We start from the raw sequence: 56,157 nt of genomic DNA, 5'->3' as shown, positions 1-56,157 counted from the left end.
GCGCCACAGTCATCGTCGACTTCGCCAAGAACTCTGTGCTCATCAGCAAACAGACTGCTGCGGAGCTGCGCGGCCTTCACAAGAAATCAACCGTCCTGGTCGCCGGCCACGCGGGCGCGGGCGAAAAGAATCCCGCCAAGCTGGCGCAGCGGCGTGCCCAGGCTGTCGCCGCGAACTTAAAGCGTCGCGGCCACAGGGTCGAGGCGGTGCGGTCGTTCTCGAGTGAGGTGCCCCGCAGCCACACGTCCGAGGGCGCCTCGCTGAACCAGCGGGTGGAAGTATTTGAGCGCTGAGTGCAAGGAAGACGCGCTCATATAAACGCATCTTCTATAGAAGGGGTGCCTTAAAAAGCCCCAGTAACCCCCGCTGAAAGCAGCGGACTCAGTACCCCCAGGAGACTCAATTGATTCACGACCTTTTCATCGTTGGTGAAATCCGCAAGATTACGGTGTCCACCCCCAAGGACCCCAAGAAGGGCGCCAGCGCTGTGCTTATGGTGCAGTGGGGCCCGGTGCGCGAACAAAGCGGCGGTGTCGTCGACTTCATCAACGCCGGCCAAGTTCGCATCCCCAACTACCGCTTCCCGAAGCTGCAGGACCGCCTCAAGGTCGGCCAGACCGTCAAAATCAACGGCCACATCCAAGGTGTCGTGAAGACCCTGGACGCCGACCAGTTCCTCTCGAACGAGCTGGTCGCCGACCGCGTGTTCATCCTGGACGAACCGAGCACGCCGGCGGAGGCCGCCGCAGCCGCCGCCGAGTAAACCCCGACCTGGGCCATGGACGCGATTCCGTCGCTGCCTCCGTACGCCCATGTCACGCGAGAGGCCGTGCAGTGCGCTGCACAGGCCTCTTTGCGTTACGACGTACCGGAGCTACTCCTGCACGCGATTCTTCGAAAGGAGAACGGGCGGGTCGGCGCGAGCAGCAAGAATCGCGACGGAAGCTTCGACCTCGGCCCCGCACAGGTCAACACGAAGTGGGTCGAGTACTTCGCCAAGTTCGGCCTGAGGAAGGAGCATCTGCGCGACGACTTCTGCACGAACATCAACGCGAGCGCCTACATCATTCGCGACAACTTCAACAAGAAGCGCGACTGGTTCAACGCCATCGTGGCCTACAACATCGGGCCCAACAACTGGACGCCGAACCGCTATCGCATCGGCCACAAGTACGCCAGCGACGTCATCGGCTTCTGGTGGGGCTTCCAGAACTATGTCGATGCGCAGCGCGGTATTCGCCGCACCGCGGATGGAACCCCCACCGCCGCCGCCACTTCGCCTATTCGTCAAGCGCAGGCCTCTCCGGCCAAGCCGAAACAACTCGTCTTTTCCCTATCGTCGGACGAGACGGGAAGCGAATAGCGCTAGCTCAGAAAAAACTTCCGGGTTGTATAAACCCATCGCTATACGGTAGGCACTCGCTGCCTGAACCAACGGCTCCGGCTCTCGAGCGCGTGTTTGCAAACACATCACCTCAACGAAGCAAGGAGCTTTAAATGACTTTTCTCCGTACCCTGAAGGGCAAGGCCCTCGCTGCGCTGGCTGTGGCCGGTGCCTCCCCGGCGGTGTTCGCTGGCCAGTTGGACCAGAACGACGCGTTCTACAGCTTCTGGAAGACCGTGGACGGTTGGACCACAGGCGCCCTGGGCGTTGGCCTGGCCACCACCATGCTGCTCATGGGCGGCGCCATCGGCGTTGCCAAGAACAGCCCCATGCCCGCGCTGACGGGTATCGCTGGCGGTGCTTTCCTGCACTGGGGCCCCAGCATCATCCAGCAAATCATGGTGGGTGGCGGCCTCATCTAAGCGCGGCCTGACGAGTAGGGGCGGGAGACCGCCCCTATCTCTCTTCTCTCTTTCCTTCCCCCGGAAGTAGCGCATGGACCAAGAGTCGCACGTCTTTCCCTTCGACCTCGAGTCGCCCATCCCAATCATGTTTTGGGACCCCTTGGAGTTCACGCTTTCACTGATTCTGATGGGTTTCGGAATCATCGCGCACATGTGGATTCTCGGTGTCTTGATGGGCGGCGGCGTACTCATTGGCGCCCGGTATCTCAAGCGTGGCTCCAAGCGCGGAGCGATGCAGCACTTTTTGTGGGCGCACGGGCTACAGCTGGACGCGCCGCTGAAGACCAGGTTTAAACCCGCGTGGCTTAACGACTTTACCGAGTAAGCCACCAGGCCTAACACATGTCAGACCCGAAACAAAACAACTACCTGGACAGCGTCGCAAACGCGTTCAAAACCGCGCAGGCCTGGAAGAGCGCCACCTACACCCTTGGTGTGGCTGTCATCTTCCTGGTCAGCGCGCTCATCTATCAGCAGCGCAACACGCCTGTGGTTCTCGTGCCGCACGACTTGGCCGCCTCCGGCACCCGTGTCACCGTGACCACCAACGGCGAGATTCGCGGCACGAGCTCCGAGTACATGGCGAACGCGGCCATGTCCGATGCCTCACTCATCCTGAATTTCATTCCGGACAACGTCGTTACGCAAACGACCCGGTTCCTGAACCGGCTCACGGAGGACCTGTATGGCGAACAACGCGAGCCACTGCTCGCGCAGGCCGAGGACTTCAAGCGTCGGGGGGTGACCCAGTCGTTCTATCCGTCCGAAGTCAAGGTCTCTCCGGACGGCAAGCGCGTCCAAATCGATGGCACCCAGTTGCGCTGGGTCGGCGGCAAGGAAACGCTGCGCGCCAAGCTGACTTACGTCATCACCTACAAGGTTTACAAGGGGTACTTGCATGTCGCCGACCTGCGTCAACAACAAGACAAATAAGCAGCCACTCGCCGTGGCTCTGGCACTCGTCGCTGGGCTTGCGCTCTCGGCTACGGCATTCGCTGCCCCCGCGAAGAAGCAAGTCGAGCCCGTCAAGGGTGCCACCATCGAACTGCCCGAGCCGGGCGTCGTGACGGTGTCCGACTACGAATTCAATACCTTCGTCTTCAGCGAACCTGCAAAGCGCTTCATCTTCCCGGCGGGCTCGCCTGTCTCCGGCGACCCAATCACGCTCTCGGGCGGTACCCAGGTACTGCTGCAGTTCACGCGTGGTGCCGACCGCCCGGTACAGATGGTGGTGGAGCTGCAAAGCGGCAAGGTAGAGAAGTTGCGCGTGGTGCCCAAGGCTGTGCCAGGCATCACTTACCCAGTGAATGGTGCTCGACTCAAGCCCCCGTCTGCCGCGCGCACCCAAGGCCCTCTCGTGAGCGACGGACAAAAGGGGTCCTCGCCGCGCGGCGCGGATATCGAGCTGCTGAAGACGCTGACGACTGGCGGCGAACCGCCGAGCGGCTTCGAGCCCGTGAGCCTCCCCCGGCCGACCCGTTTCGACAAGTTCACGGTCGTACCAATGGCGGGCTGGAGCGACGGCGCCAAGCGAATCTTGGTTTTCTCGCTGGTTGCTGCACAGGACCAGACCGCCGTGGTCAGCCCGAATCAGTTCTACCGTGAAGGCATCAACGCTGTGCTGCTGGACGGCGACACCGTGGACGCAAACAGCAGCCCGCAACTGTTCGTAGTGGAGGAGCTCGGCGATGAGTGACGACAAAAAGCCAGGACTGTTCATCAACAACAAGTCGAAGGCGGCACCCGCGTCCGCATCGGCCATCAAGGTCGGCGGCAAGCAAAAGAACGTCCAACGTCGCTGGCTCTATGTCGCCGTCGGCCTGGCGGGCGTCGCCGTCATCAGCACGGCCGCCTTCTCCGACAAGAAGTCGAACTTGCCCGATGGCCCGAAGAAAGAGGCGGCCATGATTAACGTGACCCCGCCCAACGCGGACAAGGTGGCGTTCGAGGCCAAGTTCGGCAAGGACTTGGAGGGCTTCAAGCAAATGCTGGAGCAGCTCAAGTCCGACAACCTCTCGCTGAAGGAGCGCGTCGCGCAGCAAGACCTTGCTGCCCGGAATGCGGCTGCCAACGGCGGCACCGGTGCAAGGTCGAATACGCCCCTGCCTGCCGGCGTCGTGCCCCCACCCAGCCAAGGCAACAGTGGCGGCATCGGCTCGCTCGCAGCACCAGAGGCTCCCCCGCCGCCTCCGGCTGCGCCCGCGCGGCCGGCAGGGGGGATTCCCATTCCCGCAGGCCCCGGTGCGTCTGGCGCTTCGCTGCCTCCCATTACGCCAACGATGCAATCCGCCCCGGTCGCACCGATGGTCTTCGAGGTGAAGGACACCAGCGCTGCAGTCGCACCCGCAGGAGGCCCCTCCGTCAACTCGAAGATTTCGTACAAGAAGAACGAGTCTGCCGGGCTCCTGCCGGCAGGCGGCTTCGCACCCGTCGTGCTGCTCAACGGCCTGGACGCGGGTACGTCGGTGACGACGCAATCGAATCCGATGCCTGTTCTGATGAACGTGACGGAGCAGGCCACGCTGCCTGGTGCCGCCAAGTACCGCCTCAAGAACTGCTTCGTGCTGGGCAACGGCTACGGCGACCTGTCTGCCGAGCGGGTGTACGTGCGGTTCAATCGCCTCTCGTGCGTGGATAAGGGCGACCGCCTGATTCTGTCGCAGGAAGTCGCAGGCTACGTGGTGGACAGTGACGGGAAGCTAGGGCTTCGCGGCAAAGTGATGGACCGTCAAGGCGCACGCCTTGGCAAGGCGCTCCTCGCTGGTTTTGCACAGGGTCTCTCCGGTGCACTGGGTCAGGCCCAGGGCACCGTGACGTCCAACCTGTCGACAGGCTCCACTATGAGCTCGTTGGGCGGTGCGGCGGCGTTGCGGGCGTCCGGCCTCTCTGGCGCTCAAACGGCAGCGCAGCAAATCGCGGAGTTCTACCTGAAAGAGGCGCAAGCCATCTTCCCGGTGGTGTCCATCGACACCGGACGAACCGGGACCATCGTCTTCACCAACAGCGTCTCGCTGAACTGGGGAACGGGTGAGTCGCAGTTCGTTCAAGAAGTCAAGCCGAACAACTGATGGCCACGGCGGCGCCACCACCCGCTGCAGCCGTGATGCCCGCCGCCGAAGTTGGCGGGCGTCTGACTCAGCTTGAAGCGGACGAGGTTCTCTCGCGCTTGCGCGGCACCCTGCGCGGCACCCGCTTCCTGAAGGCGTGGCCCGCCGCAGTGCCAGGGCTCGTCACGCTGCAACTAGAAAACGGAGAGGTTGCCTATGCGGATAAGTCCGCTCGCTACTTCTTGATGGGGGTGGTGTTCGACACCGCTACTGGCAAGGGCTTGGACCGCCAGATGGACCCCACCGACACGAATGAATGAAAGACCCGGAGTTCCTATGAAACGCCTCCTTATTGCTGCCTCCGTGACCGCCTTGCTGTCGGCCTGTGCTGGCTTGGGCCACGTCGAATACGAATGCGCGCTCGCCGATGTGCCCGCCGCGAAATGCGCCTCGATGGAGGATGCGTACAAGCTTTCGACTAAAGGGAAGGGCGCAGGCAATCACAAACAATCCGTCTTTGAAAGCCAGCCTCGCACCGCCAAGACGGGCGAGCAGTCGCCTGAGGCTGCGCAGCCATTCTTCCGCGGGGAAGCGTCGAACATGCCCGACGCGGCGCAGCAGGGGCTGCCGGTGTTCAAACAACCGAAAGTAATGCGCGTCTGGGTTGCGCCGTACGTCGATGCCGACGGAAACCTGCGGTCTGGCGAGTACACGTACTTCGCCACACCTGGCGCCTGGAACTACGGCAGCCTGACCAAGCCTGGCGCAGCGGCCGCAGGCGGGATGTTTGAGCCCACCAAGCCCAATCAGCTGGGATTCACCCCCAAGGAAGTGAACTCCACCAACCGTGCCACGACGCCGAGCGGTCCGTCAAAACCGCCCGAGTCAAAGGCGGCTACCGGAACGACAACTTCGTCAGCACCTGCACCTTCGACATCGAACGGCATTACGCAACCGTACCAGCGACTCAACTGAACGTCGGCAGCGCCACCACAGCCCACGTAGGAGATATCTTTGAAACAAGCAGGCAAGTTGCTCAAGCGCCTCACTGCGTTCGTAAAGCCGGACGCCCCCATGGCGGTCCCCGCCACGATGTCGGCGGCGGCAGCCATGACCGACCGGGAATCGTTCTCGTCGCTATTCACGTATCGGTTCTTCGATGACGAGACGAATTTCATGTACCTCGATGACGGGCACGGGCCGGCCATCGGCTTCCTGCTCGCCATCTCACCGCTCAATGTCGCCGGCGTGAACGCCGAAGGTGCTATCGAGGCCGCCATGGTGGGTCTCCCGCCCGAGTCGGTCTTGCAATTCGGCAAACTCGTGACCCCGCAGGTCGAGGGCTTCGTGAACACCTGGGCGAACGCGCGCCTCGCCAAAACGAACAACCCGCTACTGCGACAAATCGTTGAGCGCCGCCGCGACTTCCTGCTCACCACCGCCCTGGGCCCATCGATGCTGCCCCGCACGCGCATGCATCCGCGCATGATGCAGTGGTACGTCGCCGCGCGCGTTCCATTCACGGGTGACGTGAAAAGCGAAGTCGAAATGCGTGCCTTTCGCCAGACGATGCGTGATTGCCGCAACACGGTCGCCAGCGCGTTGTCGGCCGTGGGCATGCAATCGATGGAAATGGCTGAGGTCGACATCAAGTTCCTGCTCTGGGAGCTTCTGAATCCGCACCTCGAGCCCTCCGAACGTATTTTCGAGGCGACGCCTGGCCAACCGGTCTCGGCGGACCTCATGTCCCGCAATACCCGTGTCAGCGTTTTGCGCGACGGCCGCATCGGCTTCAGCAAGCACGCAGGGGATACGAACGCGGACGGCGAGCACGTGCCTGACGTTGTCGTGAGTTGCCTCACGGTCGATGCGGCGCCCCATACGCACTACCTGCCGAGCATGGCGCGCACCCTCGGGGACCCGATGTCCTGGGACGACCGTATCACGTGTCCATACTGGGCATACACGACGGTCCACATTCTCCATCCCGATGACTCGAAGGATGACCTGCTGGGCAAGTTCGGCATGCTGAACAAGCAGACGATGTCTGAGAGCCAGTGGTTCCGTTCGATGATGGGCCACCTCTACGAGCGTCGGGACCGCGCAGAAGCGTTGCTCAAGGAAACGAGCAAGGGGCACCGCTTGGTGCGCGCCTACACGGGCATCAACCTGTACACGCCGCCCGATGAGGCCCGACAGCAGACCGAGCGCGTGAAGGGCTTTTTCCGAGGCGCCGGATTCCGAATTTCTGACGAGCCCTACATCTCCCTGCCGGTGTTCATCGCGTCGCTGCCGTTGCAGTATGTCCCGGCGATGGACCCTCCGAACCGCGGGATGCAGCGGGCTTGGCTGATGAGTTCCATCAACGCGGCCTCCATGATGCAAGTCCAGGGTGACTGGCGCGGTACGGGTCCGGAGCACGCGGGCCTACTGCTGACTTCCCGTTCGGGCCAACTTGCAACTTTCGACCTGCTGTGGAAGGACTCCACGAACTACAACTTCGTCGTGGTAGCCGCCTCTGGCTCGGGCAAGTCATTCCTGACCAACGAGCTGGTCTGCGACTTCCTTTCCCGCGGCGGTATCGCGCGCATTATCGACGTGGGGCGGTCGTACCACCGCTTCTGTACCGTCATGGGCGGTGAGAACCTGGTCTTCGACGCGGAGAAGCCGCGGTCGATGAACCCCTTCACCGGCATCAACACCGTCGATGACCTGAACGAGCTCATGCCGATGCTCAAGGAGCTGCTGCGCCTGATGGCATTCCCCCTGACCAAGTCGGAGGATGTGCCTCAGTTCCAGTATCAGCTGCTCGAAATCGTGGTCGAAAAGGCATGGCGAAAGTTTGCTGCAGCTACCGAACTCAAGCACGTCGTCGAAGAGCTGGAAGTCTGGGACGGCGCGTCGCCGGAGCTGGCCCACCAGCTCGCGATGCAGCTCATGGCGTATTCCCATGGCCGCTACAGCGCGTGGTTCACCGGCCCGCGTGAGGTTTCCTTCAACAAGCCTCTGGTCGTGATTGAACTCGAAGAGCTCAAACAGGACCCACAGCTCCAGTCGGTCGTGCTGCAGCTGGTGATGTTCCAGTGCACGAAGGAGATGTACCTCTCCGACCGGGCCCTCCCGAAGCTGCTGGCAATCGACGAAGCCTGGGACTTGATGGGCGGCCTCAGCACCGGCAAGTTCATCGAAACCGCCTTCCGCCGGATGCGTAAGTACAACGGCGTCGCCGGGGTCATCACGCAGTCCTTCCAGGATTTTACGAAGTCCGAGGCAGCAATGGCTGCGGTGGAAAACGCCGCGTGGCAGTTCATTCTTCACCAGAAGAAGGAGTCCATCGACTACGCGGTCGACCACAAGCGAATTTCGGCGGACGAGGCCACCATCGAGCTCATCAAGTCCGTGAAATCCGGCGAGGGGTTTTCCGAGGTCTTCGTGCGCAATGACGCCGGCGCGGGCGTGTACCGCTTCGTGACGGATAAACACTCCTACTACACGTTCTCGTCGAGGGCGACCGACATCATCAGGCTGAACAAGCTCACCGAGTCAGGCATGACGCTGGAGGACGCCATCGACAAGCTGGCAATGGAGGATTACGCGCGAATGTGGGGTGGCCAAGACGCCGCCTGACGCGCGAGAGTCCATCAGAACGCCCGGCGATGCCGGGCGTTTGCTTTCAAGACGTGAACATGAACGACGACACCACTTCACAAGGCGAAATTTTCAAGCTGCTCGCTCCCTATCTCGGGGGTACGCTTTTGCTTGCCGTGATGGTCGTAGTGCTCCTGCTGCGCTTCTCTCCGTTGGGACAAGGCGGCGGCGGGACATCCACGGTGAACGCGGTGACCTTCGATGTGGTGAAGTTTGCCAATGCGCAGCGCGCAGTCGCCTCCGCGTTCCTCAAGCCCGGCAGCGCGGACGTCGCCGAGGCGAACGAAATCCTCCTGGGACTTACCGAACGCACCCGCAAGACCATTGAGGAGGTGGCAGGGGAGGGCACGCTGGTGCTCGTGAAGCAATCGGTGGCCCACGGCGTGTCGCGCGACATCACCGACGACGTGCTGAAGAAACTCGGCATGCCGACCAATGCCCCGACGCGAGACGCCGTGGCATACACGCTGGACGTTGCACCGACCATGCTGATGGGGCCGCTGACCAGCCGTCGCCCGCAGACGACGGTGGCCCCCAGCGGTGAAAGCGTTATCCCGTGATTTCGCGCGACGCCTTCGAGCGCTTCTTCATCATCCTCGCATGCTCTGTGCTGGCGATTCATGTGTACGTGAAGGTCGTCCCGTACTCGCTGTCCTGGAACGTCACCGCATCGATTCCACGGGGACTCTATTTGTCCACCGAGGCGACAACGACGCCCCTGGTGCGCGGTCAGATTGGCTGCTTCGCCTATTCGGCACCGACTTGGGCGGAGGCGCGCCACTACTTCCCCGATGGGTTTCAGCTGTGCAAGTACGCGCTGGGCTTGCCTGGTGACGTGGTCGAGGTCGATGCGTCCCTTCGCGTGTCCTCCGCTGCGGGGAAGCACGCCGACGTCGCCTTTGCATCGGCCGACAGCCGCGGACGCCCGATGCCGCGTGCAGAGGGCCTGGCCGGAGCGATTCCCCGCGGGGAGTACCTGCTGCTGGCACCCGCCCACACGAACAGCCTCGACTCGCGCTACCTGGGACGTATTGCCCACGAGCGCCTCACCCGCACCCTTGTTCCCCTCTTGACCTGGTAACCACATGGCCACCGCGAAAGCTGACGCAGCAGACGTCGAAAAAGATGAAAAGGCGCAGCGCCTGCCCTTCCTCGAGGACGGCGAGCTGGCGACCGTCGTTCGCGTTGAACTGAAGACCCGCAAAACGCGAGCCCCCAAGCCCTATACGGAGGGAACGCTGCTCGACGACATGAAGGGCGCCGCGAAGTTCGTGGAAGACGCGACTCTTCGCAAGGCCATCAGGACCAAGGAAGCCTCTGGCATCGGCACTGCCGCGACCCGTGCGGAAACCATCGAGAAGCTCAAGGCCGTCAAGTACATCAAGGCCTCGGGAAAGACCATCACCGCGACCCCGAAGGGTCTCGACTTCATCACCTGGCTTGAATCCATCATGCCCGAGCTCACGGACGTTGCGCTCACGGCACGCTGGCAAGCAGAACTTGATGGCGTTGCCGTTTCAGGTGGCGGCAAAGCCTTTGAAGCCGGCGTCGCAGACAACGTGCGACAGCTGGTTTCTATATTTCAAGTGGCGCCTTCAATGCGCCTCGCATCCACCTCCTCAACTGAAGGCTCATCAAGCATGACTGACACCCCCAAACGTGCGAACAAACCCAGCGACAAGATGCTGGAGTTCGCGAAGCGCATCGCCGACAAGGTCGGCAAGAAGGTCCCTGACGACGTCATGGCCGACTGGGACGCCTGCAAGGCGTTCATCGACGAGAACAAGGACGCGGCCATGCGTCCGAGCGAAAAGCAGATTGCGTTCGCCGGCCGCATCGCCAAGGAGAAGGGCCTGACTGTGCCTGATGACGCGCTGAAGGACGGCCGCGAACTGTCGCGCTGGATTGACGAGAACATCAGCAAGTAACTCGCCTGCCTCCGCATGCAAAGCCGGCCCCGTGCCGGCTTTCGCTTTTGGGTCGCTACACCGGGAGGACATCAACGCCCTGTGCAAGGGGGCAATCATCACAAGGACAAACATGACAACCGCGACCGAATCTCGACTGGAAGAGTTGCTCGACCTGAAAGACGTCGAACTAGAGGAAGCCGAAGAGCGCATCCGCACACTCGAGAGAGAAATCGACTTTGGCGTCGACTGGATGCGGCACGAACCGCTTCCGCGTGACGAGTCGGGGCTTCCGCTCCCCCGCATCGAACTCCGGGTGATACCGAACACCCACTACTGCTTCGAAGCCGAGGTCACCTTGGCGTTGGCGCAGCGCGATGGCAGCGTCAGGTTCGTTCCGCTCTCATACAGCAAGGTGTCAGGCAGAGCGGTCGACCTCGAGCAATTTCCGACCTCCGGAGTGCTTTCCGACCGGCAAATCTCTGACCTGCCCGGGCTGGTGAACGACGCCTGTTTTCACATGGACAAGACCGGCATCGGCGCTTTCGTAGTGCTGGACGACAGGCGGCGCTATCGAATAACGAGCTTGCGCCCCCTGGCGATGGAGGCCGTGGCCTAACCCCGTCATTCCTCGAAAGCCCCGCATCGCGGGGCTTTCTCTTGCTGGCAGCAGTTCACTCGTTGGGCCGGGCGCGCCTTAAACCGCACCGGATAAAGCCGTCGCTATACGACCCGCAACCTTTTGGAGGTCATATATGCGCCAAATCATCGGAATGCTGGGAGCACGGGGCTCCGGCAAAGATACATGCGCGGCGGTGCTGGTGAATGAGCTTGGCTTCATTCGCATTGGCTTCGCCGACACCCTCTACCAGGAGGCGGCTGATGCGTTCCGCACGACCGTCGAGTACCTGGGCAATCGCAAGTCCAAGGAGCTGCCGCAAACGCCGCTCGCGCTCAGCCGCTGCGTGAGCGTCCACTTTGTGGAAATTGCGCTCAAGTCTGCGACCCGCGACCGAAGCCTGCGCGACGCTGCATTGCACTACTTCAAGACCGGTGAGCTGACACCCCACGTTTCGGCACGCCGCACGAGGGGTGTCCTGAAAGCGGCTAGAAGCCCACGATGGACGCTGCAACTCTGGGGAACCGAGTTCCGCCGGAAGAGCAAGTATGGGTACGACTCGTACTGGCTCGACCAGGTGCGTGCGGCCGTCAACGCGCAGCCCGGAAAGTGCTTCGTCATCACGGACGTCCGCTTCAAGAACGAGGCGTTCTTCGTGGTGTCAATCGGTGGCGTGCTGCACCGCGTGCGCCGGCCCGCCCTGGAAGCCCGAGATGCGGCTGAGCGGAAGGTCACCGGCCTGGCCGCTCACCCGAGCGAGACGGAACTCCTGGACCACCCGGTGGACTTCGAATTCCTGAATGAGGAGGGCCAGCTCGCGCAGTTGCGCCTGGACGTGCTGCAGCAGGCTGGGTTCCTGGAGAAGAAGGCGGCCTGACGCCTCAACGCCTGATTTTGGGCCTGCCACTCTGGTGGCAGGCCTTTTCTTTTGTTTAAACGGCAGAGCTACACGGCTCAAGCTCACCCACCTCAGCCTAATGAAGCCTCTCCACGTCCTATTGCTGTCCGTCGCCCTTGCGCTGCCCGGGTTGACGCATGCCCAGTCCAGCTCGACCTTCAAGGAAAACGCGGCCGCGGACGCTCGCGCCAAGGCCGAGAAGGGCTGGTGGTACTTCGAGAAGAAGAAGGAGCCACCGAAGCTCGAGGAACCGGCTCCTCAACCCCAGCCTGAGCCCGTGGCGCAACCTTCAAAGGCTGAGAAGAGCAAGGAAGAGAAGTGCAAGGAGAAAGCGACCTGGTCGGCCGACTGTGGGTTCGTCCACCCAGGCCAAGATTTCGAGTTCCAGGCGAAGCAGCGCGACGCCCTGATGGAGCGTATGGTGGTCTCCAACAATGACCCGCAGGCTGTCGAAGCCTTCCAGTACTACATGCGCTGGGTGCTCGAGCGCACCAGTGAGGTGACGAACCTCTGGTGGTACAACATGGTCCAAAACCCCGAACTGGACCCGACGGCAGCGCAGCCCATCTCGGCGATGGGCTTGCGACTCATGACCGAGGTGCGCAAAGGCTCAGAGGCCGAAATCTTCGACGTGGCACGCGACGAAGGCGGAATGTTCGTCTTCTTCTCGCGCAGCGACTGCATCTTCTGCCATCAGATGGCCGAGCCGCTGCGGATTATGCAAGAGCGTACGAAGCTGCCCATCCGTAACGCCAGCCTCGACGGCCAATGCATCGCGCCATTTGTCGAGGGTTGCCTGACCGGCGAAGTCGCCATCCAGGCCGCGCAGGCCCTTCAGGTCGCTACCGTTCCCACCGTTTTCCTCTACATCAAGCCCAATACCTGGATTCGTATTGCCACCGGCATCACCGACGCTGACTCCATGGCAACCCGCGCAATGCAGTTTTTCACCGCATACCGCACGGCTTTGCTCAAGGGCGTGGAAAACGGGCAGGACGGCCGGCCCTCCGTGGATTTCGGGAAAGACGAAGGGCCGACGGGGAACCTCTCGACGGGCGTAGGCGCAGGCAAACGCCAGGAGGTGTCCGAGGAACTTATCCATGACCTGCTCGGGCGTAAAAACTGAACGCGTACCTATAAGACCAAATCACGGGGAATCTCCAATGCTGCGCAAACTCGTCATCCTCTTCCTGGCAGCCTCGATGCTGCTGCAGGCGCCGTTCGCATCCGCTCGCGACCTCACAGCCGCTTTTGGCAATCTGCTGTCCAAGGGCGGAGTTGCCGCCGTCAACAAAGGCGGCCGTTACGAATCCTCCGCTCGAAACACATTCATCGCGGGCGGTCTAGAAATGCGGATGCCCAAGCAGGACGTGTCGGCGCAGCTGTTTTCGTTCACGCCACCCAAGGTCACCGTCGGGTGCAACGGCGTATCGGCCTTCTTCGGCGGCTTTTCCTTCATCTCGAGCCAAGAGTTCGAACAGTTGGTCAAGAGCATCGCGTCGGGCGCTGCGCTAGGGTTCGTGACGATGTTGACCCTGAAATCCCTGTGCCCGCAGTGCGCCGATGTCGTGCAGCAGCTGAAGAATGCCGCCCAGGTCGCGGCACGACTCTCCATCGACGCGTGCAAGCTCGGCATGGAAGCCGCCAAGAAGTTCCAGGGGGAGCCGAACGATTTTGCCTCGGAGCTCTGTGGAGCAACAACGACCTCTGGCAGCGGTACCAGCGCTGACTTCCTGTCCTCCATCAGCAAGCAATGCAACACCATCGTGGGCTCGACCCAGGCGGTGAAGCAGGCCAACCCGGGCACGGCGGGGGGGTCCAAGGAGTCTAAAAGCCAAGAGTCCGAGCTTGAGTGCAAGCTCGGGGTGGGCAACGTTACCTGGGCAATGCTCGGCGGCGCCAAGTACAAGTTCAAGGGTACTGACGACGAAATCTACGCACGCAAGACCGTCATCATGAACATGATGGGAGTCGTCCTGCGCGTAGGGGACAAGGAGGCATCCTGCGAAACTCCGAACGGCACGTTGAAGCCAAGCGAGGCCGATGGCCAGATGATGGTTTTCTGCCCGCCTCAAGTTGAGGCTAAGGACATCACCGGCGCCTTCATGTGTGGTACCGACAAGAGCGCCTTCTCAAAGGTGGTCAACGGCTCGGCCGTCATCTCCTACTGCAAGGCCTTCTTCGATGGACTTGCGGGAGCCAAGCAGGACTCCGGAGCGTCGCTGGATAACCTGAAGCTGAAGCGGCTGATGGTGTGCGAGGAATCGGAATCCTGCAAGAAGCTGGTGCTGAAGGACTTCGCTGAAGCCAACGTTGTTAGTGGCGTGGGCTTCCTGCCCCAGGTCGCGAAGCAGTTGGCCACCGCCGTGGACAACGTACGGAATAACAAGCCGATGGACCAGGAAATCATCGACCTCATGGAAGCAGCCCCCTACCCGTTGTACCAGGCCGTCAACGCGGCCGCTGTGTACCCCGTCGCCGCAGCCGACTTGCTCGACTCGCTGAGCATCCTGGTGGCAGAAAGCGCAGCAGGCACGATGCTGGAAGAGTTCCTGCGTGTCGACGGCACCATGGGTGGCGGAAGCTGTACGAACGAGCAACAGGTTCGCCGTGTCATTGAAACACTGGCTTTTGCCAAGACCGAAGCGAAGGCCCGCAAGAACCTCATCGCATCGAACATGGCCGCGCAGCAAGGCATGCGCGAGCAAATTCGCCAAATCAACCTGGCAATCCAGCAGCAAGTCATGAGTGGCGAACTGCTGCAACAAAACAAGATGGCTGCCGGCCTCGCCAGCTCCCTCAGCCCGACCGGCGCCGGCAATCAGCCGACCGGCAACTAAAAGACGAGGCACCAATGCCCTTCCTCTACCTCATTCTCGCTGTGGCCGCGCTTCTTGCTCCGGGACTCGCGTTGGCCGCCCCGTCGACGCTGAACCCCATCGACGGCAACTCGTGGGACCTCATCGTCTTCGGAAATGGCCGGGTCATCTACGACATCATGATGGGCGTGAAAATGCTCATGGTGCCGGATGCCGGCGACTCTGGCTTCACACTCCTGCTGCTCCTGATGGCCACCCTTGGCTTCCTGGTGCTGGCGGTGAAGGCCGGATTCGACCCAGGCAAGAACCTGATGAAGATGTTTGGCTACATCTTCCTGGTTTGGATGGTGACACTGTTCACGACGAAGATTGTCGTGAACGTGCAGGTGCACGACATGGTCGTAAATCAAGCCGGCCAGCAGGATTCCTGGGTGGTCACCGGCGTCCCCGCACTGGTGGCGCTTCCCTCCGCGCTGACCTCACAGGTCGGGCAGTACTTCACCAAGTCTCTCGAGACTTACTTTTCGGTTCCGGCTGAGTTCAAGCTCACGGGCGGAGCTGCGGGTCAGTTCAACCTTTTTGCGAAGATGGTTGAGGAGTCGAACGAGTACGGCTTCAGCTACCCGGCCCTCAAGCAATCCTTGTCCGCGTATACGGCCGATTGCGTCGTGCCTGCAATGGCCCTGTTGAAGCTGAAGGGCCCCGGAAAGGATGGCGAGCTGACTGGCGTCGACGCGCTGCTGCGCACCAACGACCTCATGAAGACCTACAAGTCCGCCCAGCACAAGTCCATCATGACAACGTACTTCCCTATCCCCGACCAGGGCGGAGCGGCTACGCCCGGCGGAACGCTGGGCGGCATGGGCACCGTAGAGACTTGCGAGAAGGCGTACGACAATATCGAAAAGGACATGAACGCCCACGCTGCCGCAATGCTTGGACGCGGTGCAGAAGCCTGGAAAAAGGCAGGCATCATGGTTCCGTTTGAGACGGCGTTCCGTTCCATGCTGGCCCAAGCGGCCGCACCCGGCTCGGTGGCCTCCGGCTTCAGCAGCCCGAGCGGCTACATCCTGCAGCAGGGCTTTCTGAACTCCATGACTGGCTCGTTCCGTACTGCAGCCGCCCAAACCGGCAACAGCGAGTTGATGCAGGCAGCGAGCGCCTCGCAGGCTGAAGCGTCGCAGAAGTCCGCGTGGGTCGCATCATTTTCGACCTTCAACAACATGATGGGCTACGTCTTCACCGTGTTGCAGGCATTCATCTTTGCCATCACTCCCCTCATCATCGTCGCACTTCTAGTGCCCGGTCTTGGAGCGGGCATCTTCAAGAACTACGCCCAGATTCTCATTTGGCTCACGCTGTGGATGCCGTGCTTCGCCATCATCAACTTCGTCATCACATCTTTCGCGGCCGAGTCCTTCACCGGCGTGTTGAATGTCGACGGCGGCCTGTCCATGAACAGCAAGGGCGCGTTCAATGAGAAGACCAAGAACATGGTGATTGCCGCTCAGTTCCTCGGAACGATGGTGCCCATGATTACCTGGGGCATCGTGAAGGGCGCCATGGCGTTTACCGAATTCATCTCGAGCGGCGTGGGGTCCCAGTTCGCTAGCCAGGCGGGTGCGGCTGCAGCGTCAGGCAATCTCTCGATGAACAACATGTCGATGGACAACTATAGTGCCAACAAATTCAACACCGCGATGTCCTCGGCGGTCGGGTTCCAGGCCACGAACGCATTTGCCAACGCGGGTGCGTTGGACGTCGTGCAGGCAGCGGGCGGCTCTAGTGCCTCGATGCACGGAGCGACGGTGGACGCGAAGCAGCAGCTGAGCGAGTCAATTGGCCAGAAGCTGGCGGAGCAGCGGTCCGTCTCGCACAACCTCTCATCGATGAAGGAGAACACGGCTTCGACTGTCGACGCGATGAGCCGCTACCAAAAGGGCGACCATAGCGTGATGACGGCGGACGCATACAACCAGGCGATGCAAATGGCTCGACAGGTTACCAAGAGCAACTCAGCCGGAGAAAACACTTCGGCCAGCAGCAGCAGCACGAACAGTTCAAGCGGGCAGCGGGGACAGGGCATGGGCACGACGGCGAGCACTGAATTCGGAGTTGGCATGCCTGGAGGCATCTCGCCTATCAAGGCCGGCGCCTCGGCCGGCATGAACGGGAATACGAAAACGGAGCAGCAAGAGGCCTATAACAAGGCGGACCAAGCAGCCCACGGCACGAGCACGGCGAGCAGTGTTTCGAAGCAGGAATCCGGGACGGCGTCTTCGGGGAATACCCATACGGTGACTCGCAGCGACGCAGAAGTCATCGGGATGATGCGCAGCCATGACAACCAGGTTGCCTTCCGTCAGGCCGCCAGCGAAGCGCTACAGCGCAGCGAGAGCGTCACCGCCGGGCTTGAGCACATGCAGTCCCTGACCAGTACCGCTTCGTTCAGCAGCGGCATGACCCTCGACGGCGTAAATCAGTTGATGTCGCAAGTCGAAGCCGCGCGGGGCATGGGCTCTGCAGCAGAGATTAGGGAGAGGTTCAACGAGCTCAGTTCACGAAGCGCTGAGCACTTCAATACGACCTCTGCGGCCGTAGGCGGCAGTGGCGGCGCATTCGGTGGCAGTGGCGGCAGCGCCTTTGGTACCGGCGGAGGGACCGGCCTCGATTTCGGTGTCGGAGGCGGAGGTGCTCCCGCTGGTGGCGGTGGCGCTGGTGGCGGCGGCGGCGGCGGCGGCGGCGGCGGTGGTGGCGGTGGCGGCGGTGGCGGCGGTGGCGGCGGTGGCGGCGGTGGCGGCGGTGCATTTGGCCCCGGCTCGAGCAGCGCTGCTGGCGACATGCCGAACGTCGCACCGACCTATAACCAGTTCGTAAACGACACCGGTGCGGAACTCGATAACCGGACCCAGGAGACGAACCGCACAGCCCAGCGAACGGCCGAGGCCAATCAGACGGGTCGGGACGAAACGAAGGTTTCCAACACTGCGGTAGGCGCACTTGCACAGAACGCCGGCAGGAACATGAGAATGGAAAAAATCGACAAGGGATTCTTGGACTGACCGAACAACGGCCCCAGGTTTGGCGGGCACGAAGAAAAGGGGTACCTGCAGGGTGCCCCATTTTTTGCTTTAGGCCGACGCGCGGCGAATATAAACCGGCGCTCCCTATACGGGGTCTACTGCAAACTCTTGAGACCCTGCATGACCCGTCCTGTGCACGCCTTCGTGCTAGGGGCCGCCCTTACCCTGTTTGGCCAAACAGGGGTTGCTTCAAGCTTGGAGCAATCGGGGCAGCCCGAGCAAAGCGTATCCGTGATGAAGACCTATGGCGTTGGCGTTGCCACGTCCAAGGGGCTCCGTACGGTCGTTCCCGCCGGCTGGCGGACCTATGTCCAGCCACCCGCCGCCTTGCCTGAGTCGATGTCGTGGAAGGTGGGCCAGGAATGGACCTCCGTCCTGGCCGACCTGGCCAAAGATTCCAACATCAACGTGCTCGTCGACTGGTCGTCGAAGTCTGTCTACCTCCGTACCACCGAAGCGGCACTGGATGACGGCGCAAAGCGTGCGGAAGTCCTGCAAGCAGCCACCACGCCACTGCCGCGCTTTGAACCCAAGCCGCTCGCCGTCGGCGTCATTGAAAAGGTGGCAAGCACCGCCGCTTCGTCCCAAAACCACCTGAAGACGGAACCTCTCGCGGCAGGGGCACCCGCCGCTACGGCCGCAGATGCTGCTTCGAAGGCCAGCTTTGCGTCCTCCGCTGCCTTGGCGACTCCTCTTGCGGGAGAGCCAGCCGGTGGCAAATTCGCAGTGCGCAAGAAAACTTCCAATACCACGTTCGACGCGCCGCTTGCAACGGTGACGTTGGGGCCGTCTGACGTGACCGGCAGGGCTGTCGAAACGCGTGGCACGGCTTCCCTGGGAGCCGCACCGGTCGCTCAGGGCCCTTCCACCTCGAGCGCCGTGAGCGATGCGCCCGAGCCCGCGGAAAAAGTCCTTGCCAAGGCCGAGCCCGCTCAGGTCGTCGGCGCGTCCCCAACGACAGGCACCGGGACCGCCCCGGTCGGGGCCGTGACGTCCGGCCCTTTGTCCGTGCTGGAAGACAAGCTCGTCCTCAAGCCCGCTCTCGGCCTTGACCTGGTTGCGGCGCCCTCCGCTGGGCCGTCACAGCAGCATGACCTGCTGACTGCGCCTATTGAGCGGCCCTCCGCTGAGAAGCGAATGGCCACTTCGGCGGCGGTTCGTGCCGCTCTTGCGCCTGTGACTGCGGAGCCTGGTCCGTTCAACGCTACCGTGCCAGCCCCGGTACTCGCGGCTCCAACCTCCGTTGTCGGGCATTTGGCCGCGCCTGCCGTTGTTGCGGCTGCCCGCTCCCCCGAGGCGCCGGTCGCCGTCGCCCAAGCAGAGCCCCCCGTGAACATCGCGCTTGCCGCCCAGATGACCGAAGCATTGAATGCCGCTCCGACCACACTTCTGCCGTCTCCCGGAGCCCGCATCGGTGACACGGAAGATTTCGTCTACACGCAGGCCGTCGCGCTGAACAAGCCTTCGGCGCGCTCCGTCGCGCAAAGCATCGCGAACCGCTTCCACCTTCGCCTGGTCTGGGCAGCGCCGGAGATGACCCTACGCGGTCCTGTCACGTTGCTCGGCAACTCGGCCGAAGAAGACATGACGCTCCTCAAGAAGGCCATGGGCGTCTATTCGCCTGTGTCGCTTGACATCCCGACAGGACAAGGCGTCCTGATGGCAGTCGCCCAATCGGGTAGCGATTATCCGAACCTCGCAGCCAAGGCTATCTTGCCTGCGGCGCCCGGGAATACAGACCCCGCCGGGACTCACGTCGTTGCTGGCGGCAGCGTGGTCGGTCAGGTCCTCGGAGGTACAGGCGCGCAGCCGGTTGCAGCTGGCGCGCCGAGCGCCACGGATGCACCGGTTGCCGCAGTCGCCGCACTTGAACTCGTGGTCAACGAAGGTGAACCGCTGGAGGTCGCCATCGTCCGGTTCGCCCGTACCAACGGCTACACCATGGAATGGAAGGTCGACGGCGGCTTTGAGGCCAAGCGGTCGCTTACCTACAAGGGTGCCTCGGTTCGCGAGGTCCTCGCCAACATCCTGCCGCCGCTTGGCGTGTCGGCAGACATCTACAAACAAGAGTCACACATCGTCGTTCGGCCTGCTGACGCGGCACTCGACTTCTAAGGAGCACCATTCATGTCGAAACGACTTCTCATCGCTGCTGCAGTTGCCACCCTCATCTCGGGCTGCGCAACGCCCTTCGCTACGCAGCAGCAGGCCAAGGACATCACGGACGCACGCGCTGCCGCCGCCGTGAAGGACTTCGTGAAGCAGGGGGCCAGCGGAAGCGTGCGCGAAATCACCGAGCCGCTGAACGATTTCCGTCGCACGGAAGCCCCTGCCAAGCGTGGCGACGTCTACGTGAAGGCGGCCAGCACGCCGTTCGCGCCTCTGGTGAGCGAGCTGTCGAAGAAGCTCGGCTACTCCGTCGCCTACGGCGAGGGCGTCGACCCCATGCGCAAGGTGACCGTGGACTTCAACGGCTCCTTCAGCGAAGACGCCATCCGCACCACCGCGTTCCTTGCGGGTTACGCCGCAGTCTTCGACCGCGACAACCGTACGCTGTACATCGCGGAGAACGCCACCTACAACTTCCGCCTTCCTTCGGCCGTCTTCAAGAGCCTGCAGGCCCAGTACAACGTGGGCGGTGACCCCGCGAATTCCTCCGCCTCGACGAGCGGTGGCTCGGGCGGCAGCGGCGGTGGCGGCAGCGCCGGCGGAACTTCGCTGAAGGCCGAATTCACCATCGCCGGCAAGGAAGGAACCGACGGCAAGGCGCTGATTAAGTTCATGTCCGACATGGCCGGCAAGAATGCCGAGGTGCTGGTGACGGACCAGGGCGTGGTGTCCGTGAAGGGCAACGCCCAGGCGCTACGCCGCATGAGCGACTTCATCAAGAACTTCGCGCGCGACGCCATGACCCAGGTGGAAATCGAAGCCTCGGTCATCGAGGTCTCACTCACCAAGGACTTCAGCCTCGGCATCCAGTGGGGCCGCGTGCTGAACGGCGCCAGCCGCGGCATGTTTGCCGGGGGCAGCTCCGACCTCGCCTCCGCTGCGGTCAAGGCCGCCGGCGGCGACATGAGCTCGCTCATTGGCTCCGCCGCGTCGGCCGCAGCCCAGGGAAGCCTCGGCGGCTACCGCACGACCGCCAGCTCGGCTGCCATCATCAATTCGCTGATGCAGTTCACCGATGTCAACATCGTGTCGCAGCCGAAGCTCGTGTCGCTGAACAACAACCCGGCGACGTACTTCGACGGTACGCAGATTCCTTACTTGGGCAGCGTCCAGCAGACGAACAACACCACGACGGGCGGCTCCGCCGGCGCGCCGACGGTGTCTGGCTCCGTCTCGTTCGCCATCGACGGCGTGAGCTTCTCGGCGGTGCCTTCGGTCGTGAACAAGAGCTCGGTGCAAATCACCTTGCTGCCGGTGCTGTCGTCGGTCGGTTCGTTTTCGAACTTCCTGAACGGCACGCTGACGGCCCCGACGCAGTCAAACAAGCAGACCTACATGCGCGTTGTGGCCGAAAGCGGCAAGACGCTGATTCTGGGCGGTATTCGCTACAACAAGGACGTGAAGGACACGAGCATCGCGTCTACGACCGGCCAGAAGAGCACCTCGAAGGAGGTCGTCATCCTGCTGCGCGCCAACGTGATTCCTCCGACCGACAACGACATCATCATGAGCGAATCGCTCTAACAGGGGCGCCGCATGCTTCTTAACATCAGGAAGAAAACGCCGGAGGGGCTGAAGGCGGTCCGTCCGCCGGACAAGGACTTCTCGCTCTTCGTCGCCAAGTCGAAGACCGCCGACGGTGCGGAGAGCGTTTCTGAGGTGCTCGTGCCGCTGCGCGGCTCGGACGACGGCAGCCGGGGGCTCTTCATTCGCAACCCGAAGGAGGTGGTGGACGCCTCCGTGCGCGTCGAGCCTGCGCTGGATGTGCCGTTCACGGACACCAAGCCGACGAGCTCGCCTGGCCCGGCCTTTGAGGAGCCCACGAAGCCTGCGGGCCTAGGCCTGAAGTTGAAGGCCGCAGCGGCTCGGAAGCCCGTCGACGAAACGTTCGAAGCAGAACCGCCGGTGGTGGCCGAGGAGGCGCGTCAACCGGACGCTGCGCCTCAGGCACCCGCGGCTCCCTCGGAAAGGGGCGCAGACCGAACTGATTCTGAGGTGGCGCAATCCGCTGCGCGTACGAGCCTTCAGGCGCGCTTCGCCAACAAGAAGGAACCGGCGACGGTGGCCGCGGCTCTACCAGGCGCAACTAAAAAGTCGTTTTTTGGTTTCGGCGGCAAGAAGGCCGGCGGGGCCAAGCCTCCAAAGGCCTCCTCGAGCTCTGAGGGTGGCGCCCCTGCGAAAGCCGAAAGGTCGGCAGAGAAGGGCGACAGCGCCGGCAAGCCGGCAAAGCCCGCCAAACAGCCCCAAGCGCCCCGAAAGGTCCGCCAATCAAGGGGCGCCTTCCACCTGGTACTCGCACGTGAGGACGGCACCCGCGCGTGCTTCCATGTCTCGGCGCAAGGCCTGCTCGATGTGCCTGAAGGCGACGTGAAGGAAGCGGCAAGCCTCACCGCACAGGACGTCCGCTTCGCGGTGGGCCCGAAGACGACCTACCGGCAGGGCAGCGACCTGGCGCTCTCCGAAGGCGTTGGCGAGTCGGTGCGCATCATTAACGCTGCCAAGCAACTGGGGGCCATCTACGCGACATCGGTGGAGCGGCTGGAAGAGCTGTCCATGCGCGTCGGCCCAGGCCTGCTGCTGGTGGAGCGTGCGATGGTTCGCCGCGAGGTGCCGAAGGGCGCCCACATCGTCTTCATCCTGCTGGAAGATGCGGAGAGCGGCCGCAAGGTTGCAATCCTCTACTACCGCAGCGTGGACGGCGAGTTCAGCGCGCCTCAGGTCACGTTCAATCCTACGAACCTGGCCTTCACCCTGGCGCAGTTCCAGTCGGCACGCGGCCTGAGCCCGGATTCGCAGACGGTCCAGCTCTCCAATGCGGACCTGGTCGCGCAGTCTGGCGAGCTCCAGCTCTACCCGGCTGAGGCCGAGTGGAACGGCATCTCTGTCAGTTCGCTCTTGAATGGCGCCGTCATGGTCGCTGCCGCTGCGGCCATCGGTACCGCCGGTTATGCCGCGGTGCTCAAGACCGGCTTGGCCAGTACGAAGTCGTCCATTTCGTTTTCTCAGAAGAAGGCAGATGCCTTCGACCGAAAGAACCAGACGCTGATTGCAAGCTCACTGGTCAGTTTTGGCAAAAGCCAGTCGCTAGATATTGCTCGTCTCTCAGAACGTGCAGCTGCGATTTGGGCTCCTCGCTCCACCTTGGTGGTCGATGCGACCGCTGCGCGCGAAACCTATGTGGTGTCGATGCCCCTGACCACTGGCGGCTTCGTGAACAACAAGCCCAGCGCGCTCAGCGAACTGCGAAACGAAGAGATTCAACAGCTTCTGAAGCTCACCCCTCCAGAAGAGTGCACGAAAACAATGCCCGGGGTGAGCGGAGGTGTCAATGTCATCCAAGTCACAGTCAACTGCGAAACTCCTGTTGGTAGCGCTGGTCGCTATCGCAGCGACTAGCGGCTACTACGTCAAGCAGTGGTCGCAGGAGGCCGAGTCCGCAAAAACGCGCCTCGCATCCGTGCAACGCGCCGCGAAGGAAGCCGAGCGCGCCCATCAGGAGCTCAGCAGTCAACTCACGCCCGACACGTCTTCTAAGTCGCTCCAGGACGCGGTCACCGCGGTGATGCTTGACGTCTACAACCGTCGGCTGCCTCACGCAGTCACTGTGGCGTCCGTCGCGCCGGGCAAGTTTGCCGCGAGCGGCAGCATGTCGCCGCTGGACACGCTCACCGAAGTCATTCCTGGCACCAAGGTGCAGAGCATGCGGGTCAATATTCGCGGCACCTACTCGGACTACCTGGGCCTGCTGCGCTACATCAAGGACATGCAGGCACATCCGCTGAGCGTCGTGCACCTGAAGGTCCAGGACCAGGCCTACGAACTCGGGCTTCGCGTCTACGGCGACCTGACCCCCGCTCCCTGAGCCGAAACCAGAAACCATGGCAAAACCCTCTCCCTTCGACTTCCTCTCCGGCTCGCGCAGCAAGACGTCCGTACTCTCCCCCGCCAGGCCGGCGCACGCCGCCTCGCGCCCCCGGGAGCCCGAGCACGTCGTGCCTCCGGCCTCGTCGCGCGAGGAGGCTCCCGCGCGCACGGTTCTCTCCGCTGAACCCGTGGTCGTGAACACCGCACAAGTGCTGCCCCTACCGGCGCTCGAGACTGGCCGTGCGGTGGCATTGCGCCCCCAACATGCGCCACGCACGGACGAAATCTTCTCCAAGAAGTCGCTGGAGAAGATTCTGCTGGGCATGGGTGTCAAGCAGTCGCACGTCGACATCGCGCTCAACCGCGCGAGCGAAACCAAGGAGTCCCTAGCGCAAATCATGCGCGACTTCGGCTTTCTCACCGGGGAGCGCGTGGCCGAGGCCGTGAGCCTGCAGACAGGCTTCGAGTACTTCGGTGCCGAGAAGGTCGACGACATCAAGGCAGAGGACCTCGCTGGCCTCGAATTGACGGACTTCAAGAAGTTCGTCCCGGTCGGTCGCCGGCCGGACGGTACGCTGATGGTCGCTGTCCCCGACGCCGACACTGTCAACGCTGCACTGAACTCCTTCTACCAGGAGTCTCGCGCAGAGGTGGTGGTGGCCAGCGAGCACACCATCCAGAACGTCTATCTGAAGTTCTTCGCAAACACGGCTGAGGCCTTCGACCTGGCGGTCAAGGAGTACACAGAGAAGAGCGCCCTCTCGCGGCGTCAGGACGAAGACGACTCGACCCTTGGGTTGATTCGCACCATCTACTTCTCGTTGCTGCGCCATGCGTGCTATTCCGGTGCCTCCGACCTCTACCTGTACCAGTCGGAACACGTGGGCATCGTGCGCCTGAAGGTGAACGGTGTCGGCCAAATATTTCGCACCATCGACATCTCGATGTACAAGCGGTTGCTGACCAAGATGGTCCAGGACAACACCAAGGCGGAAGAGCTGCGGCTGCGTCCGAAGGAAACCGTCGTCGAGTTCACCGACGAGGACAAGAAGGAACACCACGACATCGCATCGCGCTTCGGCTTCCGCCTGGAGCTTGCCCAGTCCCGCGGCATCAACAGTGCCGTCATCCGGATTCTTGACAAGAACTCCGCCGCCACGGACCTGTCTCGGCTGCCCTTCGACGACCAAACCCGCAAGGCGCTGTCTCGCGTGTCCCGCACAGCCACAGGATTCTTCCTGGTGACGGGCCCGACCGGCTCAGGGAAGACCACCTCCCTCTACGCGCTGCTAAAGGACATCGATGCCGTCGAGCGCAGCATCCAGTCCATCGAAAACCCAATTGAGTACAAGCACGGGCTCTGGCTGCAATTCGAAGTGCGCAAGGACGCATCGAACGAAGGGGACGAGTACAACGTCTGGCTCAAGGCGCTCCTTCGGAACGCGCCCGACGTGATTCTGGTGGGCGAAGTCCGGGACAAGGAAGTCGCATCCATCTGTATGGATGCGGCCAATACTGGCCACTTGGTGTTCGCCACGCTGCACACGAACAGCGCGGTGTCGGCTCTGGCGCGCCTGAAGGCACTGCAGGTCGACTCGAATCTGCTGGGCGCCTCCTTGCTGGGCATCCTGGCGCAGCGGCTGGTCCAGACGCTGTGCGACGCCTGCGCCGTGCCCGACGACACGGTCGAAACGCACGAACTGCTGGCAGACGCGAGCTACCTCGGGAACATGGCGAAGAATCCTCGCCGCGCCGGCCGGGGCTGCCCTCACTGCAACTTCACCGGATTCCGTGGGCGCCGGATGGTCTATGAGCTTCTCGAAATGTCCCCAGCGGTGCGTGAGCTGGTAGAGCAGGGCGCAACGCCCACCGCTGTGGCGCGGGCGGGCCTTCCTGAGAGCAAGTCGATGTGGGCCTGCGGCCTGGGGCTCGTTGCCCAGGGCATCACCAGTCGCGAGGAACTCGAACGCGTTGCCAACAAGAGCGTTTAAGCCACAGCGCTAGACGTCAACCAACACATCGGCTTTCGACTCAATGGAACGCGCATACAACTACACGGCTAAGAACGGGCGGGGGATGGTCCTCAACGGGATGGTGCACGCAGCCAGCAAGCCGCTCGCTTACGCTCGTCTCAAGCGGGCTGGCTTCAAGCCACTGCGCGTGACGCTCAACGCTGGAGGCACCATCAAGGGCGTCTTCAGCAAAGAGTTCGACACCCAGGAGCTTGCCCGCTTCTACATCACGCTGGGCCGCCGCATCCAGAACGGCAAATCGTTGGGCGATGGCCTTGAGTCGGCCATCGACTATGTGAGCGACCCGCGCCTGCGTCAGGCCGTGATGATTATGCGGCAGGCGATGATTGACGGTCAGTCCGAGCACCAGGCAATGCTGGCCGCCGGGTTTCCCCGCCGGGATTGCCTTTCCATCAAGTCGACCGCCGAGGCGGGCAAGGCGGCCACGTCCTTCATCTCGCTAGGCGAGGAAATCCAGCGCACGGATGCCATCCGTCGCTCGGTGAGCTCGACGTTCCGCATCCCGAAGGTGATGGCGGTCTTCATGGTTCTCTTCATCTGGGCTGCCATCGTATTCATGGCCCCGATGACGTTGACCTTCCTGAAGCAGACCGGACTGCGGTTGAGCTTCTCGCCCTTCATCGCCAACTACTTTGAATTCGTGAAGTTGTTCAATGGTGGGCTGCCCCGACACACGACCACGACGGTTATCTCGTCGTGCTTGTACTTCGGCGCCTTCGCAGGCATCGCATACTTCCTGAGGTCGCAGACCTTCAAGGACATGCTCGACCGCATCGAGTCGCTGCGTACGCTATCCGTGAAGTCGGACCACGCCGCACTTTGGAACAGCTTCGTGCTGCTCTATGACGCGGCGATTCCTGCGAAAGAGGCGGCGGTCATCGTTGGCGACTCGGCAAAGCGTCTGGACTCCAAGCGCGCCTTTCACAAGATGGGCAAGCTCATCGACGCGGGCCGGCCGCTGGACGACGCCGTGACCAATGCGGGGTTCCCGCCGGTCGTCATGAACGGTATCAAGGCCGCAGTGTCCTCGGGCTCCATCGTGCAGGGCATGACAGAGATGGCCAAGAACCTCGAGGAAGACGTTCGAGTGATGACCGACCTGCTGCAAGAAAACGTCAAGTTGCTGTCGGTGTTGTTCGTCGGCTTGGGCCTGCTGCTGGTCTTTGTGATGACCTACTATCCCATGATGGCCTCGGTAATGTCGAACCTATAACGCCATAGGTTTCAGCCTAATAGCACTGTCAAGTAGACATCCCGCGCCTTATCGTGAGCTTTGTCAAGGCCCCTCGTTGGGGCCTTTGTCCGTGCGCTGCGCATGAGGGCGTGTTTCGAGCAGCTATTGCAAAAAAGCGGCCAGCTTGCCCTGATTTCTGAGGCGTGGTTGCTAGACGTCAGGTGCGAGTCCTGCGTGAGAGCGCGAGGCGAGTGCAAAGGTGCTCCAGCGTGCGGGCCTGATAGCCCGTGATTGCGGATGCATAAAAGTTCTTCCCTACACCACAGGCCTACATCGGTCTAAGGATTACCCTCCATGAAAACCCCCCGCAATCGTTCGCTGCGCCAGCGCGGCTTCTCCCTCATCGAAGCGCTGGTCGTGCTTACGATTCTCACCATCATGGCCTTGCTTGCGGCCAGCGCATTCGACGGCGCGCGCACGAAGGCACAGGCCATGCTGAACCTGGGCAAGCAGATTGGCGAAGCCAACATCAAGCTGAAGCTCGACACCGGCTGCTACGTCAAGAACGCAAAGGCTCTGTTCGACCCCGTCGCCGCCGCGGTTCCCGCGAACAACTACTGCGCGCGCACCTTCGGTACCAACTGGACGAGTGCCTACATGGCCAAGTACCCGACGGATACCACCACGGGCGCCATCAAGTTCGACAAGCTTGGCTCTGAAGTCACTGCATCGTTCCCTGATGCGCCCGAATCGGTCGTCATCAGCGGGACCACGTGGAAGCGCTACTACGTGCGCTTCTCGAACGTTCCGGTCGACGTCGTGCGCCAAGGCCTGAACGAGTGCAACGGCAACCCGGAATCGAAGGGCGACTTTTCCACGGACAAGTGCCGCACCGACGTGAACCTGTCCTCGGACACCCCGGGCACGTTCGACATCCTGTTCGACGAAACCCGCTAATCCAAGCCGGGAAGGACGCCATCATGAGCAGGCTGCGGCCCGTGCGCCAAGAGGGCTTCGGCCTGCTCGTGTTCGTCTTGATGGCGAGCGTGGTGGCCCTGTCCATCGTTCTGGGCTACTCCGGCCTGCTTACTCGCGAGGAAGCCAATCGACGCCCCGCCAAGATGCAGGCCCTGCTCGAGCAGTACAAGACCCAGGTCATGGGCCTGTACCAGCAGCACGCGACCGAGCTGGACAATCCGTCGGCCGGAAACGGCGTCACGTTCGGAGACATCTTCGCAGGCGCCAACATCCCCGTACGGCACGGGCTGAGTGGCGCCATGTCGAACCTACTGCCTGGCGAGTCGGGGTTGCTCTACCGGCGTATTGTGCTCTTCTATCCAAGCGAGACGGACGAGACGAATCCTCCCGACCTGGCGAGCTTCGCCGCGACTGGCGAATTCAAGTCATGCACAGACGAGTCGCTGCCGTGCAGCCCCCGGCAGTTCATCACGATGGACTCCCGCGACATCCATCGGGCGGCCCTACTGGAGACGCAGCGCCGCCTGGAGCGTGTGGCCCTGAAGGCGCAGGCCTTCTTCAAGGCACGCATGCTGCAGGACGCCGAGAAGAACATCTCGGTCAACTACTTCCGCACGCCTTTCGGTCCGTCGGGCCCGGGCGTGGCCGGAAATCCCTGCCTGACCGACGAGAGCATTGACCTTGCGAACCCGAGCTTGCGAGCAATCAACGAGCTTCAGTGCCTCGACACGTACCGCCCGCTGGTGTCCCTGGTCGGCAGCACGTGGGTGCCCCAGACCAATCTCCCTCTGGTCCTCGGCTTGGCCTCAGATGAGCTCGTGTCCGGATGGGGAGCACCCATCGAAGCCTCGAGTTGGCAGGACAGCGAGACCAGCGAACCGCCTTTCACGATGGTGTTCCGCGCGCCCAACCCCTTTGGGGGCTACGTGACCATGCGTGCCATCCAGCAAATCTAAACCACCCCTCTGATGCTCTCCGAACTCATTCAGCAAGCCGCCGCCGAGCCGCAGGTTACCGACATCATCCTGAAGGAAGGAGACCCCATGTGGGTTCGTCTCCAGGGCGAGGTGGTGCGCTCCGAATCGTCCAAGGTGACGCGGGACCAGATGCAGACGCTGCTGAAGAAGCACCAGCAGCATATCGGCGTTCCCGCCGAAAACATCCAGAGTGTTTTGGAGGAGAAAGCAGGGGACCTCGACTTCGCCATCAAGGTTGGCCAGTTCCGCTTCCGATGCAACCTGTATCTGACCAACGGTCGCCGCCTGGCGGTCGCAATGCGACGCCTGCCGGACAAGGCACCGCCGTTGGCGCAGCTTGGCCTGCCCGACGGCTACATGAAGCGCCTGCTTACGCAATCGAAGGGGCTGCTGCTCGTGACGGGCGCCACCGGCTCGGGCAAGACCACCACGCTCGCATCGACCGTCGACTTCCTGAACGAGTCAAAGTCCGCCCACATCATCACGCTGGAAGACCCGGTGGAGTACCTTCTCACCTCGGAGTCCTGCCTCGTCGACCAGCGCCAGATTGGCCGCGACACCAATTCGTTCTCCAACGGCTTGCGCGCTGCCCTGCGCGAAGACCCCGACATTCTGCTCATCGGTGAGCTGCGTGACTTTGAGACCATCAAGACCGCGCTGGCGGCAGCGACCACGGGCCACCTGGTGCTCGGCTCGCTTCACACCAACTCGGCACGCCAAAGTGTGGAGCGGCTCACCAGTGAGTTCGGCGCCGAGCGCCGCGACTGGGCCCACATGGTGCTCTCCCAGGCGTTGCTTGGCTGCGTGACCCAGACCCTCGTTCCCCGTGCGGACGGGAAGGGCCGTGTGCTTGCCGCCGAGCTGATGATTTGCACGCCCGACATCAAGACTGCCATCCGAGATGGCAAGACGTCCGCCATCTTCAACCACATGGACACCGGCTCCTCGTTCGGCCAGGTGCTCCTGAACACGACGCTGCGCAACTTCGTTCGGTCGGGGGTCATCACGGCAGATGAGGCGCTATACGCCTCCTACGACCCCGCAAACCTTCGAAAGGAGCTTGGCCTTGCTTAAGTCAACCCTCGGCGCCCGTCGCCAGCGAGGCTTCTCGCTCCCCGAGGTGCTCATCGCGCTTTCGGTCATCACCATCGTCTCGTTCATGGTCATCGGAGCCGTGGGCCCCTGGCTCGGCTTGAAGCAGAACATCGACAACGACCGCCGTATGCAGGACATTCGACAGGGCCTTCAGGCCGTGTACGAGACGCGTGCGTACGAAGCCGAGACGCTCCCGGCCGGCCAGTTCTTCGGCCTGGTGACCAGCACCATCGACGGCGCCGGCAACTGTAATCTGCAATCAAGCGCATTCCGCCAGCTCAATACGCTCATCAGCGACGCAGGGGCCCAGGCCGCGAAAGACGGCTACGGAAACGCATGGTGCGTATTCGTCTCCGGACAACTCCAGAAGCCCGTGGATGGCACAACGCTCTACTACCGCAACATCTCCATCGTCTCCGCGGGCTCGGACAGCCTTTTGGCGCCGGGCACGCGGATGGCTGCGGATGGTTTGATGAACTACAGCGGCGACGATGTCGGCATCACCGTCTCTGGCTACGACGTGCAGTACCCGAAGCTGAAAGAAACGCTGCGCCGGATGTCTCGCGTCGCCACATCTTATGAAGCGTACTTCAGCATGCGCTTCCTGTCCTATGCGGACCGCGACATCACGCGCGACTACTTCAGCCAGCGGTATGACGCCTCGAGCGCTGTCGCCAGCACGGAAGGCGGCTGGGCGAACGCGGACGCGCTACTGGCAAACATCGGCGTGAGCGCCAGTGACGCCTTCACCGCGTGGGAGCGCAACAACAACATCATCGTCGCGAACTACGACGAGCAGCTCGGCAGCCAGCGCGTTCGCTCACCCGCCACGACAGGTACGGGCATCTTGCCTTACACGGCAATCCTGGCGGCCCGGGTCCCTGCGCCGGCTGGCGTAGACCTCTACGTGACCCGCGTGGCAGTCGGCAATTACTAAACCCATTCGCTATAGCTGCGAGCAAACGGAAAATCTCATGACCAAACCTCTCATCCTCGCCCTGGCCCTGGCTGGCTTGTCCTCGGTAGCGTTCGCTCAGGCGCCTGCGAAGGCCCCCGATGCGCCCGCCGCCATCGCGGCGCCCGCTGCAACCCCTGCTTCGGCAGTTGCGGTGGCGCCAGCAGCCCCGACCCTGTCCTCGTTGACCGCGGGCGCGGTGGCCACGTTGGGTGCAGTGCCTTCGCAAGCCCCCGTGGCATTGCCGGGCACCTCCTCGGACCAAGCTGGCAGCTTCGTCAATCCGTTCAACGGCAAGCCGCTGTCGACCGAGCAGCTGCAGCGTGAGCTCGAGGTAGCGCGCTACCGCTCCCAGCTGCTGGAAGAGCGGTTGAAGCAGACGAGCACGGAAGCAGAAATCAAAAACGTCCCGATTCGCAAGGGTGTGGAAGCCGCTCAGGCATTGACGCAGACCAAAAAGGAAGAACTCCAGCTGCGGGATGTCGAGCAGTCCATGAAGCCGCAGCCCAAGCCTTCGGCACAGGAGCAATCTGGCGAGCCAAAGCCGGTCAAGAAGTCGGCAAAGGCGCTCGCCAAGGAAAAGGCAGAGGCCGAAGCTGCTGCGCGTCGCGCAGCGGAGATTCAAGCCGCCCAGGCCGCGGCGATTCCTCCGGCAACCTTGCTGTCGGTCATCTCGGTCGGTGGCAAGAACTCGGTCGTGCTCGACATCCGCGGGAACGTGGCTACCATCGCTGACGGCGAGATGAGCCCCGCAGGCCCGGTGAAGGTCATCAACACGCAGAGCGCCAACGTCGGCGGCCGCACGCTCAAGGTTCACGACCAGACCATCGGCCGCTTCGTGGTGTCCGACGCCAAGAAGGACCCCGTGCTACTGGGTGCGGGCATGCCGGTGGGCGGTGCTTCCTTCAATCCCGGGTCCAACGTGACCGCGCTGCCGCCGTCCATTCCGGCCAACAAGGCCGCGACGCTGCCGCCGCCCCCGCTGCCGGCCGGCTTGATGAACACGACGAACGCCAACAAGACCATGCCGTCGGTCGCCCTCCAGTAAGCGCTCGTACATCGCTCGCCGACACTGCTCTCGCCCGTTGCGAAAACCCTAACGGGCGTTGTCTTATGAGTGCGGCGTCGCTGATTCCTACACGGGGCACCCAAAGCCCGTCAGACACTCGAAGGAATCATGGAACTCTGCCTCATCTGGGCGCAAGCCCGAAGTCGAGCCATCGGTAAAGCCGGCACGCTGCCGTGGCGCGCGCCGGCCGACCTCAAGCACTTCAAGGACCTGACCGGCGGATACCCGGTCATCATGGGGCGCAAGACGTGGGAGTCGCTGCCGATGCACCCCTTGCCAGGCCGGCTGAACATCGTGGTCACCAGCAAACCGCTCCAGCACGAAGGCGGCTTCGCCTGCAGCAGCCTCGAAGACGCGCTTGCGCTGGCGGGTACCTCCCGCCCCGCCAAGGTCTTCGTCATCGGTGGCCAGGCGTTGTACGAGCGAGCGATTCGGGTTGCGGATACGCTTTACGTCACACAAGTCGACACAAACGTTATAGATGCCGATGCATTCGGCCCTCCTATAGACGCGAGTGTGTTTCAGCTCGATGCTCAAGTCGCGGTCAAGGACGGCAGCTTGAACCTGGTCTTCGAGACCTATCGACGGCAGCGCAACCCCCGCTGACCCTGCTTAAGCGCCCGGATTGACGTCCGGGTGCTTTTTTGCGTCCTGGAAATGCAAAACGCCGCCCGAGGGCGGCGTTCGAGGCGGGAGCTAGAGCTCAGGCGGCCACGGCGTTCATGGCATCGTTGGCGACTCGATTGGAGCGGCGTTCGACCAGCGCCACTTCGACAGCAGCGGTCAACTGCTTGCTCACGTACCCGGAGCAGTTCTTGTACATGCCGGTTTCGAAGCGGGCGGCAGCCTCGCGCACCAGCTTGTTCACGGAAGGCAAACCACCAGGAACCGCACGGCAGGCCTGGGTGACCAGGAGGGGGTTCAGGGAAACCGTGGTCACGCGGCCGTCGCTGCGCTTGACGCGGAACAGTTTGTAGAAGTACGTGGTTTTCGGCTGTTGCTTGGTGGTGGCTGCTGCAGTCATGTGATTCCTTCGGCGGTTGGGGTTGGGCCTAAAACGAGTGACAGTCGAATTCTGTCAGTGTTACGAATTATACGAGCACTGTCAGTATCAGTCAAGCGGCTAGTGGTATCGCTCGGACGTGTAGGCACCGCTGCACATAAACGATTCAGCTATACGGTGATGCCGCCTTTAAGCCCCGACACCACCTATGCGCCCCAAGCTCCTTAAAAGTTTCATCGTCGTCCTGCTGTTCTGGTTCCTCTTCTCCACCGTCTGGTGGACCCTGGCCTCGCCAGAGACGAACTACAAGGCCTTGGTCGCCCTGCAGAAGCTCCTGCCCTTCATCAACCTGAAGGTCCCGGCGGAAATCTCCATCATGGGGGCCTGGCGGGTGCAAATCTCGGTGCTCGCATACTGGACCGCTCCCATCCTGTTGGGGTCTGCCATGTTCGGAGCTGTTGGCCTGGGCCTGGTATGGACGCAGGCGGCGCGCCAGAGCAAGGAACGGGCAGAGCGGGAAGCGGGTTCGGGCTCCTTCCGCGAGGTCACTATCACCCGCGGCGAGCTCCCGCTGCCCAAGACCTGGCCGCGCGATGAATTGGACTTGGGCGCCGACGACGACTCGGCGCTGTCGCGCATGACGGAAAAAGAGCGTGTGCTGCTCGGCGACGTCCTCGGGACGCTTTCGGCGCACCCTGACGCATACCCCGGAGAAGGCGTGAGGGTCAGCCTTCTCGAGCACGCCCTCAACCTTGCCTCCAAGGCATTGACCCATCGCCGGTACCCTGGCCTGTCGGCAGTGGTCGCAGCAGCCCACGAGCTCGGGAAAATTGAGGCGTACGTGAAGCGTGGCGATACCTGGACGGCCATCAAGGACCATGACCGCGAGGCCTCCCGCATCCTCGGTACGCTGACCTCGTGGTGGGCCCTGCCGGAAGCTGACCGCAATGCGGTGATGATGGCCGTCAAGTTCCACAGCCGCCCGCGCCAGATTCCTGATGTCAACGGCGACCCTGCCATCTACCGGCAAGCGCGCGAAATCCTGGATGCAGCCGATGGCGCCCAGGCTGAAGCCCTGACCGAGCAGAAGACCCAGACCCTGGAGAAGCTCGAGTTGCCGGACCTCATCCTGGAGGGCTTCCTCCAGGCGCTTCCGCAACTCTCGTTCCAGAGCCGCGGCTTGCCCAAGGGCGTGCAGGCCGTCGCCTGGAAAGTGAAGAACCGCGTCTACATGCTTGAAATCAAGCTGCGCGACACCGTGCTCGCGAAGCTGCCACAGGAAGTGCGCGGCGCACTTGCCCCCAATCCGAAGGAGCGCAGCCGCCTCCAGCCATTCACCCTGGCACTCTTGAAGGCCCTGGACGAAAAGGGTTGGCTCGTGCGCAAGCACGAGAGTACGAAGCTTGAGGTCAAGGAGGCGCTGTGGAACGTCAAGGCAGGCAAGCTGGAGTTCAAGGGCGTCATCATCATCGACGTGCCTGAGGAGTACATGACGCAGCTCCCGAAGGAGGACAGCATGTACGACGTTGCCATCTCCGGGACGCTCTTCACGCCATCGGCTTCTACAAACGCCGCGACCGTCGCAGGGACCGCCATCTCGAAGGGGGACCTGCTGGGCAGCGTGCTCAAGCCAGCTACGCCGAGAGAAAAGCCGCCTGCGCCGCCGGCCGAGGTTTAAACGCCTGTGCCTAGAACTATGAACCTCGCCCCTCTCTACCGATGAAAAAACTTCACCTTGCCGTCGCGGCGCTGCTGGCCACCGCCTCCGGCGTTGCGCTCGCACAGTCCGCACCAAATCCCTTCGCGCGCCCCGTGGAGCCCGCGCAGCCGGCCCCCGTGGTGGAGCAGTCGCAACCGGGAATGCCGCTGGCCACGCCGGGCGTCGTTCAGGCACCCGTACCGGCTGCGCCGGCAATGCCCATCGTGCTTTCCAAACCCACCATTGAAGAAGAAGTGGACGCAAGTCGAGTCGGCACGGTAAACGGCCTGCGCATCTACCGCGGCACCAACACGTACGTGTTCGAGAAGGCCGCTGACAAGGAACTCATCCGCAGAGTCTCCAACCCGGCCGCGCAGGTTGGCGCTCCCGCCGCGACCGTCGGGGCTCCGGTTCCGATGCCCGCGGCGCCCACTCCGCGCGACCTGCCGTCCAGCGTCGGCAAGCCTGCCCCGAAGAAATAAGGAACCCTTGAAAATGAACAAGACCCTGCGACTCGTCGCCGTGGCCGCAGCCGTCATGCTGGCGGGCTGCTCCACCATCACCCCCAAGGATTTTCCTGAGGACCTTCCGAATACCTCGCTGAAGGCGGAGCAGGCCATGTCCATCTCGGAGGGCTGGGACGCGGCACCGGTGGTGAAGGAGGGGAAGGCGTCCATCGTCATCATGACGCCGTTCTCCCTCCCGCCTGAAGTCAAGAACCGCAAGGTGCAGCTGAGCCTCGAGCCGGGTGCAACCGTCAAGGACGTGGTCGCCGTGCTGGGCGAGATGGGCGTTCCCATTCTGATTTCGGATGAACAGGCCGCCGGCAAGAGCTTCTACATGCCGCGCTTCAACGGCACCCTCGGCCAGCTGCTGAGCGCCATCGGTCGCGCAACGGATGTCTGGTTCACCTGGAACGAAGGCGCCGTCCTTGTCTCGAGCACCGAGCGCATCGCCGTGAGCGTCCCCCAGGACAACACCTTCGGTGAGGTGCTGGTCAAAGGCCTGGACGCCATTGGCATCAAGGAGCGTGCGGTTACGTGGCAAGCCGGCATGGCCTCGCTGGACGTCACCCCTTCGCAGTACCGCAAGGTTCGCCACTACCTCGGCCGCATGACGGACAACTCGGCCTTCGTGACGCTGCAGGTGGCGGTGGTGAACGTGACCCTGAACCAGAACGCCAAGCAGGGCGTGGACTGGGAGAAGCTCCAGCTGGCGGCACTGACTGGCGGCAACGTCCAGGATATCCAGGCCTGGCAGAAAGCGCTCAACCTGAACCAGCCCACGACCGGCACCGGCATCAACGGACAAACCGGCACAACCGGGACCAACGGCACGACCGGAGCGACCGGCACGACGGGCACGACGGGCACGACCGGCAACGCCGTCGCCGATGCAGCCAACGCTGTGGGCAGCATCGCAGGCGCAGTGTCCCAGGCAGGCTTCGCTGGCGGCGCTCTGCAAGGCCTCATCTTCACGCAGCGCTTCAACTTCTCCGGGATGTTCAACTTCCTGCAAACGTACGGCAACGCCGAGACCAAGCAGAACGTCCTGCTGAAGACGGTGGCCGGCAACAAGGTCGAGTTCAAGTCGCTCACCCAGATTCCCTACGTGAAGGAAATCGGCGTGACGCAATCGACCGGCGCGAACAACAACACCGCGCTGGGCTCGACGCAGACGGAGAAGGCTGACGACGGCATCACCGTCGAAATGACGCCGACCTATGACTCGGCTGCCAACACGGTGACGGTGGACATGAAGCTTGCCATCAAGGCCGTGATTGCCTTCAACGAGCTGTCCGCGGGCAACCAGCTCGGCAAGCTGACCCAGCCGACGACGGCGGAACGCAGCTTCAACGATATCCTGCGCATGCGCCCCGGCCAGACCGTGGTCGTCGGCGGCCTGGCCTACGACTCTATTTCGAACAGCTTCGGCTCACCCCTGTTCCTGCAGGGCACCAAGGCTGAATCGCAGACCCTGAAGCTGGACCGCCAGAGCATGTTCATCGTCGTGCGCTCGAGCGTGGTTCGCATCGGCCAGCTCGTCGAGGAGTCGGAGCCTGGCATGGAGGACTACCTCGAGCTCGCGCCCGGCAAGGCCAACCCGACCGCCGCCGAGAAGCGCAAGGCCGGCGGCCGCCTGAACGCGGGCAAGGCGGAGTAAGGACGCAGATGAACAACCTCCAAGAATCCCCCGCCCCGAAGCAACCTTCGGAGCCTTCGTTCGATGAGGAGTGGCGCGAGAGCGACTTCCTCCCCACGGGAGAGCAGCCGGTGAGCCAGGCCCTGGAGCCCATCGCAGAGGAGGCGACCGCCCAGGCCGCAGACGCGCTGCCGGTCATGAAGCCGAGGAAGCGCTTCTTCGGCAGCCGCATGAAGTCCGCCGTGAGCGAAGACCCGACCGCCGCGTCCCCGGGCGAGCCAACGACCGTGCTGCGCTCGGCTCCCATTCGAATCCTCATCGGCTACCTGCCGGAGGTCCGCGAGCGTGACGCCCGCGAGTACGCGCTCGGCGTGGCGGAAAAGCACTTCGACCAGCCGGCCATGGCTTTCTACGACGCCTTCAAGCTCGGGGACGGCTACGCCTACGAAGTGCACGAAGGCGGCGACGGCGTCGCCTACCTGCCGCAAATCATCAAGTACTTCGACAGCCTCGGCCCCTATCGCGCGGACGAGCCGGCGAAGGTGACCATCCGCACGGGCACGCGCCTCGTCGAAGTGGAGCGCCAGGCCACGGGACTGTCGGCCATTCTTCTGCCGGAATCGTCCACGAAGGAACCGACCGCCTGGCTGGCGCCGCGCGAGCGCATGTCGCCTGCCCTGAACCAGCGAACTCGTTTTCTGGTGCTGGGCGCCGTGTTCTTCGTGACCGGCTTCTTTGCCCTGGTGGGCTCCATGGTGACGCGATACCAGCCGTACGACGCACCGGTAGCCTCCGCCGTGAGCCGCGTGAACTATGACGACCTGCCAATCTCGCGCTGGCCGCGCCTGCAGTCCTTGCAGCCGAACTCGTACGTTGCAAAGGTGGAGTACGCCGACAAGCGATGGAAGGCGCTTGATATTCGGGACGCCCGGATGACGCAGGCTGCGCCCGTCGGTGCGCCGCCCCCGCCGCAGGTGGCGCCGCCAGCTCCAGACCTTACGCCGCCTCCCGCTCCCCCTACGACTCCCGCCGGGCAATAAGGACCGATACATGTCTCCAGAACAAAAACGCAAGTTCAACACCGCGGCTGGCTCGACGTTCATCGCCATCGGCGTGTTCGCATGGGCGCTGACCTCCTATTTTGCGGTGACCCCGAGCCAGGCACGCCCCGCGCCGACCTATAGCGGAGCAGTCGTCGACCTACAGTCGTGCGCGGGCACTCTACGCAGCCTGGGCTACAGGGATGTCGCCATGAAAGGCGATGACATCATCATCTTCGAAGAACTCTCCGACGCCCCGAAGGAGCAGTTGGAGCGCGCCACGCTGGCAGCCACCGTGTGCAAGCTCGAGATGAAGTCGTTCTGCATGGGAGAGGCCTGTGCGCGCCCTGGGATGAGCTTGACCGTGGCCCGTCCGCAGGCCATGAGAGAAGCGGCAAAGGCGAAGCCTGACGCGGCTGCAGCGGCCGCGAACCCGGGACCCGCGGCCTCCGGGTCGAAGTTGATGCCTCCAAAGGCGTTGCCCAAATCTTAAGACAACGGCCCGCACTAGCGGGCCTTTTCAATCCGATTGGGGCTGTACGCAAATAGGCCTCAACCATATAAAAACTGATATTCGTTTCTTAGTCGACTTTCTATACGGAGTATCAGCAGGCTGCGAGTGACGCATGTGCGTCAACCGACCGGCTGGTGAATTTTCCACTCCATCAAGGATTCGACACCATGTTCTCCCTCATCATCACCATCATCTCCATCGCTCTGGTCGCTGCTCTGGCTCTCGCCACCATCTACTACGGCGGTACCGCCTTTAACAAGGGTGCCGCTGAAGCCAAGGCCTCGCAGTTCATCAACGAAGGCCAGCAGCTGAATGGCGCTTCGCAACTGGCCAAGACCGACGTCGAAGCCGGCACGCTCGTGGCTGCCCCGGCCACCATCGACGACCTAGCACCGGCATACCTGGCGCAAGTCCCCGGCACCTGGGCGTCGGCCGACATGACTCTCGCAACCTCGGTCGTGCCCAGCAAGAAGGTGTGCGACGCCATCAACGTGAAGGCAGGCCTGCCGGAAGCCGGCCCGGCCGACGCAGCCGAAGAAGCAGCCAAGGCCTTCTTCTGCAAGGGCGACGGCGCTGCAACTCCGGTGTACACCATCACCTACAAGCTGTAATCGCATGCGGGGCATGCCCCGCACACGTACAGCGCACAGAAGCGGCCCCTTGGGCCGCTTTCTCGTTTGCGTCCTCCTGACACACCACCTGACGTCCCGGGAACCCTGCAGACTCTCGTCGGTCACTAGCAGGCCAGCTAGGCCGCATTCTCCTATGCATGTCCATAGTGCTGGTCGCGCGGGTCGTTTACCGGCCCGGTAGCGCGCCGGTCGCCGCAGTTCGCGGCCAAGCCCAGCGTTGAGGAAGAACAATACAACTCAGAAGGCCTCTGGCTTATGCCCCCCCGACGTTGCCATGCAAAGGGGTGTTTCAAGCCTTGCGACAGCGGCACGAGCGCAAAGAGAAAGCGGCACGCGATGCGTGCCGCTTTGCAGTTGGTAGCGGAAGTAGGATTCGAACCTACGGTCTCCTGGTAATGAGCCAGGCGAGATGGCCAGCCTTCTCCATTCCGCGGTAAGCTTTGATGGGACTGCGCTTCAGTCGATAGCACAGCAGACAGACTTGGCCTCATAGGCCGTATCGCTGCACTGCGGGACGCCTTCAATCCCGAGCTTTTTGTTGACGGCTGCGCAAGCTTCGCTGGACACCTCGGCACGGAAGGCGTAGTCGGTCGAGAACCTCCACGACTCCTGCGGCCATGCCTTCAGGTACTTGCCGTCTTGAAGCAGTGTGTCCTTGATTTGCTGCTCATCGCCGGTGGGCATCTGGCCATCGTTGTGAAGCTTGTAGAGTTCGAGTGCGCCGACCAATTGGCTGCCCTCTTGAAGGTACCGCGCACTTTGGGCGGCTGCCGAGCTACCTTTGCCCGCATCCTTCAGATAGAGGAGGGTGGCAACGGCAAGCACTGCCACTAGAGCAATGGCTAGGATTGTGACGATGAGCGAGAACATATTGAAGACTCCAAACCTGGTTCGGTTGCTTGTGTTGCTTGAGGGTTGATGCTGCTTGCACGTATAGGAACGCGTTTAGCCGAATACTCCGCCGGAGGCCATAAGCATTGGAAGGATTGCTTGGCCGAACAGAATGCCTCCGGCAATACACATGAAGAGGGCAGCGATGAGGTTCAGCATTGGCACGAACGACGCTAGCCGCTGTGCGTATAGCTCACGATACTGATTTGCTAGCGTGCCCAGTGTTCCGGCCACTTGTTCTCGGTCCGATGCGCTCATTAGGGATGCCTTGTCGGTCGGATGAAATGTGGTCATCACCTGGGGCCAACTGCGCCCCGTTTTTACCGCGGTAGTCGCGTTCATCAGGTCGGTGCGCAAAGCGCCCTTAGGAGCACCTACAGCAGAGAGGCGCAGCGCTTCTTCGGTGCGTACCCCGGACTTCACGAGCAAGCTCAGCCCGTACAGAACTATGAAGTTGTTCTTGGCAAGGATAAGGTCCTTGTAGTACGGAATCTTAAGGATGAAGCGGTCTGCGTGGACGGGACTGATTTGCCGGCCCACGGCTGCAAGCAGAAAGAAGAACAATCCTATGACCATCAGCACGGCCATGATGCAGCCGACCACAAAGGCCGTGGTGTTGATGAAGTCGATGTTCACGGAATCACCCGCGGCCTTGATTAGGTCGGACCCCATGATTTTTGGCCCGACGTAGAGCGTACTCACGACCGTGATGACGCCCGCGAAGACGAATGAGAAGATGCCGGTCGCCAGGCCCTTGGCCGCACCCTTCTTGACCTTCACGAGCTCGCGCTCAAACTCGGCAGCGTCGCGCAGCGCGCGCCAGGTCTCGCCTGAGCGAGCGCCAGCCTTGATGAGCGCCACAGTAGCTTCTGGGAAATCTGGTGCGCCGACAGCTTCCATGGCGTCCGAGAGGTCCTTGCCGGCTTCCACCTGGGCAAGCAGGCGGGCAGAGACCTCCTGAATGCGGCCCTTGAACGTATCGCGAAGCAGGGCCAGCGCTGCGGAGGTACCCACGCGCGAACTCAGCATGGCTGCCAGGCGGCTAAAGAAGATTTGGCGGTCAGCGACCGTGAGGCCGCGGCCGAGGTCCATGCCGACCTTCTTCTTGACCGTGACAATGCGACCCATCTTGCCCAGATGGTGCCGCGCCTCCTCGGCCGTACGGGCCTGGAGCTCAACCCGCTTGACTGAGTTGTTCTTGAGCTTTACGCGCCCTTCGAAGACTGGCATTTATGCTTCTCCCTTGTCCAGCTTCTCGAAGAGCATCAGCGCTTCTTCACCGAAAACGCGGATTACTTCCTTGCGGGTCGTGATGCCTTGCTGGCACTTCAGGATGGCATCTTCGAGCATCGTCGGCCATGAGCGCTCGCCGGCGAGCAGCTTCTTCACGTCTTCTTCAGTCGAGAAGTAGGCACTCTCAGAAATCACGGTCCGGCCGCCATACCCACTGTGGTAGCAGGCAGGGCACCCGTCGCCCTTGCAGTGCACGCAGGTAGTCCGAATGAGGCGCTGCACAAGGATGGAGCGCAGCAGGTACAGCAGTTCGTGCTGAGGCACCTCCAGGTCCCGTAGACGCGCGACCACGCCGAAGATGGAGCCCGTGTGCAGGGTGCCCAGCACCAGGTGGCCCGTTTCGCCGGCCTTGATGGCATTCCGGGCGGTTTCCGCGTCCCGGATTTCACCTACCACGATGACGTCCGGGTCAGACCGCATGAAGGCGCGGATACCGCGCGAGAAGTCCAGGCCGAGGGTTTCGTTCTTGTTGACCTGGCCAACGTACGGGATACGGTACTCGACAGGGTCTTCCATGGTGAAGATGGAGCTGCCAAAACGGTCCATCTCGCGGATGGAGGCGTTCAGTGTCGAGGTCTTGCCCGAGCCCGTGGGGCCGGCGATGAGGCACAGGCCGTCCGGGCGGGACACGCCCTTGCGCCATTCCGAAATGCGGGTGACACCCAGGCCGTCCAGCGAAGGCTGCACGCGGTCAGGGTCCAGCAACCGGATGACGATGTACTCGCTGTTGCCGGTCGGGATTGCCGAGACCCGGAGGTCGACCAGCTTCCCGTTGTATTCCATCTGAAAGCCCCCATCCTGCGGGACGCGCCGCTCGGCCAAGTCCATGCGGGAAAGGTCCTTGATTCGCGCAGAGAGGGTGTTGTACTCGTCGAGCGTGCCCTCGTGGGTGTGCGCCCGGCGACCGAGGTACCGGCTGAAGATGGTGTAGGAGTCATACCGCGGCACGATGTGCAAGTCGGAGACGCCGTCAGCGAAGGCGCGCCGCAGAATCTTGTCAACAAGAGAGTCGTCGTCCTGCTCCATGGCGCGCACCTGCTCGAGGTAGGAGTCGACCTTCTCGAAGTCCGCCGCAACGAAGACGAGCTCAGCTTCGGGGTAGTAGGGCTTTATTTCTGCCGCCGCCTGGCGCTCGGACTCGAGAGTAGCCAGGTAGACCTTGCCCGCCGCTTCAGCGACCACCATTGTGCGCGTGCCCATCAGCACGTCGGCCGGGATTCGCGCGGTAAAGAGCGACTCCCCGTGAATCATGTCGGGATTGGTGGCAAGAATCGTCTCGAGGAGCGTGGCTCGCGAAATGAAGCCACCCCGGCACAGGATGAGCCCCAGGCGCTCCTGCGTGATTGCTTGCTCTGCTTTGGCGGCATGCAGAACCTGCTGGGTGATGTACCCCTTCTGAATCAGGTATTCACCGAAGCCGGTTCGTTTCGCGGGTGCTGGGGCAGGGGGCGTGTCGTTCATTGATGATGCGCTCGTATCCATGTGGAGCGTATAAGTCCAGCGTTTAAATCTTTAAACGGGACCGCGTTTAAAACCCAAAGGCTAAAAAGAACACACACCACACTGAATTTGAGGCGCAGCCCCATGGAAAACGTAGAGCTCGACAACCTTGGCATCCTTCGCCAGACCAAGGTTCCGCATGAGCTGGACTGGATGACTGACGACGAGAAGCGCTTCATGCTCGTCCTGTTGGACGCAGGGGAGTTCGGCCTGCTGAAGCGACAGGTGCTGAAGGAGCTGAAAACTCAGCCGGACCTCGCGATGCGCCTGTCTGCCCACGGCCTGGCCGACTGGGGTACCGACCGTCATGGCAAGGAGAGCTTCTTCGCCCTGTCGAACAAGGGGGAGGAGGTCGCCGGGATGCTCCTACGCATTGCTCGCAACGCCAGCCACGCGTCCATTCGTGAGCTCAAAGCGCAGGATGCCGCCGAAGTGCACGCCGGCTAAACCCGTAGGCTAAAGGTTCGAACGACCTCAATCGAACCAGAAGGACTCACCGTGCAAGACAAGACCTGCAACATCGTTGCTCAGTACGTACAGGCGCTGTATGCGACCGCGCACGTTCGCCCCTATGAGAACAAGAGCCAGGTGAGCAACGCCGTCAGTGTCGAGCTCACCTCGGAGGCGCTGGAGCACCCGGGTCACCATCGCGTGGAGTTGTCGGTGACGGTCGAGGCCACCAATGAAGAAGGCGTTCTTTGCTTCGAGGCCGGCGCCGCCCTGGAAGCCATCGTTGCGCACGCAAACCTCACCGACGAAGAGCTCGCTGCCATGCTCGAGCGGCAGATTCCAGGCCTGCTCATCGGAAACATCCGCGCCGCCATCTCCACTGCCACCATGCAGACAGGTTACGGCCCCATCACCCTGCCGCCCCTGTCGGGCGACCAACTGCTGGCGCTTGCCCGCAAGAAAACCGGCGAATGAACGCAATACTCTGGATTTTCGTCGCGCTGGCCTTCGGCTTGATGGCCTTCGTCAGCATTCAGGATAAAGTTCCGGAGGAGCTGGCGTTCCTCAAGAGCGGGGGCGACATCGTAGAGGGTCCGCTCCCGGAGCAGCTCAAGGAAGAGCAGCTCGATGGCTGGACAATTCGCCAGCAAGGCCCCGTGTTGGAGGCTACACGCCGAGCAACGGGCGACATGGTCGTCAACGGAACCTCGTACGACGTTCCCTCGTTCGGCTTGCTCTGCAACGCCGGCGCACCCGATGCCCGCATCGACTCGCGTATGGCTACGACTGGTGTCAAGACGACTCCGGTGGAAGTCGACGGCAAGGCCGCCGAATGGCAGAAGGGGAGCGGCCTGAACATCTTCCCGCCGAATCCGGTCGAGTTCACGCGCTACCTTGCCAGCAAGCCGAGCGTTTCATTGACGCTTTCCTTCCGGGACCTTGGGAAGCAGACCGTGGTGTTCGACACCCACCAGCTGAAGCAACTGCTCCGCGGGTTCCCGGCGTCCTGCCGCTGACTGCGGACCAAGCACGCGCGTCGAAGCGGTTGTTGGAGCGCCTGCTGTGTAACCGCTTTTCTGCCTGCCGCTGACGGCGCACAATCCCACCCGAGGGGGTCTGTATGGGCATTGACGACGTCCGACATTTCTTAGAAGACTGGAGCGGGCCTGCGCAGGGAGTGGAGGCAGTTGTCGCCGTAGTTGTAGTCGCCATCGCGGCCCGCAGGTGGTTTGTGCCCTGGTGGAAGCGCCGAGCCGAGCATGCTGAAGAACTCAAGCGGTCAAGCCGAGAGCAGCTCAAGGCCCGGGCAGCCGAGCTGTTGGCGTTCGACGCAGAGTCATCAGAGGAGTTGCGTCTTGGCAAGCTTGAAGAGGCTATGGAGCTGCTCCGGCGACTCAACGATACGGTAGGTCTGGCAAACGCTTGGGTTGCGGCGGCGGAAGTGCTGTGCGTGCCGGGTTCACCGGTCAGAGACGACGAGCGGTCTATTGAATACGCGCTGAAGGCCGGCGACTACTTCGAGAGTGCGGGTGAAGCCTATCGAGCGGCGCGTGCGTACCGGGTAGCCGCCCGAGGCGTTGAGTGGCGAGACGACAGCACCGCGTCTTTGGTGGAGGCAGCCACGTTGCGCAGCAAGGTGGCGAGACTTTATGAGTCGCTCGACTACGGCGACGCGGCTGAAGAGGAATGGAAAAGGGTGCGGGACCTCTACAGCGTGGCCAGAGAAAAAGATAGAGCAAAAGCCAATCTCATCGGCGAATAGTCCAGCCAGCGCTAGGCAAGCGAAGGGGTCCTCCGCGGTTGGATGCTGTGTTGCTTTCCGCCTTTGTGCAACACGGGGTTGCGGCGCGGCGGTCAATAAAAAGGGGCCGAAGCCCCCTTGCTGATGCCCGGCGAGTCGGTCAGGCATCGAGCGCGCTGGTGGCCTCGTCGTTCGCAGACACGGCGCCCGGCTTCGGCATCACCAGGGCGCGCACCTTGCCTTCGATTTCTGCCAGCAGGGTGGGGTTGTCGCGCAGGAAGTCGCAAGTGTTGTCACGGCCTTGGCCAATCTTCTCGCCCTTGTAGCTGTACCATGCGCCCGACTTCTCCGCCAGCTTGTGGGTCACGGCCAGGTCGAGCACCTCACCGGCCCGTCGCACGCCCTGCCCGAAGAGGATGTCGAACTCTGCAGTCTTGAACGGGGGCGAGACCTTGTTCTTCACGACCTTGACCTTCGTCTCGTTGCCGATGGCCTCGTCACCCTTCTTGATGGTGCCGATGCGGCGGATGTCCAGGCGCACCGAGGCGTAGAACTTCAGTGCATTGCCACCGGTGGTCGTCTCGGGCGAGCCGAACATGACGCCTATCTTCATACGGAGTTGGTTGATGAAGATGACGAGGCAGTTGTTTTGTTTGACCACAGCGGTCAGCTTCCGCAGCGCCTGGCTCATCAGGCGGGCTTGCAGACCGGGCAGGGAGTCACCCATCTCGCCCTCGATTTCAGCCTTGGGCGTCAGCGCGGCTACCGAGTCGACGACGATGATGTCGACTGCGCCGGAGCGGACCAGGGAGTCAACGATTTCCAGGGCTTGTTCGCCGGTGTCCGGCTGGCTGATGAGCAGGTCAGAGAGGTTGACGCCGAGCTTTTGGGCGTACTGCACGTCCAGCGCGTGTTCTGCGTCCACGAAAGCGCACTGCAGGCCCTGTAGCTGGCCTTCGGCGATGGTCTGCAGGGTGAGGGTGGTCTTGCCCGAGCTTTCCGGACCATAAATCTCAACCACGCGGCCGCGGGGCAGGCCGCCGATGCCAAGCGCGATGTCCACACCCAACGAGCCCGTCGACACCACCTCAATAGCCACCGGCGGTGCGTCGTCGGAGAACTTCATGATGCTCCCCTTGCCGAACTGCTTTTCGATGTGTTGGAGGGCGGCGGCGAGGGCTTTTTGCTTGGCTTCGTTCATGGGGGGTGCGTACGGTAGGAAAAATGGAGGAGGGACCCAGTAGGCAGGGCCTTCGGGCAGAGAAGCATTATAGCTCCCAAGCGTTTTAAAGTCCAGCAAAGTTGCGTTTTAGATGAGTCGCCTTGAGGGCGCCGGTGCCGCGTCCCTACACCTTGCAGGACATATTTCTCAAGGAGCAACAAATGCAAGTCATCAACATTCCCGCAGGTAGCCTGGCCGTTCTGTCCGGGCTGCCCGGGGCAGGAAAATCGCACCTGTTGCAAAACAGTCGTTTGCCGCACGGCATCGTGCAGTCGAGTGACGCTCTGCGTCGCGCGTTCGGTGGTGAATCGGTCTTCATCGCGGCCGATGGCCACGTGGTTTCCGAGCCGCTTCAATCGGTAAGCCTCCTTGTGTGGGAGACCATCGAAAAGGTGGTTGAGGAGCGCCTGAAGCAGGGGCTCACGACCATCGTCGACGCCACGCTCGTGGCGGACGAAATCCCCGGAAGCTTCGACCGCGCTCGCTTCGCCAAGATGGCCCAGCAAGCCGGCGTGCCGTTCAAGGTCATCATCGTCGATACTCCGATGGAGCGGGTGCTCGCCCAGAACGCGAGCCGAAGCGCTCGTGTGCCTGAGCGCGCCATCCAAGAGTTCCTCGAAGGTGTCACGGTGCCAGCGCAGGGCAAGGCCCCCGCGTACGTGCTTGGCGGCTATCAGCGCACCTCTCGCTTTCCTCACGAAGTCGTGACGTCCGACGCGGTAGTCCGCGTGGTGGCGCCTCTTCAGCTGGAGGGCGAAAACTGGGACATTGTCGGCGACATTCATGGCCTGCTGCGCGAACTGCGTGCCCTGCTCGAGAAGCTGGGGTACGAGGAGTGCCCAGACGGACTCCATCGCCATCGCGACGGGCGCCGGCTCCTTTTCCTGGGCGACCTGGTCGACCGGGGTCCGGAGAGCATCGAGACGCTGCGTTTCGTGATGCGTATGTGCGCGGCTGGGCTGGCAAAGGTGGTCATGGGTAACCATGACGCAAAGCTCGTCGCGTTCTGGGACACGGCCAAGCAGGAGAAGCTGGACTTCTGGCGCTCCTTCAGCAATGCCCAGACCGGCATGGAGCTGCTGCGCCTGCCTGAGGACGAGGGGGAGCGCATCATCGCGTTCCTGCGCTCGTTGCCGCACTTCGCAATGTACGAGAACGACACCCAGCGGGTGGTGTTCGCCCATGCCGACGCCAAGGCGTTCAATCTGATGCGAACCCCGCGCGACGAAGTGCTTCACGGCGCATCGAACTGGGGCCGATTCGACTCAGACGCGGCCATGCAGCGCTACCTCGACACGTACGACTTCTGCTCTGCCGAGCTGGTGCCGCCAACCAAACGCCAGTACTACATCCGCGGGCACATCCCGGGTACGAGCTGGCAGGTGAAGGTGGTGAGCCTGGACGCACACGCGTTTCAGAACGGCTCGTTGCTCGCAATGCGGCTGGATGACTACCTGAAGGGCAAGAGCTCGGTCGTGCCTCTGCCCACGACGTACGACTTTAATGCAGTGCAAGCTGCCCGGGTTGCACCCTACGTTGGCCTGCAGGAACTGGTGACAAACAAGCTGGCAACAGTGTCGACTGACACCCGCTACGGCTTGCGCCTCTTCAAGTACGCAAAGTCGGTGTTTTACGAGCACCTGTGGGGTACGAACAGTGCACTTCTGCGGGCGCGCGGCCATGTCTACGACGTGGCGGGCAACGTCGTCTCGCAGCCGTTCGACAAGGTTTTCAACTACAAGGAGGAGGGGGCGGGTCTCGACCTGGCGCCCGAGACTCGGGTGCGCGCGGTGGTGAAACTCAACGGATTCCTCGGAGTCGTGAGCCCCCACCCTGTGATGCGGTCCGACCTGCTGGTGCACACGACCGGTAGCTTCGAAAGCGATTTCGTCGGCTACATCAAGGACTTCATTACCGGCCCGGTTCGCGGGAAGATGCTAAAGCTGTTCAGCAAGCGTCCCTTGACGCTGATGTTCGAAGTTCTGCACGAAAAGGACCCACATATCGTTCCCTACGAGAAGGAAGACCACGGCTTGCACCTCATCGGCGCGCGCGAAATCCGACAAGGGTCGTCGCTGCTGACAGAAGGTGAGCTGGACGACCTGGCCGCAGAGCTGGGCTTCCGCCGGCCGGAGCACTTTGAGACGACGTTCGGTGAGCTGCTGAAGCTCAACGCCGCTTGTCACCACGAAGGCCACATGGTGCGGTTGCTCGACGACCAAGAGACGATGGTTTTGAAGCTTAAGGGCCCCGTGTACCTGACTTCAAAATTTCTCGCTCGCATGTCTGACGGCAAATGGAAGCACCTGTTCGCAAATCCCGCTTCCTTCAAGCTGCGAATCGATGAGGAGTTTTACTCTCTCGTCGATACTTTGACGACAAAGTTTTCGCTGGAGGCCATCCTTCAGCGCGACGAGCAAGAGAAGCTCGCGTTAATTCGCGAACTCGTTCTGTAGCATTCTTCCGCGCCGCCCAGTCTGTCTGGGCGGCGCATTTTTCGCGTTGGAGATTCCTTGCCCCCGGTGCCGGCCGGACTTGGATGCTGTTCAGGCCGCCGCGTGCAAACGGAGGGACGGAGTTCCACAGCTCGTAGGTGCAGCACTCGAAGCGGTCCAGGCTAACCCGCCTTTCAGATGGTTCGGCGCGGCGTTTAACGCACGTTACTACACGTGCAAACATGTTCCTCCCGGATGCCACAATGAAATCCCTCAACCGTTCCCTATTTGCCCTTTTGCTTGGAGCTTCTGTCCTTGCCCCGGCCTTTGCCCAGACAAGGTATACGCTTCGCGTCCCTACCCGCGGCATGGCGGTCGCGTCGCCGACCACGCCCGCCAGCCTCAGAGCGAGCCTGGCCGCTATTGATTTCGGCATCGAGGTCGGCGGCACCGGCCCATACACGCGGACCGTGACGCTGTCAAACACAGGCGATAGCCCCGTAACGGGCCTCTCCGTCAATGGTGGAGGTGAGTTCGGGCTGTCCGGCTGCGCTGGGGGAGCCCTCGCAGCGAAGAGTTCCTGTGACGTGTCGGTGAGCTATACCCCCGTCGCGACCCTTACCGGTCCGCGCTCCGGTACGTTGTCGGTCGCTGCGGAGGACCCGGCGGTCTCGCTCGATATTCCCGTGACGGCCGATACCCGGCAGAACATCTGGGCCACTCGCTCGCCATACACGGCGTCTACCTTCTACGGTGTCCCGTTCTCTACGACCGTGGAGATTCACAACCCGCCGAACGGCAAGCCTCAGCCCTTGACGCTTGCCATGCTGGACGGCAATCAGGGCTGGGAGCTCGACCCGTCCCTAGGGACTTGCCCACCGAACGGGTCTGTGCTCCCAGCGCCTCATTCCTGCACCATCGGAGTCAAGTACACGGCAGGCGACCTTCCGGGGAATGACGTCCTGCAGGTGAGCTCGCTTTTCTCGATTCCTGTCAAGGGGACGCCTTTGGCCAGCCAGGTTCGAGTAACGAGCGGAGCCGTGGCTATCGGCCCCCTCGCTTTGGGGGCGTCGGGTACCGCGTCGGTCGACCTCCGCGCGGATGGCAGCATGGGTGCCACCTTCAAATCCTGGGCGTTGCCGGCAGGGCCAGGCTGGGCTCTCGACTACTACACCTGCACGTCCGCGCTTACTGGCTTTGGCGGCAGCTGCAGGTTCAAGGTCACGTACACGAACACGACCGGTGTCGCCCCCGTGAACCCGAGCATGTCCATCGTGACCAATGTCGGCAAGGTGACGATTCCCATCGCAGTGACCGTGAACTGAGGCAGCGCCGCTGGGCGACTGAGAACGCTCAAAAGGGGCGCCCTAAGGGGCGCCCTGCTCTTTTCTCGCCTCAACCTCCGAAATGGAAAAGCCCCGGCGATTGCAGCCAGGGCTTGAATGAGGCAGGGGAGCTGGAGGCTCGTTGCTCAGAAGCGAAGGAGGTTCTTTCTGACCTTCACGCCGTAGTGTTCCAAGACTGCGGCCCGGAAGCGCTCCCACTCATCCTCCCCGGCGGGCGCATGGGTGCACATGAGGCACTCCTTGGCTCCCTGCATCTGGGCGGTGGCTGAGTTGTGAACGTCGATGCCGAACTTCTTGCTGAAACGTGCAACGCATGAGCCGTCGGAGGCATTCACCCAGACCGTGTCCCGGCTGCCGGAGACCTGGGTTTCGAATTGCAATGTTGTCATGAAGATGCGTGAGTAGCTGTCAAAACAGCGTGGATTGTCCTAGCGCCGTGTCCAAGCCCGCCTCGAAGCGGCGGAAGCCTGCGACCAGGTTGCGAATGTAGCGCGACTCGAGGCCTGCGCCTTCCCATGCTCGCGCAGCCTCGCTGCGGGCCTGGGTGAAGTGCGAACAGGTCGCGAGCCACTCAGAGCCGCCGCGGGCTTCGACCTCGGCAGCGAGGGCGGGGTGCTGGCGAAATTTGGCTGCAATGATTTCAACCATCATTTCGTCCCGGTCGGGGGCAACCTGCTTTGACACCTGATAGGCCGTCTCCGCATCAGGGAAACGCCGGCCGTTGTAGTGGAGGGGGTAGGACTGCTTGAGTACACCCTTTTGACGGGCCAGCTCCGTTGGGTTCGTCAGGGCAGCGCCCAAGGGGATTTCCGCACCGGAAAAGATGTTGAGAGGAGGGGCCAGGTTGGTCATGGTCTGTTTCGGGCGAGGTGCCCTGGAGTTCCTGATGAGGCGTGTAGGGACCCCGGGGGTCGCAGAGGCAACAGAAAGGCCCCGTGAGGCGCAATGCCTGCGGGGCCGAGCTGGTTGCGGGAAAAGGACTCGAACCTCTGACCTCTGGGATATGAACCCAGCGCGCTGACCGACTGCGCCATCCCGCGAATTCTTGGAGGCTTCAAGCGTCTCCGACACTTCGTGTACGCACGGGTTTTATCCGCATATTCCACAACCTCGACGCGCTTTTGCGAGGTTTCAGGGGCCAGCCACCTTCCCGGGCAGCTCGCCGAAAATCGCGGCCGCCTACGGGTCCGAGCTCCTGGATTGTGTGCTGCCGCGCTGCGACGGCACACGTGGAAAAGAGCGCCCGAAGGCGCTCTTGAGAATCGCAGCTGCTACCGCTTACCCGCGGCCTTGTCCAGCAAGCGCATGAGGCGCAGGTTGGCGTATTCGGTACTCCGACCGTTGGCAATCGGTAGCCAAAGATTCACCGAAATCCATTCGGCCACCGCGGCGGACCTGCTGATGCCGCCATGGCAGTGCACAACCAGCTTCAACTTCTCGTCGCTGAACCTGTGCAGCGTCAGGAAGTCGAAGATTCGCTTCGCATCCGTGAGCGTTGGCACCAGCTCGCCGGCCCCCTGGCAAAAGCGCGCGTGCTCTTCTGGTGTTGGCTCGTCTGGCCAAGCTCCGGGCGCAGCCAGCTTCAACTCTTCGTACGTGTCCTCGAAATTGAGAACAAGGACGCTTCGAAACCCACCGAGTGGGGGCCTGGCGTATTCCTCCGACCTGTCAAGGATGGAGATGACCAGGGTGTCAAGCGCAGGGCGCACACGCTTCATGCCATCAAGCGACAGAAAAACCAGTTCTTCAATCATGGGGTGTCCTCCTATGTGGTGTAGCGAGTGGAGGGCAGTGCCGGCGCTGTTAGCGCTTCGTTAGTCCGCTTCTCGCTATAAATGGTGTCACACACGGAGGACAATCATTTGAGGAAAATCTATACGGGCATCGGCTCACGGGAGACGCCCTCGGAGGTCCTGCAGCTCATGGAAGAGCTCGGGGTCGCTTTCGCAAAAGCGGGCTGGACGCTCCGTTCAGGCGGGGCCGACGGCGCAGACGACGCCTTTGAGCAGGGATGTTTCGCTGTCGATGGCGCGATGACCATCTTCCTGCCCTGGAAGGGTTTCAACGGCCGTACTTCGCCGCACTATGGCGGTGACGACAGCGATGCGATGCACCTCGCGTCGACTGTTCATCCCGCATGGGACACGCTGGGCCAAGGGCCCAAGAAGATGCACAGCCGGAATGCGTACCAGGTGCTCGGCCGAGAGCTCGACGAGCCTACGGACCTTGTGATTTGCTGGACGCGTGATGGTTGTGAGTCGCGCAAGACGCGAAACCGTGGTACCGGCGGAACCGCCACGGCCATCGTCATCGCATCGGACCGCGGCATTCCCGTTTTCAACCTGCGCAACGACGACAGTCGCCATCGTTTGAACGTCTGGCTTCATTCGGCCGGCATCGACTACCAGGTGCCGACCGAGTTCAAGCGACCTTCGCCGGTTCAGGTCGGCCTGTTCTGACGCTATTCACGAGCCCCGCACTTTGCGGGGCTCTTTTTCAGCTTGAGGCAGATGAGGGCGACGACGGTCCGGACGGTACGGGGGCTGAGGGTTTCTCGTCCCAAAACCCCGTGGGCTCGGCACCGAATACCACTTGGGGCGCCATCGGCTCTACGGACTGCAGTGGCGGGGTAGGTGGTGCAGGGGCCTCCAGTGCAACCCGCTCTGGTGCCGTCGCTTTGAAGGCAGCAATGGCCGCCACACTGACCGCCAGCAAGCCGCCTAGACCAAAGGCGAGGACGGTAGCCAATTCACCCGCGCCAAGGCTAAGCCGGACCATCCAGCCCAGGAGGCCGAGGCCAATTGCAGCGAAGAAGAAGGTTGGCCCCCAAGGAATCAACACCTCGTTCAAAAAGCTCGGCTTCGGGGCTGTTGCGTCCTCTGCCATCCGCATTAAATGCATGCGAGCCCACTGGATAGTGGTGCGCGCTTCGTCTGGAAGCGCGGTGAGCCCGGAGATGGCTCGCAATGAATCCGTCGCGCTCAAAACCGCTTTCAGCTGGGCGAGTGTGAGCTTGCCTTGTGGTGCGCCCCTTTCAGTCGTGGCCACATCAGCTCCCAAACTTCGTCATGATTAGAAAAATCACCGAAAGGGCAATTGCAACCGCGTTGCAGCCGAACACTAGGACCCATCGCTGCTGTCGCGCGCTACCCTCGTGTTCCAGGTGGCGATGCGCAGCCAGGATACCGAGGTAAAAGAGAATTGAAGCTGCGGCGAGGACCGCCAGCGCGGCCAAGGTCTTTGCCATCGCCTGTGTACAGCCGTCGCGCTGCGCCTTAATAACTTCGTCGCCCAAAAAGCCGACGCAAGCCGCCACTGTCGCCAGTAGCGCGTCTGTCGCCAAGAACCAGTCCTGGCGGACCAGCAATCCCCGTGAGTTTCGGGCCAGCGTCTTCCCGAGGCCGCCGCAAAGGTAGAAAGCCAACGGAATGCCGAAGATGACGGCATGCTGAACTTGAAGTGCCGCAATCAGGTCCTCCACGTGACCTCCTTCCAGGCTGGTCGACGCAGTATCTGAGCCCGTCCCGCTGTCGTCCACCGCAGCGGCACGCTGGCGCCCGCGCCACAAGCAGGAAAGCCCCACCGCTTGGCGCGTGGGGCTTCAGAGGGGTTAGTGCTTAGTGCAGTTGCTTAGGCGAGCCAGGCAACATAGCGCGCTCTGGGATGATGGTCGGCGGCTGGAACACCACAGGGGGCAGCAGGATGGTCGGGAAGCCGCTGCGCGACGTCGAGCTGGACAGGAGCTCCCGGATGTAGGGTACGAGCTGGTTGGGCACCCAGATGGCCAGGATGTGTTGCTTCGAGGCCTCGTCATGGTCGACGATTTCCACGATGCCTTCGACGACGTACTCGCCCGTCAGGACCTCGGCGCCTTCGACACGCCCCTTCAGGGTCAACGCCACCGAGGCGGCGTACCGGTTCTTTTCGGCAAGCGCGCGCCAGGTGTTCGCAATGTTGACGTCGAACTCGAACTTTCCGACGGCCTCCTGCGGAAGCTTCTTGGTTTCAAGGCGGGACGTACGCGTGAGGATGGCGTGCAGGTTCAGGGTAGGCTGGGTCATCGCAGATTGAGGGGAAAAGGCGCCAAGCGGCGGCGCCCGTCCCCTGTGAAGCAAGTGGTTTTAGCTGGGCCCGATGGGCGACTTACCTCAGCAAGTCCAGTCTGCCGGCCTGAACTGCCTCCAGTGGCGCCTTGCGCCCAGTCCTGTGGTCAGTGACGATGCCGTGCTGCGCGCTGTATGTGCGAACTTTGTCCCCGCGTTGGCCGGTGCCGACCTGGCGCCGCTTGTCCGAGGCGGCCGCGGCCGACAGACCGGAGTCCCACAACTGCTTCAAGCGCCGGGCCATTTCCACCCGCGCCTCGCGCCGGTTGTCGGCCTGAGAGCGGGAATCGACGGTAACGGTGATGCCGGTCGCGCGGTGAGTGAGGACCACGCAGCAGTCGGACTTGTTCCGGTGCTGGCCACCTGGTCCGGTGGAGCGCTTAAACCGCTCATCGAGCTCAGCCTCGTCGAGAACGAAGGCCAGCTTGCTCGTTTGCCGAACGGCAATGGTGACAGTTGAACTGTGCACCCTTCCGCGCCTTTCCGTGGGCGGGACACGTTGCCAGCGGTGGCCGCCGGCTTCGAGGCTCAGGTCTGCTGCGAGCGCTTCGCTGACCACAACCTCGAGGTTGAGTCAGCCCTTGGCGCGGGAGACGTGATGAACCTTCCCGCCGGCGCGGACGATGTGGTTCGACAGAATGCGAGCTTGGTCTTCGACCAAGAGGGCCGCATCTTCGCCGCCTTCGGCGGCATTGAGCTCAACGTTGAGCGTCAACATGGTTTCGGTAGACGATTTCAGTTTCATGATGAGTCCATTTGAAGGAGGTGAACGGGTCCTCGCTGCTGGTTGGCTTACGAGGGACCCAAAGGGTGTAGTGACACGAGAAAGAAAAAGAGGACCCGAAGGTCCTCTGGAATGGTCAGACGCGAACGTTGGTCTCGAAGACCTTCACGAAGTAGCCGTGCTGAGCGGCCCATTCACTGACATGGTAGGCCTCCGATTCGAACTGCTGGTTGCGCTCGTCGCCGAGGCGCAGCTGGATGGTCTCGCTGGAGTCTGTGTAGACCTCGCTGTCGGTCGCGCCGGTCACAGGGTCGGCAACGACGACGCGGCAGAGGCGCACCTGCTCCGAGAAGTCGCCTTGGTCCGCAAAAAACAGGTTTTCTGCATCCTGGAGCGCCTCACCGAACGCGGTGCGAGCGGCAGTTTCGGTTGCGCGAAGCTGGCCGATGACCTGCTCGCCGTTATCGCGCAGGTTCTTGAGCCGTGCCGCCTCTGCGTACTTCTCATCGCGCACGGCAACGCGAAGGAGGCTGGTAGCCTCCTGCGTTTCGGCTCGCGCCGTCGAGGTGGCAGCAATGGCTGCGTCCACCGCGCTACGTCGCTGGGCGAGGATTTCCTGGGCCTGCTCGAGGGTGGTCGGCTTGGCGCGCTCCGGCGCCTTCGGAGGCTTGGCTGCGGCGTTGCGTGGTGCGGTCACGGGAGCGGAAGGTTTCTTTTTGGTCATGGTGTAGCGTTGTGAGTTGGCCTACGGCGTATAGGGGAGGCCTTGCAAGCAGTCCGGCCGCGCTTGCTCAGGCGCGATGTGGCGCCACGTGGGTGCGGTACGGGAGGCCGGCCAATGGCTACACGACGCAGGAAAACAAAGGAGCATCGACTTGCACATTGCGGAAAAGCAGACTTTCGAACGGATGGTCGAGATGGAGGGTGACGCCTGGCGAAAGGCTCAACTGGCCAATCCCAATCAGCGCTACGGGTTCCATGTCTTGCTGACGGCTTGGCAGGAGCTTCAAGCTCTGGACCCGCTGGAGCCCGCTGCAGGCATCCGAGACATCGTCGCCGAGCCCGTCATCTACGGTGAAGGCGGCTACCACCGGTATGTCGTGTCAGACCAAGGCGAAGTGCGCTTCTCGAAGATGCACGCGCGCCAGGTCAACGTTGAAAAGGCAGTAGCCCTGGGCTTCTCGCTCACTTGAATTCAGCCGACCCTTCCGGGTCGGCTTCTCATTGGCCGCATTGGTC

58 protein-coding genes and 3 tRNA genes (2 of these 61 running past the window's edge) are annotated in these 56,157 nt (G+C 62.4%); 45 read left to right on the top strand and 16 right to left on the bottom strand.

The window, feature by feature from the left end:
* The 31 genes from G3W89_RS32635 to G3W89_RS32485 all read left to right on the top strand — a co-directional run.
* On the top strand, positions 1–293 hold the 3' portion of the coding sequence (locus tag G3W89_RS32635; protein ID WP_102906932.1) for an OmpA family protein. Its footprint begins 193 nt before the window's first position; the window shows 293 of its 486 coding nt (coding positions 194–486); its start codon lies off the left edge, out of view; its stop codon occupies positions 291–293.
* Positions 294–403: 110 nt separating this feature from the next.
* Complete coding sequence (locus G3W89_RS32630) at positions 404–763, top strand: hypothetical protein (protein WP_068673576.1); 360 nt, start codon at positions 404–406, stop codon at positions 761–763.
* A gap of 15 nt (positions 764–778) precedes the next feature.
* Positions 779–1,363 (top strand): lytic transglycosylase domain-containing protein, encoded by a 585-nt coding sequence (locus G3W89_RS32625; RefSeq protein ID WP_162570701.1) that lies wholly within the window; start codon positions 779–781, stop codon positions 1,361–1,363.
* Positions 1,364–1,497: 134 nt separating this feature from the next.
* Entirely contained in the window at positions 1,498–1,806 is a 309-nt protein-coding gene (traA, locus tag G3W89_RS32620; protein ID WP_068673572.1) for a TraA family conjugative transfer protein, read from the top strand.
* A gap of 73 nt (positions 1,807–1,879) precedes the next feature.
* Positions 1,880–2,173, top strand: coding sequence for a type IV conjugative transfer system protein TraL (locus G3W89_RS32615; protein ID WP_068673570.1), 294 nt, complete (start codon positions 1,880–1,882; stop codon positions 2,171–2,173).
* A 17-nt stretch (positions 2,174–2,190) separates the two neighbouring features.
* Positions 2,191–2,781: a TraE/TraK family type IV conjugative transfer system protein gene (locus G3W89_RS32610; RefSeq protein WP_068673568.1), complete on the top strand. Its 591-nt coding sequence runs from the start codon at positions 2,191–2,193 to the stop codon at positions 2,779–2,781.
* Between the two features lie 13 nt (positions 2,782–2,794).
* Entirely contained in the window at positions 2,795–3,544 is a 750-nt protein-coding gene (locus G3W89_RS32605) for a type-F conjugative transfer system secretin TraK (protein WP_068673566.1), read from the top strand.
* Positions 3,537–4,916 (top strand): TraB/VirB10 family protein, encoded by a 1,380-nt coding sequence (locus G3W89_RS32600; protein WP_068673564.1) that lies wholly within the window; start codon positions 3,537–3,539, stop codon positions 4,914–4,916. The genes G3W89_RS32605 and G3W89_RS32600 overlap by 8 nt, the downstream gene beginning before the upstream one ends.
* A gap of 35 nt (positions 4,917–4,951) precedes the next feature.
* Positions 4,952–5,215, top strand: coding sequence for a disulfide isomerase DsbC N-terminal domain-containing protein (locus tag G3W89_RS32595; protein WP_068673562.1), 264 nt, complete (start codon positions 4,952–4,954; stop codon positions 5,213–5,215).
* 16 nt (positions 5,216–5,231) lie between these two features.
* Positions 5,232–5,870 (top strand): type IV conjugative transfer system lipoprotein TraV, encoded by a 639-nt coding sequence (gene traV, locus G3W89_RS32590; RefSeq protein ID WP_068673560.1) that lies wholly within the window; start codon positions 5,232–5,234, stop codon positions 5,868–5,870.
* A gap of 39 nt (positions 5,871–5,909) precedes the next feature.
* Entirely contained in the window at positions 5,910–8,522 is a 2,613-nt protein-coding gene (locus tag G3W89_RS32585) for a TraC family protein (protein WP_102905903.1), read from the top strand.
* A 59-nt stretch (positions 8,523–8,581) separates the two neighbouring features.
* Entirely contained in the window at positions 8,582–9,103 is a 522-nt protein-coding gene (locus G3W89_RS32580) for a hypothetical protein (RefSeq protein WP_146039478.1), read from the top strand.
* A complete protein-coding gene (locus G3W89_RS32575) occupies positions 9,100–9,624 on the top strand; it encodes a S26 family signal peptidase (protein ID WP_068673556.1) in 525 nt (174 codons plus the stop codon). Before G3W89_RS32580 ends, G3W89_RS32575 begins: the two co-directional genes overlap by 4 nt.
* Positions 9,625–9,628: 4 nt before the next feature.
* A complete protein-coding gene (locus G3W89_RS32570) occupies positions 9,629–10,471 on the top strand; it encodes a DNA topoisomerase (protein WP_068673554.1) in 843 nt (280 codons plus the stop codon).
* Positions 10,472–10,583: 112 nt separating this feature from the next.
* The gene (locus G3W89_RS32565; protein ID WP_162570702.1) at positions 10,584–11,069 is read left to right on the top strand and encodes a hypothetical protein; all 486 of its coding nucleotides are present in this window, start codon (positions 10,584–10,586) and stop codon (positions 11,067–11,069) included.
* A 136-nt stretch (positions 11,070–11,205) separates the two neighbouring features.
* Positions 11,206–11,946, top strand: a complete 741-nt coding sequence (locus G3W89_RS32560; protein WP_162570703.1) for a hypothetical protein — start codon at positions 11,206–11,208, stop codon at positions 11,944–11,946.
* Positions 11,947–12,067: 121 nt separating this feature from the next.
* Complete coding sequence (gene traF / locus G3W89_RS32555; RefSeq protein ID WP_162577754.1) at positions 12,068–13,093, top strand: conjugal transfer protein TraF; 1,026 nt, start codon at positions 12,068–12,070, stop codon at positions 13,091–13,093.
* Between the two features lie 37 nt (positions 13,094–13,130).
* On the top strand, positions 13,131–14,807 hold the full coding sequence (locus tag G3W89_RS32550) for a conjugal transfer protein TraH (RefSeq protein WP_068673546.1): 1,677 nt from the start codon (positions 13,131–13,133) through the stop codon (positions 14,805–14,807).
* 14 nt (positions 14,808–14,821) lie between these two features.
* Positions 14,822–17,848 (top strand): conjugal transfer protein TraG N-terminal domain-containing protein, encoded by a 3,027-nt coding sequence (locus G3W89_RS33140; RefSeq protein WP_197893624.1) that lies wholly within the window; start codon positions 14,822–14,824, stop codon positions 17,846–17,848.
* Between the two features lie 255 nt (positions 17,849–18,103).
* On the top strand, positions 18,104–19,984 hold the full coding sequence (locus G3W89_RS32540) for a hypothetical protein (RefSeq protein WP_162570705.1): 1,881 nt from the start codon (positions 18,104–18,106) through the stop codon (positions 19,982–19,984).
* Positions 19,985–19,996: 12 nt separating this feature from the next.
* Positions 19,997–21,562: a type II secretion system protein GspD gene (locus G3W89_RS32535; protein WP_162570706.1), complete on the top strand. Its 1,566-nt coding sequence runs from the start codon at positions 19,997–19,999 to the stop codon at positions 21,560–21,562.
* 135 nt (positions 21,563–21,697) lie between these two features.
* Positions 21,698–23,434, top strand: coding sequence for a hypothetical protein (locus tag G3W89_RS32530; protein ID WP_162577753.1), 1,737 nt, complete (start codon positions 21,698–21,700; stop codon positions 23,432–23,434).
* A complete protein-coding gene (locus tag G3W89_RS32525) occupies positions 23,367–23,900 on the top strand; it encodes a hypothetical protein (protein WP_162577752.1) in 534 nt (177 codons plus the stop codon). The genes G3W89_RS32530 and G3W89_RS32525 overlap by 68 nt, the downstream gene beginning before the upstream one ends.
* Before the next feature lie 16 nt (positions 23,901–23,916).
* On the top strand, positions 23,917–25,893 hold the full coding sequence (locus tag G3W89_RS32520) for a GspE/PulE family protein (protein ID WP_162570708.1): 1,977 nt from the start codon (positions 23,917–23,919) through the stop codon (positions 25,891–25,893).
* A gap of 43 nt (positions 25,894–25,936) precedes the next feature.
* A complete protein-coding gene (locus G3W89_RS32515) occupies positions 25,937–27,148 on the top strand; it encodes a type II secretion system F family protein (protein ID WP_083944114.1) in 1,212 nt (403 codons plus the stop codon).
* A 315-nt stretch (positions 27,149–27,463) separates the two neighbouring features.
* Positions 27,464–28,066, top strand: coding sequence for a type II secretion system protein (locus tag G3W89_RS32510; protein WP_068673532.1), 603 nt, complete (start codon positions 27,464–27,466; stop codon positions 28,064–28,066).
* Positions 28,067–28,089: 23 nt separating this feature from the next.
* On the top strand, positions 28,090–29,043 hold the full coding sequence (locus tag G3W89_RS32505; protein ID WP_068673530.1) for a hypothetical protein: 954 nt from the start codon (positions 28,090–28,092) through the stop codon (positions 29,041–29,043).
* Between the two features lie 12 nt (positions 29,044–29,055).
* Entirely contained in the window at positions 29,056–30,138 is a 1,083-nt protein-coding gene (locus G3W89_RS32500) for a type IV pilus twitching motility protein PilT (protein WP_068673528.1), read from the top strand.
* A complete protein-coding gene (locus G3W89_RS32495) occupies positions 30,131–31,096 on the top strand; it encodes a type II secretion system protein (protein ID WP_232076910.1) in 966 nt (321 codons plus the stop codon). The genes G3W89_RS32500 and G3W89_RS32495 overlap by 8 nt, the downstream gene beginning before the upstream one ends.
* Positions 31,097–31,133: 37 nt before the next feature.
* Positions 31,134–32,162 carry a hypothetical protein gene (locus tag G3W89_RS32490; protein ID WP_068673523.1) on the top strand — a complete coding sequence of 343 codons (1,029 nt, stop codon included), beginning with the start codon at positions 31,134–31,136 and terminating at the stop codon, positions 32,160–32,162.
* Positions 32,163–32,291: 129 nt separating this feature from the next.
* Positions 32,292–32,789 (top strand): dihydrofolate reductase, encoded by a 498-nt coding sequence (locus G3W89_RS32485; RefSeq protein WP_068673521.1) that lies wholly within the window; start codon positions 32,292–32,294, stop codon positions 32,787–32,789.
* 97 nt (positions 32,790–32,886) lie between these two features.
* Here the strand turns inward: G3W89_RS32485 and G3W89_RS32480 are convergent, their stop codons facing one another.
* The gene (locus G3W89_RS32480) at positions 32,887–33,207 is read right to left on the bottom strand and encodes a hypothetical protein (protein ID WP_068673519.1); all 321 of its coding nucleotides are present in this window, start codon (positions 33,205–33,207) and stop codon (positions 32,887–32,889) included.
* A gap of 187 nt (positions 33,208–33,394) precedes the next feature.
* Between G3W89_RS32480 and G3W89_RS32475 the strand changes: the two genes are divergently transcribed.
* The 6 genes from G3W89_RS32475 to G3W89_RS32450 all read left to right on the top strand — a co-directional run bounded on the left by G3W89_RS32475 (position 33,395) and on the right by G3W89_RS32450 (position 39,192).
* Positions 33,395–34,864 carry a hypothetical protein gene (locus tag G3W89_RS32475; RefSeq protein ID WP_068673517.1) on the top strand — a complete coding sequence of 490 codons (1,470 nt, stop codon included), beginning with the start codon at positions 33,395–33,397 and terminating at the stop codon, positions 34,862–34,864.
* A 41-nt stretch (positions 34,865–34,905) separates the two neighbouring features.
* Entirely contained in the window at positions 34,906–35,367 is a 462-nt protein-coding gene (locus G3W89_RS32470) for a hypothetical protein (RefSeq protein ID WP_068673515.1), read from the top strand.
* A gap of 13 nt (positions 35,368–35,380) precedes the next feature.
* Positions 35,381–37,048 carry a hypothetical protein gene (locus tag G3W89_RS32465; protein WP_068673513.1) on the top strand — a complete coding sequence of 556 codons (1,668 nt, stop codon included), beginning with the start codon at positions 35,381–35,383 and terminating at the stop codon, positions 37,046–37,048.
* Positions 37,049–37,056: 8 nt separating this feature from the next.
* On the top strand, positions 37,057–38,067 hold the full coding sequence (locus G3W89_RS32460) for a hypothetical protein (protein ID WP_068673511.1): 1,011 nt from the start codon (positions 37,057–37,059) through the stop codon (positions 38,065–38,067).
* A gap of 10 nt (positions 38,068–38,077) precedes the next feature.
* Entirely contained in the window at positions 38,078–38,560 is a 483-nt protein-coding gene (locus G3W89_RS32455) for a hypothetical protein (RefSeq protein WP_068673509.1), read from the top strand.
* Positions 38,561–38,748: 188 nt separating this feature from the next.
* The gene (locus G3W89_RS32450) at positions 38,749–39,192 is read left to right on the top strand and encodes a hypothetical protein (protein WP_068673507.1); all 444 of its coding nucleotides are present in this window, start codon (positions 38,749–38,751) and stop codon (positions 39,190–39,192) included.
* Between the two features lie 376 nt (positions 39,193–39,568).
* On the opposite strand, the gene G3W89_RS32445 is transcribed toward G3W89_RS32450, so the two are convergent.
* The 4 genes from G3W89_RS32445 to G3W89_RS32430 all read right to left on the bottom strand — a co-directional run bounded on the left by G3W89_RS32445 (position 39,569) and on the right by G3W89_RS32430 (position 42,858).
* A tRNA-Met gene (locus G3W89_RS32445) sits at positions 39,569–39,646 on the bottom strand.
* A 23-nt stretch (positions 39,647–39,669) separates the two neighbouring features.
* Positions 39,670–40,083 carry a hypothetical protein gene (locus tag G3W89_RS32440; protein WP_068673504.1) on the bottom strand — a complete coding sequence of 138 codons (414 nt, stop codon included), beginning with the start codon at positions 40,081–40,083 and terminating at the stop codon, positions 39,670–39,672.
* A 75-nt stretch (positions 40,084–40,158) separates the two neighbouring features.
* Positions 40,159–41,334 (bottom strand): type II secretion system F family protein, encoded by a 1,176-nt coding sequence (locus tag G3W89_RS32435; RefSeq protein WP_068673502.1) that lies wholly within the window; start codon positions 41,332–41,334, stop codon positions 40,159–40,161.
* Positions 41,335–42,858 carry a GspE/PulE family protein gene (locus G3W89_RS32430; RefSeq protein ID WP_162570711.1) on the bottom strand — a complete coding sequence of 508 codons (1,524 nt, stop codon included), beginning with the start codon at positions 42,856–42,858 and terminating at the stop codon, positions 41,335–41,337. It lies immediately after the preceding gene.
* A 123-nt stretch (positions 42,859–42,981) separates the two neighbouring features.
* Here G3W89_RS32430 and G3W89_RS32425 point away from each other — a divergent pair, with 123 nt between their 5' ends.
* The 4 genes from G3W89_RS32425 to G3W89_RS32410 all read left to right on the top strand — a co-directional run bounded on the left by G3W89_RS32425 (position 42,982) and on the right by G3W89_RS32410 (position 45,109).
* Complete coding sequence (locus G3W89_RS32425; protein WP_162570712.1) at positions 42,982–43,344, top strand: hypothetical protein; 363 nt, start codon at positions 42,982–42,984, stop codon at positions 43,342–43,344.
* Between the two features lie 51 nt (positions 43,345–43,395).
* A complete protein-coding gene (locus G3W89_RS32420) occupies positions 43,396–43,821 on the top strand; it encodes a protein-export chaperone SecB (RefSeq protein WP_162570713.1) in 426 nt (141 codons plus the stop codon).
* Positions 43,818–44,363, top strand: a complete 546-nt coding sequence (locus tag G3W89_RS32415) for a hypothetical protein (RefSeq protein ID WP_162570714.1) — start codon at positions 43,818–43,820, stop codon at positions 44,361–44,363. Before G3W89_RS32420 ends, G3W89_RS32415 begins: the two co-directional genes overlap by 4 nt.
* Before the next feature lie 104 nt (positions 44,364–44,467).
* Positions 44,468–45,109, top strand: a complete 642-nt coding sequence (locus G3W89_RS32410; RefSeq protein ID WP_162570715.1) for a hypothetical protein — start codon at positions 44,468–44,470, stop codon at positions 45,107–45,109.
* A gap of 139 nt (positions 45,110–45,248) precedes the next feature.
* On the opposite strand, the gene recA is transcribed toward G3W89_RS32410, so the two are convergent.
* Positions 45,249–46,289 (bottom strand): recombinase RecA, encoded by a 1,041-nt coding sequence (gene recA / locus G3W89_RS32405; protein ID WP_068673491.1) that lies wholly within the window; start codon positions 46,287–46,289, stop codon positions 45,249–45,251.
* A gap of 182 nt (positions 46,290–46,471) precedes the next feature.
* Here recA and G3W89_RS32400 point away from each other — a divergent pair, with 182 nt between their 5' ends.
* Together G3W89_RS32400 and G3W89_RS32395 are read left to right on the top strand one after the other, a co-directional pair.
* Positions 46,472–48,766 carry an AAA family ATPase gene (locus G3W89_RS32400; protein WP_162570716.1) on the top strand — a complete coding sequence of 765 codons (2,295 nt, stop codon included), beginning with the start codon at positions 46,472–46,474 and terminating at the stop codon, positions 48,764–48,766.
* 242 nt (positions 48,767–49,008) lie between these two features.
* The gene (locus tag G3W89_RS32395; RefSeq protein ID WP_162570717.1) at positions 49,009–50,070 is read left to right on the top strand and encodes a choice-of-anchor D domain-containing protein; all 1,062 of its coding nucleotides are present in this window, start codon (positions 49,009–49,011) and stop codon (positions 50,068–50,070) included.
* Positions 50,071–50,216: 146 nt separating this feature from the next.
* Here the strand turns inward: G3W89_RS32395 and G3W89_RS32390 are convergent, their stop codons facing one another.
* The 4 genes from G3W89_RS32390 to G3W89_RS32375 all read right to left on the bottom strand — a co-directional run bounded on the left by G3W89_RS32390 (position 50,217) and on the right by G3W89_RS32375 (position 51,845).
* On the bottom strand, positions 50,217–50,480 hold the full coding sequence (locus tag G3W89_RS32390; protein WP_068673485.1) for a hypothetical protein: 264 nt from the start codon (positions 50,478–50,480) through the stop codon (positions 50,217–50,219).
* Positions 50,481–50,499: 19 nt separating this feature from the next.
* The gene (locus G3W89_RS32385) at positions 50,500–50,943 is read right to left on the bottom strand and encodes a hypothetical protein (protein ID WP_162570718.1); all 444 of its coding nucleotides are present in this window, start codon (positions 50,941–50,943) and stop codon (positions 50,500–50,502) included.
* Between the two features lie 111 nt (positions 50,944–51,054).
* Positions 51,055–51,131, bottom strand: a tRNA-Met gene (locus G3W89_RS32380).
* Positions 51,132–51,362: 231 nt separating this feature from the next.
* Complete coding sequence (locus tag G3W89_RS32375) at positions 51,363–51,845, bottom strand: hypothetical protein (protein WP_162570719.1); 483 nt, start codon at positions 51,843–51,845, stop codon at positions 51,363–51,365.
* A 108-nt stretch (positions 51,846–51,953) separates the two neighbouring features.
* On the opposite strand from G3W89_RS32375, the gene G3W89_RS32370 reads away from it, so the two are divergent.
* On the top strand, positions 51,954–52,550 hold the full coding sequence (locus G3W89_RS32370; protein WP_197893623.1) for a hypothetical protein: 597 nt from the start codon (positions 51,954–51,956) through the stop codon (positions 52,548–52,550).
* 590 nt (positions 52,551–53,140) lie between these two features.
* Here G3W89_RS32370 and G3W89_RS32365 read toward each other — a convergent pair.
* The 5 genes from G3W89_RS32365 to G3W89_RS32345 form a co-directional block, all read right to left on the bottom strand.
* The gene (locus tag G3W89_RS32365) at positions 53,141–53,572 is read right to left on the bottom strand and encodes a hypothetical protein (protein ID WP_162570720.1); all 432 of its coding nucleotides are present in this window, start codon (positions 53,570–53,572) and stop codon (positions 53,141–53,143) included.
* 136 nt (positions 53,573–53,708) lie between these two features.
* Positions 53,709–54,152, bottom strand: a complete 444-nt coding sequence (locus G3W89_RS32360) for a protein-export chaperone SecB (RefSeq protein ID WP_162570721.1) — start codon at positions 54,150–54,152, stop codon at positions 53,709–53,711.
* Between the two features lie 82 nt (positions 54,153–54,234).
* Positions 54,235–54,753 (bottom strand): peptide chain release factor-like protein, encoded by a 519-nt coding sequence (locus G3W89_RS32355; RefSeq protein ID WP_162571144.1) that lies wholly within the window; start codon positions 54,751–54,753, stop codon positions 54,235–54,237.
* A 15-nt stretch (positions 54,754–54,768) separates the two neighbouring features.
* Complete coding sequence (locus G3W89_RS32350; protein ID WP_162570722.1) at positions 54,769–54,939, bottom strand: hypothetical protein; 171 nt, start codon at positions 54,937–54,939, stop codon at positions 54,769–54,771.
* A 115-nt stretch (positions 54,940–55,054) separates the two neighbouring features.
* A complete protein-coding gene (locus G3W89_RS32345) occupies positions 55,055–55,642 on the bottom strand; it encodes a hypothetical protein (protein WP_162570723.1) in 588 nt (195 codons plus the stop codon).
* Positions 55,643–55,793: 151 nt separating this feature from the next.
* On the opposite strand from G3W89_RS32345, the gene G3W89_RS32340 reads away from it, so the two are divergent.
* Positions 55,794–56,111 (top strand): hypothetical protein, encoded by a 318-nt coding sequence (locus G3W89_RS32340; protein ID WP_068673467.1) that lies wholly within the window; start codon positions 55,794–55,796, stop codon positions 56,109–56,111.
* A 41-nt stretch (positions 56,112–56,152) separates the two neighbouring features.
* Here the strand turns inward: G3W89_RS32340 and G3W89_RS32335 are convergent.
* Positions 56,153–56,157, bottom strand: a tRNA-Leu gene (locus G3W89_RS32335); it runs 73 nt beyond the window's last position.

This window comes from Variovorax sp. PBL-H6 (genome assembly GCF_901827155.1).
Classification (GTDB): domain Bacteria; phylum Pseudomonadota; class Gammaproteobacteria; order Burkholderiales; family Burkholderiaceae_C; genus Variovorax.
This window is presented reverse-complemented; position numbering and strand designations above follow the sequence as displayed.

Bases quoted from the DNA above. Each gene is read 5' to 3' on its own strand.
- G3W89_RS32625 (WP_162570701.1), top strand. From the start codon at position 779: ATGGACGCGATTCCGTCGCTGCCTCCGTACGCCCATGTCACGCGAGAG.
- traA (WP_068673572.1), top strand. From the start codon at position 1,498: ATGACTTTTCTCCGTACCCTGAAGGGCAAGGCCCTCGCTGCGCTGGCT.
- G3W89_RS32615 (WP_068673570.1), top strand. From the start codon at position 1,880: ATGGACCAAGAGTCGCACGTCTTTCCCTTCGACCTCGAGTCGCCCATC.
- G3W89_RS32610 (WP_068673568.1), top strand. From the start codon at position 2,191: ATGTCAGACCCGAAACAAAACAACTACCTGGACAGCGTCGCAAACGCG.
- G3W89_RS32600 (WP_068673564.1), top strand. From the start codon at position 3,537: ATGAGTGACGACAAAAAGCCAGGACTGTTCATCAACAACAAGTCGAAG.
- G3W89_RS32595 (WP_068673562.1), top strand. From the start codon at position 4,952: ATGCCCGCCGCCGAAGTTGGCGGGCGTCTGACTCAGCTTGAAGCGGAC.
- traV (WP_068673560.1), top strand. From the start codon at position 5,232: ATGAAACGCCTCCTTATTGCTGCCTCCGTGACCGCCTTGCTGTCGGCC.
- G3W89_RS32580 (WP_146039478.1), top strand. From the start codon at position 8,582: ATGAACGACGACACCACTTCACAAGGCGAAATTTTCAAGCTGCTCGCT.
- G3W89_RS32570 (WP_068673554.1), top strand. From the start codon at position 9,629: ATGGCCACCGCGAAAGCTGACGCAGCAGACGTCGAAAAAGATGAAAAG.
- G3W89_RS32565 (WP_162570702.1), top strand. From the start codon at position 10,584: ATGACAACCGCGACCGAATCTCGACTGGAAGAGTTGCTCGACCTGAAA.
- G3W89_RS32560 (WP_162570703.1), top strand. From the start codon at position 11,206: ATGCGCCAAATCATCGGAATGCTGGGAGCACGGGGCTCCGGCAAAGAT.
- G3W89_RS32550 (WP_068673546.1), top strand. From the start codon at position 13,131: ATGCTGCGCAAACTCGTCATCCTCTTCCTGGCAGCCTCGATGCTGCTG.
- G3W89_RS33140 (WP_197893624.1), top strand. From the start codon at position 14,822: ATGCCCTTCCTCTACCTCATTCTCGCTGTGGCCGCGCTTCTTGCTCCG.
- G3W89_RS32540 (WP_162570705.1), top strand. From the start codon at position 18,104: ATGAAGACCTATGGCGTTGGCGTTGCCACGTCCAAGGGGCTCCGTACG.
- G3W89_RS32535 (WP_162570706.1), top strand. From the start codon at position 19,997: ATGTCGAAACGACTTCTCATCGCTGCTGCAGTTGCCACCCTCATCTCG.
- G3W89_RS32525 (WP_162577752.1), top strand. From the start codon at position 23,367: ATGTCATCCAAGTCACAGTCAACTGCGAAACTCCTGTTGGTAGCGCTG.
- G3W89_RS32520 (WP_162570708.1), top strand. From the start codon at position 23,917: ATGGCAAAACCCTCTCCCTTCGACTTCCTCTCCGGCTCGCGCAGCAAG.
- G3W89_RS32515 (WP_083944114.1), top strand. From the start codon at position 25,937: ATGGAACGCGCATACAACTACACGGCTAAGAACGGGCGGGGGATGGTC.
- G3W89_RS32510 (WP_068673532.1), top strand. From the start codon at position 27,464: ATGAAAACCCCCCGCAATCGTTCGCTGCGCCAGCGCGGCTTCTCCCTC.
- G3W89_RS32505 (WP_068673530.1), top strand. From the start codon at position 28,090: ATGAGCAGGCTGCGGCCCGTGCGCCAAGAGGGCTTCGGCCTGCTCGTG.
- G3W89_RS32500 (WP_068673528.1), top strand. From the start codon at position 29,056: ATGCTCTCCGAACTCATTCAGCAAGCCGCCGCCGAGCCGCAGGTTACC.
- G3W89_RS32490 (WP_068673523.1), top strand. From the start codon at position 31,134: ATGACCAAACCTCTCATCCTCGCCCTGGCCCTGGCTGGCTTGTCCTCG.
- G3W89_RS32485 (WP_068673521.1), top strand. From the start codon at position 32,292: ATGGAACTCTGCCTCATCTGGGCGCAAGCCCGAAGTCGAGCCATCGGT.
- G3W89_RS32480 (WP_068673519.1), bottom strand. From the start codon at position 33,207: ATGACTGCAGCAGCCACCACCAAGCAACAGCCGAAAACCACGTACTTC.
- G3W89_RS32475 (WP_068673517.1), top strand. From the start codon at position 33,395: ATGCGCCCCAAGCTCCTTAAAAGTTTCATCGTCGTCCTGCTGTTCTGG.
- G3W89_RS32470 (WP_068673515.1), top strand. From the start codon at position 34,906: ATGAAAAAACTTCACCTTGCCGTCGCGGCGCTGCTGGCCACCGCCTCC.
- G3W89_RS32465 (WP_068673513.1), top strand. From the start codon at position 35,381: ATGAACAAGACCCTGCGACTCGTCGCCGTGGCCGCAGCCGTCATGCTG.
- G3W89_RS32460 (WP_068673511.1), top strand. From the start codon at position 37,057: ATGAACAACCTCCAAGAATCCCCCGCCCCGAAGCAACCTTCGGAGCCT.
- G3W89_RS32455 (WP_068673509.1), top strand. From the start codon at position 38,078: ATGTCTCCAGAACAAAAACGCAAGTTCAACACCGCGGCTGGCTCGACG.
- G3W89_RS32450 (WP_068673507.1), top strand. From the start codon at position 38,749: ATGTTCTCCCTCATCATCACCATCATCTCCATCGCTCTGGTCGCTGCT.
- G3W89_RS32440 (WP_068673504.1), bottom strand. From the start codon at position 40,083: ATGTTCTCGCTCATCGTCACAATCCTAGCCATTGCTCTAGTGGCAGTG.
- G3W89_RS32435 (WP_068673502.1), bottom strand. From the start codon at position 41,334: ATGCCAGTCTTCGAAGGGCGCGTAAAGCTCAAGAACAACTCAGTCAAG.
- G3W89_RS32430 (WP_162570711.1), bottom strand. From the start codon at position 42,858: ATGAACGACACGCCCCCTGCCCCAGCACCCGCGAAACGAACCGGCTTC.
- G3W89_RS32425 (WP_162570712.1), top strand. From the start codon at position 42,982: ATGGAAAACGTAGAGCTCGACAACCTTGGCATCCTTCGCCAGACCAAG.
- G3W89_RS32415 (WP_162570714.1), top strand. From the start codon at position 43,818: ATGAACGCAATACTCTGGATTTTCGTCGCGCTGGCCTTCGGCTTGATG.
- G3W89_RS32410 (WP_162570715.1), top strand. From the start codon at position 44,468: ATGGGCATTGACGACGTCCGACATTTCTTAGAAGACTGGAGCGGGCCT.
- recA (WP_068673491.1), bottom strand. From the start codon at position 46,289: ATGAACGAAGCCAAGCAAAAAGCCCTCGCCGCCGCCCTCCAACACATC.
- G3W89_RS32400 (WP_162570716.1), top strand. From the start codon at position 46,472: ATGCAAGTCATCAACATTCCCGCAGGTAGCCTGGCCGTTCTGTCCGGG.
- G3W89_RS32395 (WP_162570717.1), top strand. From the start codon at position 49,009: ATGAAATCCCTCAACCGTTCCCTATTTGCCCTTTTGCTTGGAGCTTCT.
- G3W89_RS32390 (WP_068673485.1), bottom strand. From the start codon at position 50,480: ATGACAACATTGCAATTCGAAACCCAGGTCTCCGGCAGCCGGGACACG.
- G3W89_RS32385 (WP_162570718.1), bottom strand. From the start codon at position 50,943: ATGACCAACCTGGCCCCTCCTCTCAACATCTTTTCCGGTGCGGAAATC.
- G3W89_RS32375 (WP_162570719.1), bottom strand. From the start codon at position 51,845: ATGATTGAAGAACTGGTTTTTCTGTCGCTTGATGGCATGAAGCGTGTG.
- G3W89_RS32360 (WP_162570721.1), bottom strand. From the start codon at position 54,152: ATGACCCAGCCTACCCTGAACCTGCACGCCATCCTCACGCGTACGTCC.
- G3W89_RS32350 (WP_162570722.1), bottom strand. From the start codon at position 54,939: ATGAAACTGAAATCGTCTACCGAAACCATGTTGACGCTCAACGTTGAG.
- G3W89_RS32345 (WP_162570723.1), bottom strand. From the start codon at position 55,642: ATGACCAAAAAGAAACCTTCCGCTCCCGTGACCGCACCACGCAACGCC.